This window comes from Ruegeria sp. CG11, from assembly GCF_056537245.1.
The window spans coordinates 1,071,264-1,126,565 of record NZ_JBQFRE010000001.1; the positions used below are offsets into that span (position 1 = coordinate 1,071,264).

At 59.7% G+C, this 55,302-nt stretch carries 59 protein-coding genes (2 of these 59 running past the window's edge); 28 read left to right on the top strand and 31 right to left on the bottom strand.

Annotation, left to right across the window (positions count from 1 at the left end):
• Positions 1-215 carry the 5' portion of an accessory factor UbiK family protein gene (locus tag ACR0KW_RS05345; protein ID WP_050604795.1) on the bottom strand. It extends 34 nt beyond the left edge of the window, so 215 of the gene's 249 nt are visible here — the first part of the coding sequence; its start codon is at positions 213-215; its stop codon lies off the left edge, out of view.
• 97 nt (positions 216-312) lie between these two features.
• Between ACR0KW_RS05345 and lgt the strand changes: the two genes are divergently transcribed.
• From lgt to ACR0KW_RS05370, 5 genes are all read left to right on the top strand, one after another.
• Positions 313-1,200, top strand: coding sequence for a prolipoprotein diacylglyceryl transferase (lgt, locus tag ACR0KW_RS05350; RefSeq protein ID WP_480804057.1), 888 nt, complete (start codon positions 313-315; stop codon positions 1,198-1,200).
• On the top strand, positions 1,197-2,264 hold the full coding sequence (locus ACR0KW_RS05355) for a class I SAM-dependent methyltransferase (RefSeq protein WP_480804058.1): 1,068 nt from the start codon (positions 1,197-1,199) through the stop codon (positions 2,262-2,264). The genes lgt and ACR0KW_RS05355 overlap by 4 nt, the downstream gene beginning before the upstream one ends.
• Complete coding sequence (gene pgeF, locus ACR0KW_RS05360; protein ID WP_480804059.1) at positions 2,261-3,019, top strand: peptidoglycan editing factor PgeF; 759 nt, start codon at positions 2,261-2,263, stop codon at positions 3,017-3,019. The genes ACR0KW_RS05355 and pgeF overlap by 4 nt, the downstream gene beginning before the upstream one ends.
• Positions 3,020-3,288: 269 nt before the next feature.
• On the top strand, positions 3,289-3,417 hold the full coding sequence (locus tag ACR0KW_RS05365; RefSeq protein WP_480804060.1) for a hypothetical protein: 129 nt from the start codon (positions 3,289-3,291) through the stop codon (positions 3,415-3,417).
• 337 nt (positions 3,418-3,754) lie between these two features.
• Entirely contained in the window at positions 3,755-4,537 is a 783-nt protein-coding gene (locus ACR0KW_RS05370) for a Hint domain-containing protein (RefSeq protein ID WP_480804061.1), read from the top strand.
• A gap of 116 nt (positions 4,538-4,653) precedes the next feature.
• Here ACR0KW_RS05370 and ACR0KW_RS05375 read toward each other — a convergent pair whose 3' ends face one another.
• Positions 4,654-5,154, bottom strand: coding sequence for an Lrp/AsnC family transcriptional regulator (locus ACR0KW_RS05375; protein ID WP_480804062.1), 501 nt, complete (start codon positions 5,152-5,154; stop codon positions 4,654-4,656).
• A 227-nt stretch (positions 5,155-5,381) separates the two neighbouring features.
• Between ACR0KW_RS05375 and trxB the strand changes: the two genes are divergently transcribed.
• The 5 genes from trxB to ACR0KW_RS05400 all read left to right on the top strand — a co-directional run bounded on the left by trxB (position 5,382) and on the right by ACR0KW_RS05400 (position 11,425).
• On the top strand, positions 5,382-6,323 hold the full coding sequence (gene trxB, locus ACR0KW_RS05380) for a thioredoxin-disulfide reductase (RefSeq protein ID WP_480804063.1): 942 nt from the start codon (positions 5,382-5,384) through the stop codon (positions 6,321-6,323).
• Between the two features lie 4 nt (positions 6,324-6,327).
• Complete coding sequence (locus ACR0KW_RS05385) at positions 6,328-6,786, top strand: RES family NAD+ phosphorylase (RefSeq protein ID WP_480804064.1); 459 nt, start codon at positions 6,328-6,330, stop codon at positions 6,784-6,786.
• Between the two features lie 58 nt (positions 6,787-6,844).
• Positions 6,845-8,530, top strand: coding sequence for an adenylate/guanylate cyclase domain-containing protein (locus ACR0KW_RS05390; protein WP_480804065.1), 1,686 nt, complete (start codon positions 6,845-6,847; stop codon positions 8,528-8,530).
• Between the two features lie 202 nt (positions 8,531-8,732).
• The gene (locus ACR0KW_RS05395) at positions 8,733-10,451 is read left to right on the top strand and encodes a bifunctional sulfate adenylyltransferase/adenylylsulfate kinase (protein WP_480804066.1); all 1,719 of its coding nucleotides are present in this window, start codon (positions 8,733-8,735) and stop codon (positions 10,449-10,451) included.
• Between the two features lie 116 nt (positions 10,452-10,567).
• Positions 10,568-11,425: a hypothetical protein gene (locus ACR0KW_RS05400; protein ID WP_480804067.1), complete on the top strand. Its 858-nt coding sequence runs from the start codon at positions 10,568-10,570 to the stop codon at positions 11,423-11,425.
• Here the strand turns inward: ACR0KW_RS05400 and ACR0KW_RS05405 are convergent.
• The 4 genes from ACR0KW_RS05405 to ACR0KW_RS05420 form a co-directional block, all read right to left on the bottom strand.
• Positions 11,422-12,297, bottom strand: coding sequence for a hypothetical protein (locus ACR0KW_RS05405; protein WP_480804068.1), 876 nt, complete (start codon positions 12,295-12,297; stop codon positions 11,422-11,424). The genes ACR0KW_RS05400 and ACR0KW_RS05405 overlap by 4 nt on opposite strands.
• Positions 12,294-13,181, bottom strand: a complete 888-nt coding sequence (locus ACR0KW_RS05410) for a PhzF family phenazine biosynthesis protein (protein WP_480804069.1) — start codon at positions 13,179-13,181, stop codon at positions 12,294-12,296. Before ACR0KW_RS05410 ends, ACR0KW_RS05405 begins: the two co-directional genes overlap by 4 nt.
• Before the next feature lie 86 nt (positions 13,182-13,267).
• Positions 13,268-13,492: a DUF1150 family protein gene (locus ACR0KW_RS05415; protein ID WP_170325930.1), complete on the bottom strand. Its 225-nt coding sequence runs from the start codon at positions 13,490-13,492 to the stop codon at positions 13,268-13,270.
• A gap of 5 nt (positions 13,493-13,497) precedes the next feature.
• Positions 13,498-13,911: an Hsp20 family protein gene (locus ACR0KW_RS05420; RefSeq protein WP_058275530.1), complete on the bottom strand. Its 414-nt coding sequence runs from the start codon at positions 13,909-13,911 to the stop codon at positions 13,498-13,500.
• 164 nt (positions 13,912-14,075) lie between these two features.
• Between ACR0KW_RS05420 and ACR0KW_RS05425 the strand changes: the two genes are divergently transcribed.
• The gene (locus ACR0KW_RS05425) at positions 14,076-14,300 is read left to right on the top strand and encodes a YdcH family protein (protein WP_480804070.1); all 225 of its coding nucleotides are present in this window, start codon (positions 14,076-14,078) and stop codon (positions 14,298-14,300) included.
• Between the two features lie 92 nt (positions 14,301-14,392).
• Here the strand turns inward: ACR0KW_RS05425 and ACR0KW_RS05430 are convergent, their stop codons facing one another.
• Positions 14,393-15,763 carry an FAD-binding oxidoreductase gene (locus ACR0KW_RS05430; RefSeq protein WP_480804071.1) on the bottom strand — a complete coding sequence of 457 codons (1,371 nt, stop codon included), beginning with the start codon at positions 15,761-15,763 and terminating at the stop codon, positions 14,393-14,395.
• 173 nt (positions 15,764-15,936) lie between these two features.
• Here ACR0KW_RS05430 and purE point away from each other — a divergent pair, with 173 nt between their 5' ends.
• The 3 genes from purE to ACR0KW_RS05445 are packed head-to-tail and all read left to right on the top strand — an operon-like array spanning position 15,937 to position 18,244.
• Positions 15,937-16,422 (top strand): 5-(carboxyamino)imidazole ribonucleotide mutase, encoded by a 486-nt coding sequence (gene purE / locus ACR0KW_RS05435; protein ID WP_480804072.1) that lies wholly within the window; start codon positions 15,937-15,939, stop codon positions 16,420-16,422.
• Positions 16,419-17,180, top strand: coding sequence for an NAD(P)-binding domain-containing protein (locus tag ACR0KW_RS05440; protein ID WP_480804073.1), 762 nt, complete (start codon positions 16,419-16,421; stop codon positions 17,178-17,180). Before purE ends, ACR0KW_RS05440 begins: the two co-directional genes overlap by 4 nt.
• Positions 17,177-18,244 (top strand): 5-(carboxyamino)imidazole ribonucleotide synthase, encoded by a 1,068-nt coding sequence (locus ACR0KW_RS05445; RefSeq protein ID WP_480804074.1) that lies wholly within the window; start codon positions 17,177-17,179, stop codon positions 18,242-18,244. The genes ACR0KW_RS05440 and ACR0KW_RS05445 overlap by 4 nt, the downstream gene beginning before the upstream one ends.
• A 60-nt stretch (positions 18,245-18,304) precedes the next feature.
• On the opposite strand, the gene ACR0KW_RS05450 is transcribed toward ACR0KW_RS05445, so the two are convergent.
• From ACR0KW_RS05450 to ACR0KW_RS05475, 6 genes are all read right to left on the bottom strand, one after another.
• Complete coding sequence (locus ACR0KW_RS05450; protein ID WP_480804075.1) at positions 18,305-19,456, bottom strand: alpha-D-ribose 1-methylphosphonate 5-triphosphate diphosphatase; 1,152 nt, start codon at positions 19,454-19,456, stop codon at positions 18,305-18,307.
• The gene (locus ACR0KW_RS05455; RefSeq protein WP_480804076.1) at positions 19,453-20,226 is read right to left on the bottom strand and encodes an alpha/beta fold hydrolase; all 774 of its coding nucleotides are present in this window, start codon (positions 20,224-20,226) and stop codon (positions 19,453-19,455) included. The genes ACR0KW_RS05450 and ACR0KW_RS05455 overlap by 4 nt, the downstream gene beginning before the upstream one ends.
• A gap of 38 nt (positions 20,227-20,264) precedes the next feature.
• On the bottom strand, positions 20,265-21,107 hold the full coding sequence (locus ACR0KW_RS05460; RefSeq protein ID WP_480804077.1) for a DMT family transporter: 843 nt from the start codon (positions 21,105-21,107) through the stop codon (positions 20,265-20,267).
• A gap of 121 nt (positions 21,108-21,228) precedes the next feature.
• A complete protein-coding gene (gene groL, locus ACR0KW_RS05465; RefSeq protein WP_480804078.1) occupies positions 21,229-22,869 on the bottom strand; it encodes a chaperonin GroEL in 1,641 nt (546 codons plus the stop codon).
• Positions 22,870-22,923: 54 nt separating this feature from the next.
• Complete coding sequence (groES, locus tag ACR0KW_RS05470) at positions 22,924-23,211, bottom strand: co-chaperone GroES (protein ID WP_039523824.1); 288 nt, start codon at positions 23,209-23,211, stop codon at positions 22,924-22,926.
• A gap of 152 nt (positions 23,212-23,363) precedes the next feature.
• Positions 23,364-24,038 carry a DUF2161 domain-containing phosphodiesterase gene (locus ACR0KW_RS05475; RefSeq protein ID WP_480804079.1) on the bottom strand — a complete coding sequence of 225 codons (675 nt, stop codon included), beginning with the start codon at positions 24,036-24,038 and terminating at the stop codon, positions 23,364-23,366.
• A 123-nt stretch (positions 24,039-24,161) separates the two neighbouring features.
• Here ACR0KW_RS05475 and ACR0KW_RS05480 point away from each other — a divergent pair, with 123 nt between their 5' ends.
• The 8 genes from ACR0KW_RS05480 to ACR0KW_RS05515 all read left to right on the top strand — a co-directional run bounded on the left by ACR0KW_RS05480 (position 24,162) and on the right by ACR0KW_RS05515 (position 31,826).
• Positions 24,162-25,142 carry a TraB/GumN family protein gene (locus tag ACR0KW_RS05480; protein WP_480804080.1) on the top strand — a complete coding sequence of 327 codons (981 nt, stop codon included), beginning with the start codon at positions 24,162-24,164 and terminating at the stop codon, positions 25,140-25,142.
• 111 nt (positions 25,143-25,253) lie between these two features.
• Positions 25,254-26,174: a manganese-dependent inorganic pyrophosphatase gene (locus tag ACR0KW_RS05485; RefSeq protein ID WP_480804081.1), complete on the top strand. Its 921-nt coding sequence runs from the start codon at positions 25,254-25,256 to the stop codon at positions 26,172-26,174.
• Positions 26,175-26,296: 122 nt separating this feature from the next.
• A complete protein-coding gene (locus ACR0KW_RS05490) occupies positions 26,297-27,373 on the top strand; it encodes a DUF389 domain-containing protein (RefSeq protein WP_480804082.1) in 1,077 nt (358 codons plus the stop codon).
• Positions 27,374-27,475: 102 nt separating this feature from the next.
• Positions 27,476-28,351, top strand: coding sequence for an HAD family hydrolase (locus ACR0KW_RS05495; protein WP_480804083.1), 876 nt, complete (start codon positions 27,476-27,478; stop codon positions 28,349-28,351).
• 100 nt (positions 28,352-28,451) lie between these two features.
• Positions 28,452-28,895: a MaoC family dehydratase gene (locus ACR0KW_RS05500; protein WP_170325944.1), complete on the top strand. Its 444-nt coding sequence runs from the start codon at positions 28,452-28,454 to the stop codon at positions 28,893-28,895.
• A gap of 494 nt (positions 28,896-29,389) precedes the next feature.
• Entirely contained in the window at positions 29,390-30,322 is a 933-nt protein-coding gene (locus tag ACR0KW_RS05505; protein WP_480804084.1) for a bifunctional riboflavin kinase/FAD synthetase, read from the top strand.
• Positions 30,319-30,792: a YcgN family cysteine cluster protein gene (locus ACR0KW_RS05510; RefSeq protein WP_480804085.1), complete on the top strand. Its 474-nt coding sequence runs from the start codon at positions 30,319-30,321 to the stop codon at positions 30,790-30,792. Before ACR0KW_RS05505 ends, ACR0KW_RS05510 begins: the two co-directional genes overlap by 4 nt.
• Positions 30,792-31,826 (top strand): threonine aldolase family protein, encoded by a 1,035-nt coding sequence (locus ACR0KW_RS05515; RefSeq protein WP_480804086.1) that lies wholly within the window; start codon positions 30,792-30,794, stop codon positions 31,824-31,826. Before ACR0KW_RS05510 ends, ACR0KW_RS05515 begins: the two co-directional genes overlap by 1 nt.
• Here the strand turns inward: ACR0KW_RS05515 and ACR0KW_RS05520 are convergent.
• Positions 31,823-32,632: an alpha/beta fold hydrolase gene (locus ACR0KW_RS05520; RefSeq protein ID WP_480804087.1), complete on the bottom strand. Its 810-nt coding sequence runs from the start codon at positions 32,630-32,632 to the stop codon at positions 31,823-31,825. The genes ACR0KW_RS05515 and ACR0KW_RS05520 overlap by 4 nt on opposite strands.
• Positions 32,629-33,231 (bottom strand): DsbA family protein, encoded by a 603-nt coding sequence (locus ACR0KW_RS05525; RefSeq protein ID WP_480804088.1) that lies wholly within the window; start codon positions 33,229-33,231, stop codon positions 32,629-32,631. The genes ACR0KW_RS05520 and ACR0KW_RS05525 overlap by 4 nt, the downstream gene beginning before the upstream one ends.
• A gap of 108 nt (positions 33,232-33,339) precedes the next feature.
• Here ACR0KW_RS05525 and ACR0KW_RS05530 point away from each other — a divergent pair, with 108 nt between their 5' ends.
• Positions 33,340-34,359 carry a ribose-phosphate pyrophosphokinase gene (locus ACR0KW_RS05530; protein WP_480804089.1) on the top strand — a complete coding sequence of 340 codons (1,020 nt, stop codon included), beginning with the start codon at positions 33,340-33,342 and terminating at the stop codon, positions 34,357-34,359.
• A gap of 59 nt (positions 34,360-34,418) precedes the next feature.
• Entirely contained in the window at positions 34,419-34,868 is a 450-nt protein-coding gene (gene rpiB, locus ACR0KW_RS05535; RefSeq protein WP_480804090.1) for a ribose 5-phosphate isomerase B, read from the top strand.
• An 85-nt stretch (positions 34,869-34,953) separates the two neighbouring features.
• Here rpiB and ACR0KW_RS05540 read toward each other — a convergent pair whose 3' ends face one another.
• The 8 genes from ACR0KW_RS05540 to ACR0KW_RS05575 all read right to left on the bottom strand — a co-directional run bounded on the left by ACR0KW_RS05540 (position 34,954) and on the right by ACR0KW_RS05575 (position 41,865).
• Positions 34,954-35,355 (bottom strand): hypothetical protein, encoded by a 402-nt coding sequence (locus tag ACR0KW_RS05540; RefSeq protein WP_480804091.1) that lies wholly within the window; start codon positions 35,353-35,355, stop codon positions 34,954-34,956.
• Between the two features lie 145 nt (positions 35,356-35,500).
• Entirely contained in the window at positions 35,501-35,851 is a 351-nt protein-coding gene (locus ACR0KW_RS05545) for an H-type lectin domain-containing protein (protein ID WP_480804092.1), read from the bottom strand.
• 116 nt (positions 35,852-35,967) lie between these two features.
• Entirely contained in the window at positions 35,968-36,378 is a 411-nt protein-coding gene (locus tag ACR0KW_RS05550) for a F0F1 ATP synthase subunit epsilon (RefSeq protein ID WP_170325954.1), read from the bottom strand.
• Between the two features lie 12 nt (positions 36,379-36,390).
• Entirely contained in the window at positions 36,391-37,815 is a 1,425-nt protein-coding gene (atpD, locus tag ACR0KW_RS05555) for a F0F1 ATP synthase subunit beta (RefSeq protein WP_170325955.1), read from the bottom strand.
• An 18-nt stretch (positions 37,816-37,833) separates the two neighbouring features.
• The gene (locus ACR0KW_RS05560) at positions 37,834-38,712 is read right to left on the bottom strand and encodes a F0F1 ATP synthase subunit gamma (protein WP_480804093.1); all 879 of its coding nucleotides are present in this window, start codon (positions 38,710-38,712) and stop codon (positions 37,834-37,836) included.
• A 15-nt stretch (positions 38,713-38,727) separates the two neighbouring features.
• Positions 38,728-40,266, bottom strand: a complete 1,539-nt coding sequence (atpA, locus tag ACR0KW_RS05565) for a F0F1 ATP synthase subunit alpha (RefSeq protein ID WP_152459013.1) — start codon at positions 40,264-40,266, stop codon at positions 38,728-38,730.
• A complete protein-coding gene (locus tag ACR0KW_RS05570; RefSeq protein ID WP_480804094.1) occupies positions 40,267-40,827 on the bottom strand; it encodes a F0F1 ATP synthase subunit delta in 561 nt (186 codons plus the stop codon).
• A 303-nt stretch (positions 40,828-41,130) separates the two neighbouring features.
• Positions 41,131-41,865: a methyltransferase domain-containing protein gene (locus ACR0KW_RS05575; protein WP_480804095.1), complete on the bottom strand. Its 735-nt coding sequence runs from the start codon at positions 41,863-41,865 to the stop codon at positions 41,131-41,133.
• A 61-nt stretch (positions 41,866-41,926) separates the two neighbouring features.
• Between ACR0KW_RS05575 and gloB the strand changes: the two genes are divergently transcribed.
• On the top strand, positions 41,927-42,694 hold the full coding sequence (gene gloB, locus ACR0KW_RS05580; protein ID WP_480804096.1) for a hydroxyacylglutathione hydrolase: 768 nt from the start codon (positions 41,927-41,929) through the stop codon (positions 42,692-42,694).
• Positions 42,695-42,860: 166 nt separating this feature from the next.
• Positions 42,861-45,185: an ATP-dependent Clp protease ATP-binding subunit ClpA gene (clpA, locus tag ACR0KW_RS05585; protein WP_170325961.1), complete on the top strand. Its 2,325-nt coding sequence runs from the start codon at positions 42,861-42,863 to the stop codon at positions 45,183-45,185.
• A 123-nt stretch (positions 45,186-45,308) separates the two neighbouring features.
• Here clpA and ACR0KW_RS05590 read toward each other — a convergent pair whose 3' ends face one another.
• From ACR0KW_RS05590 to ACR0KW_RS05605, 4 genes are all read right to left on the bottom strand, one after another.
• Positions 45,309-45,959 (bottom strand): phosphotransferase, encoded by a 651-nt coding sequence (locus ACR0KW_RS05590; RefSeq protein ID WP_480804097.1) that lies wholly within the window; start codon positions 45,957-45,959, stop codon positions 45,309-45,311.
• 122 nt (positions 45,960-46,081) lie between these two features.
• The gene (locus ACR0KW_RS05595) at positions 46,082-47,719 is read right to left on the bottom strand and encodes a peptidoglycan -binding protein (protein ID WP_480804098.1); all 1,638 of its coding nucleotides are present in this window, start codon (positions 47,717-47,719) and stop codon (positions 46,082-46,084) included.
• A 3-nt stretch (positions 47,720-47,722) separates the two neighbouring features.
• Positions 47,723-48,901, bottom strand: a complete 1,179-nt coding sequence (locus tag ACR0KW_RS05600; RefSeq protein ID WP_480804099.1) for a biopolymer transporter ExbB — start codon at positions 48,899-48,901, stop codon at positions 47,723-47,725.
• 70 nt (positions 48,902-48,971) lie between these two features.
• Entirely contained in the window at positions 48,972-49,502 is a 531-nt protein-coding gene (locus tag ACR0KW_RS05605) for a gamma-glutamylcyclotransferase (RefSeq protein ID WP_480804100.1), read from the bottom strand.
• A gap of 67 nt (positions 49,503-49,569) precedes the next feature.
• Between ACR0KW_RS05605 and ACR0KW_RS05610 the strand changes: the two genes are divergently transcribed.
• On the top strand, positions 49,570-50,571 hold the full coding sequence (locus ACR0KW_RS05610; protein WP_480804101.1) for a DUF2125 domain-containing protein: 1,002 nt from the start codon (positions 49,570-49,572) through the stop codon (positions 50,569-50,571).
• Here the strand turns inward: ACR0KW_RS05610 and ACR0KW_RS05615 are convergent.
• From ACR0KW_RS05615 to ACR0KW_RS05630, 4 genes are all read right to left on the bottom strand, one after another.
• The gene (locus tag ACR0KW_RS05615; RefSeq protein WP_480804102.1) at positions 50,568-51,368 is read right to left on the bottom strand and encodes an extensin-like domain-containing protein; all 801 of its coding nucleotides are present in this window, start codon (positions 51,366-51,368) and stop codon (positions 50,568-50,570) included. The two genes, ACR0KW_RS05610 and ACR0KW_RS05615, sit on opposite strands and share 4 nt — an antisense overlap.
• Positions 51,369-51,388: 20 nt before the next feature.
• Positions 51,389-52,309: a prephenate/arogenate dehydrogenase family protein gene (locus ACR0KW_RS05620; RefSeq protein WP_480804103.1), complete on the bottom strand. Its 921-nt coding sequence runs from the start codon at positions 52,307-52,309 to the stop codon at positions 51,389-51,391.
• Complete coding sequence (gene hisC, locus ACR0KW_RS05625) at positions 52,306-53,391, bottom strand: histidinol-phosphate transaminase (protein WP_480804104.1); 1,086 nt, start codon at positions 53,389-53,391, stop codon at positions 52,306-52,308. Before hisC ends, ACR0KW_RS05620 begins: the two co-directional genes overlap by 4 nt.
• Positions 53,392-53,456: 65 nt before the next feature.
• A complete protein-coding gene (locus ACR0KW_RS05630) occupies positions 53,457-54,872 on the bottom strand; it encodes an aminotransferase class V-fold PLP-dependent enzyme (RefSeq protein WP_480804105.1) in 1,416 nt (471 codons plus the stop codon).
• 102 nt (positions 54,873-54,974) lie between these two features.
• Between ACR0KW_RS05630 and ACR0KW_RS05635 the strand changes: the two genes are divergently transcribed.
• Positions 54,975-55,302 carry the 5' portion of an Lrp/AsnC family transcriptional regulator gene (locus tag ACR0KW_RS05635; protein WP_480804106.1) on the top strand. It continues 134 nt past the right edge of the window, so only the first 328 of its 462 coding nucleotides appear in the window; its start codon is at positions 54,975-54,977; its stop codon lies off the right edge, out of view.

Consider the following 55,302-nt stretch of genomic DNA (forward strand, 5'->3'; position numbering starts at 1 on the left):
CGAGCTTCAAGCGCTGCGTTCTCTTCGCGCGCTTTCTGGGCCATCGCGCGGACGGCGTCGAATTCTTCGCGCGTGACAAAATCGCGGTCGGCCAGCCAGCGGTCGATCATCGACTTCATCGCGTTCTCGGCCTCTTCCCGCGCACCCTGCGCCACACCCATGGCGTTGGTCATCAGCTGGGATACGTCGTCGAGAATCTTGTTGCGGGTTTGCATGGCTTTACTCCGAAATCGCGGTTGGTCTCTATATGGGGAATGATTACGCCGGGCTCAAGGTTGACTTGCCCCGCAAACCCCGGGCAATGAGACGCACATGCAGGCTGTTCTGAATTTCCCCGATCTGTCGCCCGAACTGTTCTCGATCTCGCTATTCGGGATGGAGTTCGCGCTGAGGTGGTACGCGCTGGCCTATATCGCCGGTATCCTGATTGCGTGGCGGATGGGGGTGATGGCGCTGAAGCGCCCGGCCCTGTGGCCCGAAAACACACCTCCAATGAAGCCCGAACAGCTTGAGGATCTGATCACCTGGATCATTCTCGGCGTGATTCTGGGGGGGCGTCTTGGGTTCGTGCTGTTCTATCAGCCCTCATATTACCTTTCGAACCCGCTGGAGATCGTGAAAGTCTGGCAGGGCGGCATGGCCTTCCATGGCGGGCTGCTGGGGGTGGTGATTGCATCTTACCTCTATGCGCGGCGTCACCAGATTCCGGTTCTGTCCATGGCGGACCTGATCGCCCATACAGTCCCGCCGGGGCTGTTGCTGGGGCGATTGGCGAATTTCGTCAATGCCGAACTCTGGGGCCGGCCCAGCGAGTTGCCCTGGGCCGTGATCTTTCCGGGTGCGGCTGCACAGGACTGTCCCGGTGTGGTCACGGGCATGTGCGCGCGACATCCCTCGCAATTGTATGAAGCCGCGCTGGAGGGGCTGCTGCTGGGGGCCGTGCTGTTGTGGCTGGCCTATCGGCGCGGAGCCTTCCGCAAGCCCGGCCTGATCATGGGCCTGTTCATGGTGGGCTATGGCGCGTCACGGTTCATTGTCGAATTCTTCCGGCAACCCGACGCACAGTTCATCTCGGCCGGTAACCCTCTGGGACTGGCCCTGCAGGTCGGCGGGTACGGTCTGACGATGGGCCAATTGCTGTCGCTGCCAATGATCGCGCTTGGCTTATGGTTCGCCTTGCGTGCAAGATCGGAATCATGAGCCTGAAAGATCATCTGCTGGCGCGGATCGCGCAAGACGGCCCGATGAGCGTGGCCGACTACATGACCGAATGTCTGCTGCACCCGACGCACGGCTACTACACCACCCGTGACCCGCTGGGCGCGCAGGGGGATTTCATTACCGCCCCGGAGATCAGCCAGATGTTTGGGGAACTGATCGGCCTGTCTCTGGCGCAGAGCTGGCTGGATCAGGGGCATCCGGACCATTTCGTGCTGGCCGAGCTTGGCCCGGGGCGCGGCACACTAATGGCGGACATGCTGCGCGCCACGGCCCGCGTGCCAGGGTTTCTTGATGCCGCCGAAATTGCGCTGGTCGAGGCCTCACCCGCCCTGCGGGACATGCAGGCGCAGACCTTGAAGGAGTTTAAGCCGCGCTGGATCGATTCGGTTGCGGACCTGCCCGAAGCACCGCTGTTTCTGGTCGCGAACGAGTTCTTTGACGTCCTGCCCATTCGCCAGTTCCTGCGTGACGGCGATAGCTGGCGCGAACGGTTGATCGGCCTGGATGGCGATGCGCTGACATGGGGGCTGGGACCGCAGGGCGAACAGGTCGCGCTGAAGGATCGGCTGGATGACACCAAGGACGGCGATCTTGTCGAGCTGTGCCCGGCGGCCATACCCATCATCACCGTGATCGCAGGGCGAATCGGCACCCACGGCGGGGCTGGTCTGATCGTGGACTACGGTGACTGGCATTCGCTGGGCGATACGTTTCAGGCACTGCAGGCGCATGAGCGCACCGACCCTCTGGCGCTGCCCGGTCAAGCTGACCTGACAGCACATGTGGATTTCGAACCGCTGGCCCTGGCGACCCGCGCTGCGGGATGCGCCCATTCCCGCCTGACACCGCAAGGCGTATTCCTTGAGCGGCTGGGAATCACCACCCGCGCGCAGGCGCTGGCGGCACCGCTCGGCGGGTCTGAGCTTGAAGCGCTGGTTGCTGCACATCGCCGGTTGACGCACCCCGAGGAAATGGGAAACCTGTTCAAGGTGCTGGGCCTCTACCCCACCCCTTCCTCGCCGCCACCCGGACTGGAGCCATGACCCTGGAAATTCTGACCTCAGATTTGTTGTCACCCATGCGCCACGGGTTCTTCAGCCGCCGCGGTGGTGCCTCATCGGGTGTCTTCGCCGGCCTCAACTGCGGCTATGGGTCGTCCGACCAGACCGAGGCCGTCACAGTGAATCGCAAGCGGGTGGCGCAGGCAATGGATGTCTCGCCCGAGGCGCTGATCGGTGTTCATCAGGTTCATTCGCCAACCGTGCTGACCGTCGACGCGCCGCTAAATGGCGAAAAACCCAAGGGTGATGCGGTGGTCACGGCAACGCCCGGCCTGGCTCTGACGATTCTCACCGCTGATTGCCAGCCGGTCCTGTTCGCCGATTCTGACGCGAATGTGATCGGGGCGGCCCATGCCGGTTGGCGCGGCGCGCTGGATGGGGTGCTTGAGGCAACGCTGGACGCGATGGAAGCCTTGGGCGCGAAACGGGAAAACACCGTGGCCGTGATCGGGCCGTCAATCTCGCAACGCGCTTATGAAGTAGGCCCCGAGTTTCTGGACGAATTCATTGCGGATTCTCCGGAAAACCTGCAGTTCTTCGCGAATGGCACTGGCGACAGGCTGCAATTCGACCTGCCTGCCTTTGGCCTGCATCGGCTACGACAGGCTGGGATCGGTCAGGCCGAATGGACGCGCCATTGCACCTATTCCGACCCGGACAGATTCTATTCCTATCGCCGGTCGACCCACGCGAAAGAGGCCGACTATGGCCGCCTGATTTCAGCCATAAAACTTTAAGAGCCCGCTCGGATTACGTCAGCCCCGCCGCTTTTTTGCCACAATTGTCTTGTCTACCTAAGCCTAGACAATTCGATTTTTATTGTCCGCTCTCAGATGGTTACCAGTCCAAAGGTCAGCCGAGCGTGACATATCTGGCAAAGAGGAAACGCAAACCGTCCATTGTCCTGAATTCATCCCGGATCAGCCTTATCGCCGCCGCAATGGCGCTGCAAATTGAGGACCCAGAGGAAAACGGGGCGAAAGTTCCCAAACGGGCAGGACAAAACATGAAGACGAAATCACGCTTTCTCAGCGCCGTGGTTGCGGCCACCAGAGAGCAACAGTTGGAGATGCCGTGGAAACGGGTTTCCAGCCACTCGGTCAGGGTCGCACGCCGTCTGGCGGTACGTCGCTGATCAATAACAGGCCCCGCGAACCAAGCTGCCGGTTTTTGGGGAATAGAAGACACACAGCGGGAGAATGCTCCGATCCGGTGTGTGACCTGACGTCAACATTGTGTGCGGTTCAGGTTCGGGGCGTGTGTGCGCAGGCAATTTCGCCCGCGTTTGTATGAGTTTGTCTGGGGGGACGAGTGGTGACTGATAGCGTAGGAATATTTGTTGCAACAAGCGTCAACCGCGCCTGTTGTCCTGCAGTCGCCAGTTTCTTTCCGGGCACAAGTAGATCCGATTGGGCGGACCTGTTCGGGGGTTCAGTCTGCCTGAGCGGAGGTTAGAGGGGACGAAATTGAAAATGGGTATTCCACATTCGTTATCGCGCGCGGCCAGAAATGCTGTAGAAACTTCGGCGCTGCTGCGTGACTCGCCAAGGCCGACAACACAGAAAAAGGCGCAGCTGCGGCGCTATGAAGTCAGTACACTGATGAAAAACGGGGATGTCGTGCAGACCCGTCACATCGCGCCCGCCCTGCCGATGTTCGAAGATGCGTTCTGCGCCTTTACCCGGGGGTCTCTGGTCGAAACCGAATTCGGACCAATGGCAATCGAAGACCTGCTGCCCGGCGATACCGTTCTGACCCAAAGCGGCGCCTCGGAAACAGTGCTGTGGAAAGGATCAGTCACACTGGTTCCCGGGCGCGAGGACTCTCGTGGCCGGACACGACCCCTGACACGGATCATGGCTGATACGTTCGGGATGCAAAAGCCGATGTCGGGTGTCATCGCCGGCCCCGCCGCGCGGTTACTGGGAACACCCGCGCACCTGCGTCATCTTCATGGCGACGATCAGGTTCTGACACCTGTCCACGAGTTTCAGGACGGCACAAGTATCATCGAGACGATGCCGCCAACGCCGATCGAGCTGTTTCACATCTGCCTTAAACGCCATGCGGTGATCAGGGTCGACGGGTTGCAGTTCGAATCCTATCACCCCGGCACCAATGCCATTCGCAGGGTCAGCCGGTCGCTGAAGTCCATCTATCTGAATCTGTTCGCGCATATCGACACGCTGAACGATTTCGGTCCGCTGATCCTGCCACGCTCCGGAGACGGAGAGGTGAATGCTATAACCGCCTAAATCCGGGCTCATTCTGCAATGTGGGGGCATTATGCAGTTATTGTTAAGCTGGGTGTTTTACATGACGGTGGCAGCCTTACTGCCACCGATGAAGCCGCACCCAAAGGGGGCAGCGCTTACGCCGTCCGGTTCATTCGTTCTTCCAGAACATCAAAAGGTACGCCGGGCTCGTCTTTTGCGCCGCGGATAACCAGCGAGGTCTTGACGCTGGCCACGTTCGGCGTGGTCAGCAATTCGCCCGTCAGGAACTGTTGAAAGCTGCTGAGATCCGGCGCCACGCATTTCAGGATAAAATCCACCTCGCCATTCAGCATGTGGCATTCCCGGACCAGCGGCCATTCACGACAGCGTTCTTCGAACGCGCTCAGCTCGGACTCGGCCTGGCTCTCCAAACCGACCATGGCAAAGACCTGAACCTCGAATCCTAACTCGCGCGAGTTCACTTCGGCATGGTAGCCGCGGATCAGGCCAGATTCTTCCAACGTCCGCACGCGCCGCAGACATGGAGGCGCTGAAATACCCACGCGCTTTGCCAGCTCGACATTGGTCATGCGACCGTCTGCCTGCAATTCCGCCAGAATCTTGCGGTCAATCTCATCCAGCCGTATCGCGACCATCAAATGCTCCTGATTTTTGCGGTTGTTATATCAGCCCCCAAGGGATGCGCAATAATCTTTCGTGGTCGCGCAATATTGTTTGTTTTCAATGTTCTTTTTTTGTACGCCATTCATTAGGCGCATAGCGGGTGTGAAACAGGAAGGGGCTTTAAGCGCGGCACTGGGGTCGCTATATCCATCCGCCAAGGGCTGCGCGCCCAAATCAGGCAGATCGAGTTGGGGGTACCATGGCCGAAACACGTCACACAAAGGTTCTGATCATCGGGTCGGGACCGGCCGGTTATACTGCAGGCGTCTATGCAAGCCGCGCGATGCTTGAGCCGATCCTGGTTCAGGGCATCGAACCCGGCGGTCAGCTGACGACCACCACGGATGTCGAGAACTATCCCGGCTTTACCGAAGTTCAGGGCCCTGATCTGATGGTCAAGATGCAGGAACACGCTCAGGCTATGGGCTGTGAGGTGATCGGTGACATCATCAGCGATCTGGATGTTTCGAAACGCCCCTTCACCGCCAAGGGCGACAGCGGCACCACCTACACCGCGGATGCTGTCATTCTGGCCACCGGTGCGCGTGCCAAATGGCTGGGTCTGCCGTCGGAAGAGAAATTCAAGGGCTTTGGCGTTTCGGCTTGTGCAACCTGTGACGGCTTCTTCTATCGCGGGCAGGAGATCGTGGTGATCGGCGGCGGCAACACCGCCGTGGAAGAGGCACTGTTCCTGACCAACTTCGCCAGCAAGGTGACCCTGGTCCACCGCCGCGACGAGCTGCGCGCCGAGAAGATCCTGCAGGATCGGCTGCTGAAGCACGAAAAAATCGAACCGCTGTGGTACCACGAGCTGGAAGAGGTGGTCGGCACCGATGCCCCGCTGGGCGTCGAGGGCGTGCGCGTCAAGAATGTCAAAACCGGCGAGATCACTGAGATCCCCTGTAAGGGCGTCTTTGTTGCCATCGGCCACGCTCCGGCCAACGAACTAGTCAAGGATACGTTGGAAACCCACATGGGCGGCTATGTCGTGACCAAGCCGGGCTCGACCGAGACCTCGGTCCCCGGTGTCTTCGCCGCCGGCGACCTGACCGACCACATTTATCGTCAGGCTGTCACCAGCGCTGGCATGGGCTGTATGGCCGCGCTGGACGCAGAACGCTTCTTGGCGGAGCAGGACTAACCCGATGCTGGAGTTCTCCGGCCCCGTCTGGAGAATTCTATTTCTGTCACAGATCGACGCCCCTCTGGCCCCCGCACAGGCGCCCGAGGGGCGTTTTCATTACGCGGGTCAGAGGGCGCTGTATGCCTCTCTCACTGCAGAGGGCGCCGGGGTCGCGATCCGGCGGTATGTGTCGGACGGTGACCCTCCACGGGTCTTGCAGCGCGCGCGCATCATGGGCTCTCGACTGGTGGACCTGCGCGGACGACCCGACGTTTCGATTGTCTGGCAGGGCATCCGCGACGTTCAGGGACGCTCACCCACATGGCGATTTTCAGACGAAGCCCGTGCCGAGGGGGCCGACGGGGTGCTGTACAGCTCACGCTCGCGTCCCGAGCTCAGCCATGTCGTGCTGTTTGACCCCTCCCCTGCCCTGATCCGCACGAACGCCGCGGCAACAGAATGGGTCCCGTCTTATTCTTGACCCACTCGCCCGCCCGTATCAGACTCGGGTGCACGCAAAACGAATACAGGTGACTTGATTGAACAGCGTTCTATGGCGAGGCGGGTGGACAACCCGGCTGAGGATCGGCAGCGGCCTGATCCTGTTTACCTTTGCCTTCTTTCATTTCATCAATATCGGGCTGGGGCTGTTTCACACCGATTATCTGCACGGAATGCAGGATGGTCGCAAAGCGGTCACCCGCCACGATGTCATGAGCGTGATTTTGTATGCTGCGCTGTTGCTACATGCGGGGCTGGCGCTGTTTTCGATCAGCCAGCGCAGAACGTTGCGGATGCCGCTGTCGACGGGGTTGCAGGTTGTGCTTGGCTTGTTGATCCCGCTGCAGCTGATCTCTCATATCGTGCACACGCGCTATGCGCATGAAATTTATGACGTAAATGACGAGATGGGCTATATCATCGTCTTGATGTGGCCCGGCACCGTGATCTGGATGCAAAGCCTGCTATTGTTGGTGGTGTGGGTTCATGGCTGCATCGGGCTGCATATGTGGCTGCGTCTGACCCGCTGGTGGTCGAAAACTGTGCCCTACCTGATCGGTGTGGCGGTGTTTATCCCCTCGTTCGCGCTCGCCGGGCTGCTGACCGAAGGACGACGCATCTGGGCGGATTTCGCCGACCCGTTCCTGCGCGAACAGTATATCGAACATTACAACTGGCCCTCGCCCGAGGCATTCGAGGCCATGTTCAGCGTCAAGGATAATGCACTTATCGCCTTCTGGATTGCGTTGGCGGCGGCGCTGGCCGTGTTTGCGATCCGCAAGCTCTGGCGTCGCAGGCATTCCGTGCGGGTGAAATATGTCGAAGGCCCCGAGGTCGTGGCCGAAAAGGGTATGACCCTGCTTGAGATTTCACAGGCCAATGGCATTCCGCACACGGCCCTGTGTGGCGGCAAGGGGCGCTGCACCACCTGCCGGGTGATCGTCGAAGACGGCGCTGACTCACTCCCCGCCCCCGAAGAGGTTGAGGCCCGCAGTCTCAACGCCGTTGGCGCCCCGAAGGGCGCGCGACTTGCCTGTCAGATCCGCCCAACTGAACCTCTTACAGCGTATCGCATGTTCCGCCCGGAAGGAGGGCGGCACCGTGCCCATGCAAGCCAGGGGCAAGAGCGCAAACTGGCCGTTCTGTTTCTGGACATGCGCGGGTTCACGTCGCGCACCACGGGCCAGTTGCCCTATGACATCGTGTTCCTGCTAAACCGGTTCTTTGATGCCATTGTTCCGGCGATCACCGCAGATGGCGGCGTGGTCGATAAATATATGGGCGATGGCCTGCTGGCCGTGTTCGAAACACCCGACGCCGAAAGCTCGGCCCGGGCGGGGTTGAAGGCTGCGACCGATGTCAGCCGCGCCCTCGCCCAGTTCAACCAGCGGCTTGAGGCCGAAGACAGCCCCCGCATACGCATCGGGATGGGTCTGCATTTGGGTGATCTGGTGCTGGGAGAAATCGGCGCCGCCGGAAATGCGGCCCGTACGATCATCGGCGATGCAGTAAACGTGGCCAGCCGGCTTGAAAGCGAAACCAAGGCGCTTGGGGTCGAGCTTTTGGTGTCTGCCGAATTGCTGCAGGCGGCCAGCTACAAAGGCGACCAAGCCGGCATGAGATCTTTTGAGTTGCGCGGCGTGTCCAACCCGATTCTCGCTCTGCCCGTGGCAAGCGCTTCGGAGCTGATGTTGGCAAGCACGGGACCGGAACAGGTGTGCTAAATCCGCAGGACAACCACTCATCAGTGGGAACCCGGTCACAAAAAACGCGCGGCATTCGAAAAATTCTTCCAATCCGGACAAAATCCGCGCATACCGTCCTTAATTCTATGAATGTATATGGACTTCAACCAGCAGTCGGGGCACATGCCCCACAATCACCCCTGAACCACCGGTAAAACCGCACTCCGACGAGAGTATCCCAATGACGATGTTAAGCAATCTGGCTCCGATCCCCGAGCTTTATGTATCTTATGAATCGGCCCAAAAGCTGAAAATGGAAGCCGCCGACCTGACCAGCTGGGACCTGAGCCCGCGTCAGATCTGCGATCTGGAACTTCTGATGAATGGCGGGTTCAACCCGCTCAAAGGTTTCCTGTCCGAAGCCGACTACGACAACGTCGTCGAAAACATGCGCCTTTCCGATGGCACGCTGTGGCCGATGCCAATCACGCTGGACGTCAGCGAGGATTTTGCCGAAACCATCGAATTGGGCCAGGACATCGCCCTGCGTGATCAGGAAGGTGTCATCCTCGGCACCATGACCGTGACCGACCGCTGGACCCCGAACAAGGCACGCGAGGCCGAAAAGGTCTTTGGCGCCGATGACGACGCCCACCCCGCCGTAAACTACCTGCACAACGTGGCAGGCAAGGTCTATCTGGGTGGCCCCGTCACCGGTATCCAGCAGCCCGTCCACTATGACTTCCGCGGCCGCCGCGACACGCCAAATGAACTGCGCGCTTATTTCCGCAAGCTGGGCTGGCGCCGCATCGTTGCGTTCCAAACCCGCAACCCGCTGCACCGCGCGCACCAGGAACTGACCTTCCGCGCCGCGAAAGAAGCGCAGGCCAACCTGCTGATCCACCCGGTCGTGGGCATGACCAAGCCGGGCGACGTCGATCACTTCACCCGCGTGCGCTGCTATGAGGCGGTTCTGGACAAATATCCGGCCTCGACCACCTCGATGTCGCTGCTGAACCTGGCGATGCGTATGGCTGGCCCGCGCGAAGCAGTCTGGCACGGGCTGATCCGCGCCAATCATGGTTGCACCCACTTCATCGTTGGCCGTGACCACGCCGGCCCCGGCAAAAACAGCCAGGGCGAAGACTTCTACGGCCCCTATGACGCGCAGGACCTGTTCCGCCAGTTCCAGGACGAGATCGGCGTCGAGATGGTCGACTTCAAGCACATGGTCTATGTGCAGGAACGCGCCCAATACGAGCCGAATGACGAGATCGAAGACAAGGAAAACGTCACGATTCTGAACATCTCGGGCACCGAACTGCGCCGCCGTCTGCGTGAAGGTCTGGAAATCCCCGAATGGTTCTCCTTCCCTGAGGTGGTTGCAGAGCTGCGCCGCACCTCGCCGCCCCGTTCAGAGCAGGGCTTTACCGTGTTCTTCACCGGCTTTTCGGGCTCGGGCAAATCCACCATCGCCAACGCGCTTATGGTTAAGCTAATGGAGATGGGCGGTCGTCCGGTAACGCTGTTGGATGGTGACATTGTTCGTAAGAACCTGTCCTCGGAACTGGGCTTCTCGAAAGAGCACCGCGACCTGAACATCCGCCGCATCGGCTACGTGGCCAGCGAGATCACCAAGAATGGTGGTATCGCCATCTGTGCTCCGATTGCACCGTACGCCACCACCCGCCGCGCCGTTCGGGAAGACGTCGAACAGTTTGGCGCCTTCTGCGAAGTGCACGTTGCGACCTCGATCGAGGAATGCGAACGCCGCGACCGCAAGGGCCTGTACAAGCTGGCGCGTGAAGGCAAGATCAAGGAATTCACCGGCATCTCGGATCCCTATGACGTGCCTCAAAACCCTGAACTGAGCGTCGAGACCGAAAATGTGGACGTCGACAACTGTGCCCACCAGGTTCTGCTGAAACTGGAAAGCATGGGTCTGATCGCCGCGTCCTAAGCGCCCCTGAGAATTGCAAAACGGCCTCCGGTTTCCGGGGGCCTTTTTTTTGTTACCCGCGATTGACAAGACTTGGCGCAATTGGTGCAGTGACCCGACGCAAGCGCACGGACCTCATGCCCCCTACCCTGCCTACCATCGCCAGTTTCTGGTTCGGTTCAGACCTCAGCTGGCTCGAGGCGTTGTGCATCCAATCCTATCTGGATCGGGGCCACAGGTTCGTCCTGTATACCGCGCATAAGGTCGACGGGATCCCCGAAAGGGCCGAGCAACGCCCGGCCGAAGACATCCTCTGGCCCGCACCGTTCGAAATGCCCTCGGATGACCGGCTGAGGGTCGCGGTGTTTTCTGACCTCTTCCGCCTGCACCTGTCACAGAAAACCGACTTTATCTGGGTTGATCTGGATGCTTATTGTATCCGGGCGTTCGATTTCACCACACCGTTCGTTTTCGCAACCGAGCACACCGGAACCTTTCCCACAGGCGTCTTGAGGTTGCCGTCGGACTCGGAAACCCTCGCACTGATGCTAGAGTTTCTGACGTCGGCCAATCCAACGCAGCCCTGGCGCGGTCGCCCTTTGCACCGGCGCAACCGACAGCGTGTCAAAAACGGTGTAACTTGGGGGATTGAGGCCCTGCCCTGGGGCAGTTCCGGTCCCAAAGCCTTTGGGCATTTTCTGCTCAAGACCGACGAAGATCACCACGCCATGCCGGCCGATACATTCTATCCGCTGTCCAAGCATGACCTGTGGAAACTGCATGATCCGCGCGTTGCAACCTCAGAAATCGAGCGTGACTCTGTTCATTCGGTCCATATTTACGGGCATCAAAAACGGTTTATGGCTCAGAATACCGGCGGCTTGCCCGTACCCGGTTCCTATTTAAGCATGCTGTGTGAGCGTCATGGCATTGACCCGGCCGACCGTCCGATCCGACCCGTAGGTTGGCTAGCCCCGGCGCGGCCGTCCAGTTAGCGCGGCCCGCTGGTCAATTGCGCACGCAAGGTCCGTACGGCACGGGCATGAAAATCACCATAATCATCCGCCGTGTGTTGGATGGCCTTCAACGACGGCAAGCGCCTGTCGTAATCCTCGCCCGACGCGACTTGAATGGCGCGATGAATATCATCCTCGGACTCGCATAGGATCATGCCCGATGTGTCGAAGAAGTCGCCGATATTCGGACAGCCCCAATAGATCGGCACCGTCGAGCACAGGATCGCATCCGTCAGTTTTTCCGAGAAATAGTTTCGTTCCCGCACATTCTCGATCACCACGGAATAACGGTACGGGGCCAACCCGTCGGACTTGCGCTCAAAGGGCGTATAACCGCGCCCCATGATATCCACGTCAGCGCCGCTTTCCCGTACCCAGTCGATCACTGAATGGCGCAATTGGTGCCCTTCAAGGTCACGCTTGGCCGAGGCGATCAGCGAGCAGGATTTGGTTTTCGCTACATCTATGTCCCGCCAGTCGGGCACCATGGTGACGCCATATGGCAGGAACACCGCGTTTGGGATGCCGTGCAGAAGTACCTCATGGAACGTCAGCACCCGGAAGAACCGCCGCCACGTATAGCGCAGCATCCGGTCGTGCTTGCCGTGAATGGCCGAAGGTTCGCCCATCATCAGCGATATCCGCGCGCGGGTACCCCTACGCAGGCGCAAATGCACGGTCGAGTTCGGATACATGATCAGGTGATCGGTGGGCTCCAGATCACCAACCGTTTTGCCGATCAGCCGATCTGGGCAACCCTCGGGCCAGATCAGGTTGGACAACGGGAGCGAGGCCAGCTTCGGCCCCAACCGATGCCCATAAGGCAGGATCGCAATTGCGGGTCGGGTCATTGCACGATCTCGGGCAGATCGACCTGACCGCGCATCAGAACATGGCCGCGTCCGGCAACCTTGATGCCGGTCATTGCTTCCGCAGGCCCAACGCGGCTGACGGTCGCCTGACCTGGACGCCCCATATCGTGCCCCTGCTCGGCGATGAACGTGTCTTTTGGCATCAGCCCATATTTCCACAGATAGGCCGCCATCGCGCCAGTGGCCGATCCGGTGAACGGGTCTTCGGGCGGGCTGGGCGGCGCCATCAACAGGCGTGAGAACGTGTCGCCCGCCTGGGTTGCGCCCTTGAGTGTGACGAGGAAAGGTTCGGCCATGTCTGAACCGGAAAACCCCGCCATTTCCGTGATTTTGCCCAGCGCACCCGCGTCCAGCTTTGCGGTGCGCAAGGCCTCATGATCACGCAGAACAGTGATGCAGAACGGCAGCCCGGTGGACACGAATTGCGGTGGGGAAATGATGGAGTCCTGCGGCAGGCTGATGGCTTCGGCGACAAGCTCGGCCGGGACCGAATTGCCGAATTGCGGCGCGACCTGCGTCATCTCGATCTCATCGCCGTTCAGACGGATCGAGACAATCCCGGCGCCCGTTTCAAGCGTCAGAGTATCGCCCTGAAACAGGCCACGCGACCGCATAGCGGCCACGGTGGCGATGGTGGGGTGCCCGGCAAAGGGGATCTCGCGGCTGGCCAGAAAATAGCGCACACGGATATCGGCCACGTCGGATGGTCCGGTAAAAGTGCATTCGACCAGAGAGGTCTCGCGCACATAAGCCATGCAGACCTCTTGCGTCAGCACAGCGCCGCCATGAACCACGGCACAGCCATTGCCGCCAAACGCACGGTCGCTGAAGGCGTCTACCCAGTCAAAGTCAAACCAGCTCATGTATTGCGCCCTTTCGATATGCGAACCGTTACAGGTCCGCATATCTCGCCCGCGGGGCGGCAGATGTCACGGGGAAATCGTGCGGCTCAGTGGACAGCCACCGGCGAGAAGTCATGCTCTCGCGCCAGAACAAAGGCCAGCTTGCGGTCGGCGACCAGCGCCAATTGCTGACCGTCGGAATCGTGAACGGCGTAAAGCTGATCCAGATCGCCCGCCTGCTCGCGTACTTCCCGAGGCAGATCAGCGACGTCGACAGCTTTCACATAGACGATCCGGTCGCCCTCGGCGTTCAGCTCAATCGGTGTATTCATTGCTCTTACCCCTTTCTTATGTTGATCGTTTGCACCACGGTTTCGGGCACGGCTCGGGTCAGATCCACATGCAGCAGACCGTTTTCCATGATCGCCTCGCCCACTTCGACACCGTCGGCCAGCACGAACATGCGCTGGAACTGACGCGCCGCGATACCACGGTGTAGGAAAATACGCCCCTCGCTGTCGTCGCGTTGACGGCCCCTGATCACCAGTTGGCGATCCTCGATGGTGATCGACAGATCCTCTTCCGCGAAACCGGCAACGGCCAGTGTAATGCGATACGAAAAGTCCGAGGTCTGCTCGATGTTGTAGGGCGGGTATCCTTCGTTGCCAGCCTTTGCAGACCGTTCCAGAAGGCGTTCCAGCTGCTCGAACCCCAAAAGATGCGGGTATGAGCCAAGAGTAAGTTTCGACACGTATTTTCGTCCTTTATTGTCAAAGCGACGTGTGGTGCGGCCCCGTTCCGGCAACCGCGTAGAATAGAATATGGGAATATGCGGGGATGTCCACAAGGTCTGGCCGGATAAAGCCTGACACACTATCTTGTGTGTTAAGCACCACAAAAGGCACTGAGTCGCACATGAACGCGCCCACCGATCTTTCGATGAAAACAGACGAGGTTTTGCGGGTTGAACTGGAGGTTTTCCGCCGCCAGCACCGTGATCTGGACGAGGCGATCGAGGCGCTGCAAGCCACCAGCACCGCCGATCAGCTGACGATCAAACGGCTGAAAAAGCAAAAACTGCGGCTGAAGGATATCATTCGTCTGATCGAGGACCGTTTGACCCCTGACATCATTGCTTAACAGTGCTGCGATCGATGCCAGAAGCCAAACACTCTGCTTGCCGTTTCAGTTAGAGGCCAGGTGAAAAGTTATTCCCGAAGGTGCAACCGCAGTCACGGCGAGATGTTTGCGTTCGTGCAAAAGAAGTTTGTCGGATCGTATTTCCGTTTGACCTCTTTCAGCTGGCTCAGGTTCTCTCCGAAAGCCGTTTCAATCGCGCTGTCTTCGTCGGCGCCGAGATAGTTCAGATAGGTTCCACCCGTCGAATGCGGCGCCAGCGCATCGTGCATCTTGCGCGCCCAAGCAATCTGGTCCGCATCGTCGGCCGGATCCGTCCAAAGCGGCAAAATCGCGATAAGATAGTCATGACCGCGTTGCGCAAAAGCGTTGTCACCATTCGCGCTGGTTTTCGCCGCCCCGGCGCAATGCTCGATCAGAATACCTGAACCGGGAATGGTCATACCTTCAGAATGCGCGACAATCGTGTCGATTGCCTCATCTGGTAGCGCATCGAGATATGTTGACTTCCAATAATTTCGACTTCCTGGTCCGTAGGCTGCATCCAACATGGATTGCTTGGCCGGGAAAGGCATTTCCTGGACGTCGACAACCAATGGTTCACCGATTTCCGTCAGTGGCTTAATGACCTGGTGCCCAGCTTCTTTGTCATCACCGATCCAACACGGCACAAGAGCAATCAGCGGTGTCCCGTCCGGCCCCCAAAGCAGCGCGGCGTATACCGTAAGCTCATCTGGTGCCCGGGACATAATATCCCGGTAGCCGCGAAGAATTTCGGCGGCCGCCTCGCGCGGATACGCAATCATGCCTCCCAAAACGGTAGCAAGAGGGTATGCCTTGAAAAGAAAGGACGTCACCACTCCGAAGTTGCCACTGCCGCCACGGATCCCCCAATAGAGATCGGGATTGCTGTTTGCGCTGGCGGTTCTGATCGACCCTTCCGCAGTCACGACTTCGGCTTCTATGACATTATCGCAGGCCGGCCCGTACTTGCGCGCCAGCCAACCGAATCCCCCTCCGGTCGTCAGCCCACCTATTCCGGTTTGCGATACAACGCCCAACGGCACGGCGAGGCCATGTTGATGCGTTTCACGATCCACGTCACCCAACAAAGCTCCACCCTGAGCGCGCACGGTCTGGGCGTTCGCGTCAACATGCACCGCACGCATGTTCGACAGGTCTATGACAAGCCCATCGTCGCAGATCGCACGTCCACCAACATTATGGCCACCCCCTCGGATTGAAACCAAAATATTGTTTTCAAACGCAAACCTTGCAGCCGCCGCGACATCCGCAGTCCCTTGGCACCGCAATATTGCGCCGGGATACTTGTCGATCAGTGCATTCCATATACTACGCGCACTGTCATATTCCGCATCACCGGGCAAAATCAGAGTCCCGCGAATTTGCGTTCTGAATTCTTCAATACTGTCTTGCGGCACGGTCTTACCGTCCCGATCTTTCAAAACTGTAACTGTCATGGGTACCTCCTCAGGGCCAATGCCCTGCAACAACCATACACGAATTCGAATATATTTTCATCAAGCCGCCAAATGACCGTCAGCGCCGCATACCACATTGCCTCTGGGACCGATTTGGCTATAGTGCGCGCTCTTTCAGAAGGCAGGGGCGCAAGCAGATGAGCGAAGTGAAAGTGGGGATCATCATGGGCAGCCAGTCGGACTGGCCCACGATGAAAGAAGCCGCAGACATTCTGGATGAGCTGGGCATTGCGTATGAAAAGCGCATCGTCTCGGCGCACCGCACCCCCGACCGGTTGTGGAATTACGGCAAGACCGCCGTCTCACGCGGCCTGCAAGTGATCATCGCCGGGGCCGGAGGTGCCGCGCATCTGCCGGGCATGATGGCCTCCAAAACCCGTGTGCCGGTGATTGGCGTACCGGTGCAAACGCGGGCGCTTTCGGGTGTCGATTCACTGTATTCCATCGTCCAGATGCCCAAGGGTTTCCCGGTGGCAACCATGGCGATCGGATCGGCCGGCGGTGCAAATGCGGGCCTGATGGCCGCCGGTATTCTGGCCTTGCAGGATGATGCGCTGGCACAGCGGCTGGACGCGTGGCGTGAGGCGTTGTCGGCCTCGATCCCTGAGGAGCCACAGGGATGAGTCGGATCGGATTTATCGGAACCGGACACATTGCGGCTCCGATGGTTCGGTTTCTGGCTTCGAAAGGGCATTCCATAGCCGTCACCGAACGCAACACCAACGTTTCGGCGGCCCTTAAGGCCGAACTGGGTGTGGCGGTCACCGATGCCCAATCTGTTATCGACACCTCGGACATCGTGTTCCTGTGCCTGCGTCCGCAGATTGCGCCTGGCATCCTGGAAACCCTGACGTTTCGCACTGACCAGAAAATCGTTTCGGTCATGGCTGCGGTATCGGCGCAGCAACTGGCGCAGCTTTGCGCCCCGGCCTCGGATTTCGTGCAGACGATCCCTCTGGGTTTCCTGCAACAGGGCGGATGCCCCTTGGCAGCCTTTGGAAATGAAACTCTGCTGGCCGATTTGTTCCAGCCGGAAAACCCGGTCGTAGCAGTTTCGGACGAGGCAGCGCTGAATGCGCATTTCGCAATTTGCGCGATGGTCCCCGGTATGCTTGATCTGATGGCGACCGGTGCGGCGTGGCTGACCGAGCAAACCGGCGACGCGGATGCCGCCGAATTCTATACAACTCAGCTATTGTCAGGGTTCCTGTCCACGATGGAAACGGGTACGTCGGGGCGGCTGGCCACAGAGCGCGACGCCTTGGCAACTGAGGGAACGCTCAGCCTGCAAATGACAGATGGATTGCAGTCCGGTCGCGCCCATGATGTGTTGCGCGCGACTCTGGCGGCGATTGGATCACGGTTGGAGACGAAAGAATGACCGACACACTTAAACCCGGTGCGAAGATCGGTATCCTGGGCGGCGGTCAGCTGGGCCGGATGTTGTCCGTGGCGGCAGCCCGCCTGGGGTTTGTGAGCCACATCTTCGAACCCGGTGCAAACCCGCCCGCGGGGCAGGTCGCCGACCGGGTGACCACCGCAGCCTACAATGATGCGGACGCCTTGCGCGCCTTTGCCGAGTCGGTCGATGTCATCACCTATGAGTTCGAGAACATCCCGACCGAGGCGCTGGACCTGTTGGAATCCCATCGCCCGATCCGCCCGGGACGCGAGGCGCTGCGGGTCAGCCAGGACCGTCTGACAGAGAAGAATTTTCTACAGGGGTTGGGTCTGCAAACCGCACCGTTTGCCGATATCACCGATCTGGACAGCCTGAACGCAGCGATCGAACAGATCGGCACGCCCGCCATCCTGAAAACCCGCCGGTTTGGCTATGACGGTAAGGGGCAAGCACGGTTGCGTGCGCCCGAAGACGCCGAGACCGCTCTGGCCGATATGGCAGGTGCGCCGTCAATCCTTGAAGGATTCGTGGAGTTCACGCACGAAGTTTCGATCATCGCCGCGCGCGGGCTGGATGGACAGGTTGCCTGTTTCGACCCCGGCGAGAACGTGCACCGTGATGGCATCCTGCACACCACGACGGTCCCGGCCCGCCTGCGTCCGGCGCAGCGCACGGATGCCGTGCTGCTGGCCGCCAATATCCTCAACGCGCTGGACTATGTCGGTGTCATGGGCGTTGAGCTGTTCGTGACCCCCGCCGGTCTGATCGTGAACGAGATTGCGCCGCGGGTGCATAACTCGGGCCACTGGACGCAGAACGGCTGCGCCGTAGATCAGTTCGAACAGCATATCCGCGCCGTAGCCGGGTGGCCGCTGGGCGACGGGCAACGGCATTCGGATGTGGTCATGGAGAACCTGATCGGCGACGACATGGACCGTGTACCGGAACTGGCACAGGAACGCGATGTGGCCCTGCACCTTTATGGCAAGGCCGAGGTCAAGGCCGGCCGCAAGATGGGGCATTTCAACCGCATCTCGCGCTAGGGTAACGCGCTGACGCGCGATGCCTCCGGCGGGGATATTTTTGGCCAGATGAAGCGCGGATCAGCCGATGAAACGGGCCGCGATGTCTCCGGCCATATAGCTGACGCAGCCATTGGCCAGAGTTGCGGCTACGCGGTGGGTCTGCTTATCCAGTATTGTCAGGTCAGCGCGTTTTCCGACGGCCAAAGTCCCCCGATCATCCAATCCAAGCACTCGTGCGGGGCCTGACGACACCAACGCCCAGGCCCCAGCCATATCCACCAATCCGGACTTGGCCAGCATCAGCGCCGCACGTCTGGGACTGGGATAGTGATAGTCCGAGGCCAGCGCATCACAATACCCCATCGAGATCAGGTCCAGCGCGCTGACATTGCCCTTATGTGATCCCCCGCGCACCACATTTGGCGAGCCCAGAATGATGTAGTCGCCCGAAGCACGCGCGGCCTCGGCCGCTTCGAGCGTTTCGGGGAACTCGGCGATCTGTGCCCCCCGCGCACGCCAGCCAGCGCGAGTTTGCGCAGTGGCATCGTCATGGCTGCCCATGCGCACGCCCTGTTTGGCGAGATCCGCACACAGCGCGTCCAGTGCCGCAGGCACCTCGGTCCGTCGGTCGTGCATGGACAGCAACAGTTCGAAGTGTTTCTCAGGATTGCGGCCGGCCTTGAGCGCCTGCCCGGTCAGGCGCGGCGGTTTGCGTCGCTCAGCCAGTCGGTCATGCGGCAGATGGTCATTGAACACCACATAGGGCACCTGCCATTCGGCAATACGTTCAGGCAGGCCTGCGTAGTCGTCGAGCATATGCGTTTCAAACCGCAGTTGCGGCATCAGGTCGGTGACCACACGATCTTTGACCGCAGCAATGGCGTCAAATACCTGCCCTGCGAATTCCGGGCCGCGCACGCCGCCCTCCCAGCTGTGGAACTGGGCCAGAACAGCGGTGGTGATACCATTGGCCGCCAGCTCGGCCTCGACCGAGAGGATCCCCTCGTCCATTTGTTTCATCGCCCCTCGACGCGGCGCGATATGCCGTTCGAACCCATCCCCGTGCAGATCGATGATCCCTGGCAACACCAGATAGCCCGACAGGTCGATTTCCCGCCCGGCACGGTCCGGCTGAATGACCCCATCCCCTATGGCCAACTCGGAAGGCACAAGGCCCTGCTCCGGCAACAGCACCTCTGCGCCGGTCAGGGTCAGGTTCAAAGCAGTCATTGCGAGGGCTCCGAAGCAGGTTCCGAGCAATCCCGCCCGATGCAGATTTCGTCGATGATATCCAACACCCCGTCCAGCCAGGTGATCTGAGGATCAAACTGACCGTACTCGATGAAATGCAGCGCCTGCGCCATGACACGCGGATTGTTCATCATGAAGGTGTGGGTCACCGGCAGGACAATGTGATCCTTCATCCCTTCGACCTTGGTCGTCTCGACTGAGACCTTGCCGTCGTCCCGACCGTCGATCATGGACGAAAACACCGGGTTCAGCGAGTTTTCACCCGCGATCACGCCCAGTTCGAATTCCACCGGCGGCAGCTGGCGCGGGATGCCTTCGGGGCCGGTGCCCAGCGCAAGGCCGGCGGGGCCGTGCAACATGCCGAACACCTCCCAGGCGCCCAGTTCATCCACCAGCTGGCTGCCCTGATTGGGCGGGCCGAGCATGACCACACGGCCTAGGTTTTCAGGATTGTGGTCCTGCAGCCAATAGCGCAGCAGAATCCCACCCATCGAGTGCGCCACGACATTTGCCGTGTCGTCTCCACAGGCCTCCAAGGCATCCGGCAAGGTCTGGTTGGCCAACTCCGGAATCGGCAGGTCCGTCGAGGGATAGCCGGGACGCACCACGTTATATCCGTGCGCCTGAAAAAGCTGCTCCATGACGGTGAACGACGCCTCGGTCCGCGCAAGCCCGTGCAGCAGCACCACGCATTTTGCCTGGGCCACGGCCGGAACAAGGAACAGAAACAGGGCAAGCAGGTATCTCATAGCCGCCAGATAAGCCCTAAGCGTTGGTGATGAAACCCCTAGCGCGGCGTTAGGCGCAGGACGGCCAACGCAATGCCGCCCAGAACCAGCAATGCCCCAAGGATCAGGCGCAGGCTGGCGATCTCACCCAGCAGGAGAATGCCACCGAGAATGGCGATTATTGGAACGCTCAGCTGCACCACCGCTGCCGTGGTCGGGGCCAGTTGCGGCAGAACGCGATACCAAAGCGCGTACCCCATCCCCGATGTGACGCCGCCCGAGATCACGGCCAGCAAGTAGCCCGAACCGGTCATCTGCCATTCTGCTCCGTTAGCCAAAAGGGCCAACCCGGTCACCGGCAGGGCAACGATGAAATTGGCCGCTGTCCCTGCCAAGGCATCCGGTTCAGATCGCCCGACCAGAGAATAGATCGCCCAGCCGACCCCCGCAGCCGCCATCAGCACTGCACCCTTTGGGTCAACCTGCACGACACCGGACGGCCAGAGCACATAGGCCAAGCCTGCCAGCGCAATCGTGGCACCGGCAATCTGGCGGGAAGTCGGGGTGTTTCCTGTCACAGATGTCACGGCAAACATAGTGATCTGCACCACACCGAACAGGATCAATGCCCCTAGCCCAGCATCCAGCGTCAGATAAGCCAGCGAGAACCCGATCATATAAAGCGACAATGCCCCTGCCCCCGCGATCCTGCGCCGGTTGCGCAGCGGCAGATGTCCCGCTCGGAGCAAAACCAGAGCGGCCAGCACCACAGCCCCGGCCAGAACCCGAACAACGGCGAACCCCGCAGGATCGCTGGCACCACTATCAATGGCCAGACGGTTCAGGATCGAGTTCGCCGCAAAGGCGCACATGGTCAGGGCAGTGAGAAGGAAAAGTCTCATAACAAACGCTTAGCGGTTTCGTGGTGACTTGGACACTCACATACCTGCACGAGCGATGAAACAAAAAAAAACGGGGCCGCCCGAAGGCGACCCCGTTCCTAAGTGCTAAGGCTAAAGCAGCTTACATCATGCCGCCCATGCCACCCATGTCGGGCATGCCGCCTGCAGCAGGTGCGTCTTTCTGCGGCTTGTCGGCAACCATTGCTTCGGTGGTAACCAGCAGGCCAGCAACCGATGCCGCGTCTTCCAGAGCGGTACGGACAACTTTGGCCGGGTCGATCACGCCGAACGAGAACATGTCGCCATATTCTTCCGACTGAGCGTTGAAGCCGAATGCTGCGTCCGAAGATTCGCGCACTTTGCCCGCAACAACAGCACCGTCAACACCTGCGTTCTCAGCGATCTGGCGCAGCGGCGCTTCGATTGCCTTGCGAACGATGTTGATGCCTGCGTTCTGGTCAGCGTTTGCGCCTTCCAGAGTTTCCAGTGCTTTGCCGGCCTGAACCAGAGCAACACCACCGCCAACAACAACGCCTTCCTGAACGGCAGCGCGCGTTGCGTTCAGAGCATCGTCCACACGGTCTTTACGCTCTTTCACTTCAACTTCGGTCATGCCGCCGACGCGGATAACAGCAACACCGCCTGCCAGTTTGGCAACGCGCTCTTGCAGCTTCTCACGGTCGTAATCCGACGAGGTTTCTTCGATCTGAGTGCGGATCTGAGCAACACGTGCTTCGATCTCGGCTTTCTCGCCAGCACCGTCGACGATGGTGGTTTCGTCTTTGGTGATCTCGATCTTCTTGGCGGTGCCCAGCATGTCCATGGTGACGGACTCGAGCTTCATGCCCAGATCTTCGCTGATGACCTGACCGCCGGTCAGGATTGCGATGTCCTGCAGCATGGCTTTGCGGCGGTCGCCGAAGCCCGGTGCTTTGACAGCAGCAATTTTCAGGCCGCCGCGCAGTTTGTTGACAACCAGAGTTGCCAGCGCTTCGCCTTCAACATCCTCAGCAATGATCAGCAGCGGCTTTTGCGACTGGATCACCTGCTCGAGCAGCGGAACCATCGGCTGCAGCGAGGACAGTTTCTTTTCGTGCAACAGGATCATGCAGTCGTCGAGCTCTGCGATCATCTTGTCTGCGTTGGTGACGAAGTAAGGCGACAGGTAGCCACGGTCGAACTGCATACCTTCGACAACATCGGTCTCGGTTTCCAGACCTTTGTTTTCTTCGACGGTGATAACGCCTTCGTTGCCGACCTTCTGCATCGCGTCTGCGATCTGCTGGCCGATTTCGGCTTCGCCGTTGGCCGAGATGGTGCCGACCTGAGCGACTTCCGACGAGTCTTTGACTTCGCGCGAAGCCGACTTGATGCCTTCAACAACCTTGGCAGTTGCCAGGTCGATGCCGCGCTTCAGGTCCATCGGGTTCAGACCAGCTGCAACCTGCTTCAGACCTTCGCGAACGATGGCCTGGGCCAGAACGGTTGCGGTGGTGGTGCCGTCACCGGCTTCGTCGTTGGTGCGGCTGGCGACTTCTTTCACCATCTGCGCGCCCATGTTTTCGAACTTGTCTTCCAGTTCGATTTCCTTGGCAACCGAAACACCATCTTTGGTGATGCGCGGTGCGCCGAAGGATTTGTCCAGAACCACGTTGCGGCCTTTGGGGCCCAGGGTCACTTTAACAGCATCGGCCAGGATGTTCACACCTGCCAGCATACGGTTACGGGCATCGGTGTCGAACTTGACGTCCTTTGCAGCCATGTCGTTTCTCCTTGAGAAATAAGTTGGGAATGAAGATCAGAGAAGCGCGCGGGCTTACTCGATGATCCCCATGATGTCGCTTTCTTTCATCATCAGCAGCTCTTCGCCGTTGACCTGAACCTCGGTGCCCGACCATTTGCCGAACAGGATCTTGTCGCCAGCTTTCACAGCCATTGCGATCAGTTCGCCGCTGTCCTTGCGTGCGCCTTCACCGGTCGCGACGACTTCGCCTTCGCTGGGCTTTTCTTTTGCGCTGTCAGGAATGATCAGGCCGCCTGCGGTTTTCTCTTCGCTTTCGGTACGGCGAACCAGCACGCGGTCATGAAGCGGTTTCAATGCCATCTTTGCAGCTCCTTGGGCTCAAAGTTTATCTATCCTCCCCTCACCGGACGGCGAGGCGTTAGCACTCGAAGGTAGAGAGTGATAACGACGCATAGCTAGGGAGTTCAAAACCCCGAGTCAACAAGCTGTGATGGATTTTTTTGCGGCTTGGATCAGTCGGCCTGTTCCCAGCTATAGGCCCAATGCTTCAACCCTTCCGCCCCCTGAGAGGTAAGCACATAAACGCCCTTTTCAACCTTCTCAAACCAACCATAATGGTTTTCCCGCATCAGGCGCGTGGCCGTGGGTACTCCGGTCGCTTTCGCCACCTCGGCCCCCTTGGTGGCGCCACATTCGGCAAGATGAGCCGCGCATTTCAAGGCGTCTTGGCGGTAGGCTGTCACGATGCCGTGCCGGGTGGCACCACCGGCATTGGGGTCACCTTCCAATCGGCCGAATTCTCGCAGCAACCGCGCCGCTTTGGTCTTGTTCTTGCGCGGCGCATAGGGGCCGGGATCGCATTGCACCTCGACCGCGCCATCGGCCCGAACGGTGATCAGCCCCAGGCCCAGACGACGGCACAGCGAAAGGTTATCCTTCAGCGCCCGCCGGGCTGTGCGTCCTTTGGGTTTGCACACGCCGATATAGACCTGATCGGTCACTTTCAGCCGCGTGATCGCCTGATGAAACAGCGCCAGAGAAAACCGCAGTTTGAGCTCTACGATCACTGGCTCACCCCCATCCCGCAACGCGACGACATCGGCCGCGCCGACCTCGCCTTTGACGGTATAGCCCTGACGCTCCAATAGCGCCTTGATAGGGGGGTAGAGATCCTGCTCGCGGTCCATGACCGCATGCTAGGCGATTTGCTACAGAATGCCAGAGGCCACATGCAAGCCTCTGATCTGCCTTGCATACCACCTAGCACCGGGGCAAGGTTCGGCAACGATGACACCACCGGGATGATACACATGCGCCTGTTCCTGTTCCTGATCTGCCTGCTGTTGCCCGCCACCGTTCAGGCCGCGTGCGAAGGGCGTGATCTGAAGGCCGATCTGACACCCGCAGCGTGGGCGGAACTGGAACAGGCCCTCGAAGGTGTCCCCTACCCGGATGGCAACCACTGGATCGCGACCAAGGGCGACACGGTGCTGCATCTGATCGGCACGCTACACCTGAACGATCCGCGCATGGACGCAATTGTCGAACGCCTGACGCCGACACTCAGCCAGGCCGATGCGTTTTATTTCGAAGTGACTCGGAACGAAATGGACGCTTGGGAACAGGAACTGGCCCTAGACCCGAGCCCGATCATGATCACGTCCGGCCCCACCCTGATTGACCTGCTGCCCAAAGACGCGTGGGCGACTCTGTCTTCTGCATTGGACGAGCGCGGCATACCCAGTTGGATGGGGGCAAAAATGCGCCCCTGGTTTCTAGGCATGACGCTGGCCATGCCTGCGTGTCTTATTGGCGACCCGGAGGCCAGTCGCGGGCTGGACGCACGCCTGACCGAATTGGCCGAAGAAAACGGCATCCCGCAATTCTCGTTGGAGAGCATCGAGGAACTGATGGCGATGTTCGAAATCCACACCATCGAAGAACAGGCGGAATCGCTGGCGCGGATGGCCAATGCGTATCAAAACAGCGACGACCAAATGGCCACCATGAAAAATGCCTACTTTGACGAAAATCACGCGCATTCCATTGAACTGGGTCGCGTCATGGCGCGCAAGTATTCCGGCATGGCACCCGAAGTTTTTGACGAGGAATGGGGTGCGTTCGAACAATACCTGCTGATCGAGCGGAACAACAACTGGATGCCGCATATTCTGAACATTCAGGATCAGACCGCCGTGATCGCCGTGGGCGCGGGGCATCTTAGCGACACACACGGCCTGCTGAACCAGTTGCAACAGGCCGGATACACCCTGATCCGCGCGCCCTTTTGACCTGAAGCCAGCGAAATCCAGACCAACCGTCGCAGCGTAAACTCTGCCGGGTGACAACCCCGGCGGACCGCCCTATAAGGCGCGCAAATTTATCATCCTCAGGACGCTGACATGACAACTCTTGTATTTGGCCATAAATCCCCCGACACCGATTCCACCGGCTCTCCGATCCTGTGGTCATGGTACCTGAACGAAGTCAAAGGCGAACAGGCCGAGCCCGTTCTGCTGGGCGAACCCAACACCGAAGCCGCGTTCATGCTGCAGCGCTGGGACCTGCCCAAGCCGCGCATCATCGACGACGTCGAAGCCGACGCGCCGGTTGTCATCGTCGACACCAACAACCCGGCCGAGCTGCCCGCCAGCGTCAACAGCGCCGACATCCGCGCCATCATCGACCACCACAAGCTGGTCGGTGGACTGGAAACCAAAGGCCCGATCGACATCACCGTGCGCCCGCTGGCCTGCACCGCGACCATCATGGTCGACCTGATGGGCGACGACGCCGCCAAGATGCCCGAAGCCATCAAAGGCGCGGCTCTGACCTGCATCCTGTCGGACACGCTGGAATTCCGCTCGCCCACCACCACCGCGCATGACCGCGACGTGGCCGAGAAACTGGCCGCCGATCTGGGTCTGGACGTTTCGGCCTATGCTGCCGACATGTTCGCGGCGAAATCGGACGTGTCGTCCTTCTCGGACGCCGAACTGATCCGCATGGACAGCAAGGAATACGAAGTTGACGGCACCAAGTTCCGCGTCTCGGTTCTGGAAACCACCGCACCCGGCGTCGTGCTGGACCGCAAGGCCAGCCTGGCTGACTCGATGGTAGACGTTGCCAAGGAAGATGGCGTTGATCAGGTTCTGCTGTTCGTGGTCGACATCCTGAACGAAGAAGCCACCCTGCTGGTGCCGAACGATCTGGTCAAAGGCGTAGCCGAAAAAAGCTTTGGCGCATCGGTCGATGGCGATGCCGTGGTCCTGCCCGGCATCATGAGCCGCAAAAAGCAGATCATTCCGAACCTCAAAGTCTGATCTTCGGAACACATCAAAGAAAAGGCGCCCCAAGTGGGCGCCTTTTTTCATTGCAGTACGGGATTTGCGCAAACCGCTTCCGTTGTTACTCTGATTGGTACAAGGGGTATCAGATCCAAAGTATGAGTACGCGCAAGTTCAGCACAACACGCAGCATCCTGCGGTTTGAAGGCAATGACAAAGCGGCCTATTGGAGACGCTTTGCCATGCTGCTGACGCTGTCGGTGGTGATCGCCACAATGGGAATGCTGCGCAATTCCGGAGCTGTGGTCATCGCCGCGATGCTGGTGGCCCCATTGATGACCCCTATTCTGGGCGTGGCCTCAGCCATGGTCATGGGCTGGCTGGGTCGCGCGTTCAACCTCGCCCTGATTGTTTGCGGTTCGGCAGTTCTGTGCGTTCTGCTCGCTTGGTGTCTTGTTTATGTCGCTGACGTTCCGCGCGGCATTCTGATCCCCGATCAGGTTCTGGCCCGAACCGATCCCGGCACCGAAGATCTGATCGTTGCACTGGCCGCGGGCGTGGCAGGTGCATATGTGCAGATCAACCGGTCCGAAGCCAGCCTTCTGCCCGGAGCGGCCATCGGCGTGTCGCTGGTGCCTCCCCTATCAGCCTCAGGTGTGCTGCTCTATTTCGGCGAACCGGCCGAGGCCTATGAGGCAGGATTGCTGTTCGCCACGAATCTGGGTGCAATCATATTGTCCGCGTGTGCCGTCTATATCGTCTATGCAGCCCGCTCGGTGGTGTTCAGCAAGGGGCGCCGCAAACTGAATTTCACCGCCAGTGTCGCGGTGACATTGGCCTTTCTGGCTTTCGTCGTCCTACAACTGGGTAAATCCACCTACAACCGTTATCTCGAAACCCGGACCGAGGCGCAGCTTGCCCAAACCATCCGCGACTGGGCCGACCCGGTCTCAGTCGAGATCATACGCGTCGATGTGAACGCAAAAAGCAAACACGCCGATATCTGGCTGATCGTCGACCTTCCGATCGAAGCGGCCTACAAAGTCTCTTCAATCGTGGGGCTTCTGCCGGAAAGCCTGCGCGAGACACCTCTGGTTGACGTCCTGCGAGAGGAGCTTGGACCGGGTTATCTGGTTGTCGTTCGGTTCCAGAACCGGATAGGCGCGCAGATCATTCTGGGCACCGATACCGTCCAGCAAGCACCTGACGTGGATAAAATCACCGAAGAAAACTGACTGGCGCCGTATTTAGGCGGCAATCAGCATTGCGGGATGGTCAAAACACTCCAGCTTTGCGATAGCTGAGGCAACTTCACTATTAACTCCCCGAGGCCTTCAATGACCCAGATCATCCACGCCCTCTCCGAAGTCTCCGGCCGCTACAAGGCGCTGTTTGTCGACCTTTGGGGCTGTGTCCACAACGGTATCACCGCCTTCCCCGAGGCCGTCGCTGCCCTGCAGGATTACCGCGCAAAGGGCGGGGTTGTGGTGCTGGTCACGAATTCTCCAAAACCGCGCGCGGGCGTGGCTGAACAGCTGGTACAGTTCAATGTCCCCGCCGAAGCTTATGACACTATCGCCACCAGCGGCGATTCCGCACGTTCGGCGATGTTCCGGGGTGCGGTGGGCGAAAAGGTCTACTTCATGGGGGAATGGCAACGGGACGCCGGGTTCTTTGAACCGCTGAAACTGCTGCACCACCCCATCCACATCGAACGCGTCCCTCTGGACGAGGCCGAAGGCATCGTCTGCTGCGGCCCGTTCGATCCGATGGCGGGCCCGTCGGTCAACCGTCCCGATTTCCTCTATGCCAAGCAAAAGGGCATGAAGCTGCTCTGCGCTAATCCCGATATCGTGGTTGACCGGGGCGAGGTCCGGGAATGGTGCGCAGGCGCGCTGGCCAAGCTCTATACCGAGATGGGTGGAGAGAGCCTGTACTTCGGCAAGCCGCATCCGCCGATCTACGATCTGGCCCGCCGCCGGTTACAGGAAATGGGTCATGACATCCCCGATGGCGACATTCTGGTGATCGGTGACGGCCCCCATACCGACATTCTGGGCGGCATGGGAGAGGGGATTGATTCTCTGTTCATCTCGGGCGGATTGGCTGCGGCCGAAACAAAAACTGAGCACCATCCGCACCACGAATCTCTAACTGATTATATTGCAAGGGAAAATATCAACCCCACCTATACAATCGGCCGTTTAAGATAGTCAGAAAAGACTTGATTTTCTGCGACTGCGAAGTAATAAAGTTGCCGAACAGGGGTGACTTCGGTTGTTTTGTTGCCCTACGGATTTAAGTGAGGGCGACATGTTGGACAATCTTCCGCGCGGCACGATCTGTATCGAAGACATCGAAATGGGCATGACCCGTCACCTGCGCAAAGTGGTGACGGATGAAGACATCGAGATGTTCGCGCAGGTTTCGACTGACCGGAATCCGGTGCATCTGGATGACGATTATGCCCGCGACACGATCTTCGAGGGCCGCATCGCGCATGGGATGCTGACTGCGGGCCTGATCTCGGCCGTAATTGGGGAACAACTGCCTGGTCACGGTACGGTTTACATGGGTCAGTCGCTGAAGTTCCTGGCCCCTGTCCGCCCTGGCGACATGGTCTATGCCGAGGTCAAGGTGATCGACATCGACTTTTCAAAGCGTCGGGTCAAACTGGACTGCCACTGCTCGGTCGACGGTAAGAAAGTGCTGATCGGTGAGGCCATGGTGCTGGCCCCGTCGCGCAAGTTCGACTGACTTGAGTTGAGGTGGAAAGGGCGTCGCATTGATGCCCTTTACTTTAGTGACAATGCAAAGGCTTTTTGCCTGCATGGCAACATTTCCCGGGCGGAGAGTCTCTATGGCAGCCACCTCCGTGTGCAATCTCATCGCCTGACACGAACCCAAAATGCGAAACAGCAGACACAGGTCCCTCTGTTAGCAAGCACGCACATATTCCAATAAACAAGAACTTCTTCATCTCTCTTCCAGTGGTAACTTGTTCATTAAGTTTAATATCATTTTGATACCGCCTGACGTATTGCTCTACAAACTTGAGGTCGGCCTATCAGGCTACTCAAACTGATCGAAAACGCATCAATACAAATCAGCTAGGATGCACCGAATGAGTTGTGCCCCCAATGGCCAAACCTACGGATGCGGCGAAGCAGAGATTTTTGGTCTGGCTGGTCCGACCCTGACGACGCAATCAGACGCTTGAACCCGCCCCGCAGTCCCGATAGGCAGGCGCTATGCGCATTATCCGGGATTTCCAGTTTATCGAGCCTCAGGACCGCGGCGCCAGTGTGGCGATCGGGAATTTTGACGGCGTTCATATCGGCCATCAGTCGGTGATCGAACTGGCGCGCAATGCCGCCCCGGATGCCCCTTTGGGTGTAATGACGTTTGAACCCCACCCGCGCGAGTACTTTGCACCCGACGCGCCCCCTTTTCGCCTGATGCGCGGCAACGCCCGCGCGCACCGTTTGGAAAAGCTGGGTGTGCGAAAGCTGTACGAATTGCCCTTCAACGCCGCCCTGGCCGGACTGACACCCGAGGAATTCGCTCGCAACGTGATCTGCGACGGGCTGGGCCTGTCGCATGTGGTGGTGGGGGCCGATTTCTGCTTCGGCAAAGGCCGCAGCGGGACGGCGGATGACATGGTCCGCTTTGGGCAGGAGATGGGGTTCGGCGTCACCATTGCCCCGCTGATGGAACGGTCCGAGAACGTGGTGTCCTCGACAGCAATCCGCACTGCCCTGTCGGAAGGCCGCCCGCGCGATGCCGCCGCCATGCTGGGCCATTGGCACCGGATCGAGGGCGAAGTGATCGGTGGCGAACAGCGTGGCCGCGAGCTGGGCTTCCCCACTGCAAACATGTCCATCGAAGGCTTGCACCCGCCGAAATTCGGCGTCTATGCGGTGCTGGTCGATGTGTTGGACGGCCCCCATCAGGGCAGCTATCACGGCGCGGCCTCGGTCGGGACGCGACCGATGTTCCATGGCGAAGTGCCCAATATCGAAACCTTCCTGTTCGACTTCTCGGGGGATCTTTATGGCGCGACCCTGTCGGTCGGCCTGATCGACTATCTGCGCCCCGAGATGACCTTTGACGGGCTGGACGGTCTCATCACCCAGATGGATGCCGATTGCGACAAGGCCCGCAGCATTCTGGCTGCGCTATGACCGCCGATCCGATTGATCGCAACGGCCTGAGCCCCCGCTTCTGGGAACGCAAACCGCTGACCAAGATGAACCAGCGCGAGTGGGAGGCGCTGTGCGACGGATGCGGCAAATGCTGCCTGAACAAGCTGGAAGACGAGGATACAGGCGAGGTCGCCCTGACCTGCGTCGCCTGCCGCCTGCTGGACGATGAGACCTGTCGCTGCACCCAATACGACATCCGCCACCAGTTCGTGCCGGAATGTATCGTGATGAAGCCCGACAACATTGACGACCACGCCTATTGGCTGCCGCAGACCTGCGCCTATCGGCTGCTGTGGGAAGGTAAACCTCTTTACGACTGGCACCCGTTGATATCTGGTACGCCGAACAGCGTGCACGCCGCCGGAATGTCGGTTCAGGGGCGCACGGTGTCCGAGTTCGAAACACCGCTTGAAGAGTGGGAAGACTATATCATCGAGGAGCCCAGCTGATGTATTTCGCCTCTGACAATTCCGGGCCGGTTCACCCGCAGGTCATGGCCGCATTGAACGCGGCCAATGAAGGTTATCAGATGGCCTATGGCGCCGATACGCTGATGAACGAGGTGCGGGATCGCATTCGCGGTATCTTCGAGGCTCCGGGCGCGGCGGTTTATCTGGTGGCCACCGGAACGGCAGCGAATTCGCTGGCACTGGCGACGCTCGCAAACCCTTGGGATACGGTATTCTGCTCGCCGGTCGCGCATATCCACGAGGATGAGTGCAACGCGCCCGAGTTCTACAGTGGTGCAAAACTGACACTGGTGCCGGGCGGCGATAAAATGGACCCCGAGGCCCTGCGCCGCTCTATCCTGGCCGAAGAAACGCGCGGCGTGCATGGCCCCCAACGCGGGCCGGTGTCGATCACGCAGGTCACGGAACGTGGGTCGGTCTATTCGCTGGCCGAATTGCAGGCGCTGAGCGGTGTGGCCAAGGAATACGGCCTGCCAGTGCATCTGGACGGCGCGCGGTTCACCAATGCGCTGGTTGCGCTGAACTGCTCTCCGGCCGAGATGACGTGGAAGGCGGGCGTGGACGCGGTCAGTTTTGGCGGCACCAAGAACGGGCTGATGGGGGTCGAGGCAGTTGTCTTCTTTGACGAATCCAAAGCCTGGGAGTTCGAACTGCGCCGCAAGCGCGGGGCGCATCTGTTTTCCAAGCATCGCTATCTGTCGGCGCAAATGGCGGCCTATCTGCAGGATGATCTGTGGCTGAAACTGGCACGTCAGGCCAATGACAATTGTGCCCGTCTGGCCGAGGGGTTGCGCGCCAAGGGGGCCTCATTCCTGCTCGAACCGCAGGCGAACATGATCTTCGCGCAATTCTCGCGCGCGCGGCACAAACAGCTGCACGACGCGGGTGCCGTCTATCACCTGTGGGGGACGGAACTGGACGGGGCCGATGATGCGGAAATCCTCGCCTGCCGTCTGGTCTGCGACTGGTCGATCAGCGCTGAGGATATCGACCGGTTCCTCGCCCTGCTTTAACGGTCGCGGGCATCCCGCCAAAACTGCCGCACAAAACGCCCTGTGTCTTGCGGATGCGAAATCGGCACCATATGACCTGCGCCCTCGGCCACGGCGCAGGACGCGTTCGGTAGCCGTCGTTGCAACCCTTGACCGATCGCAGGCATCACTGGGTGCGTCTTTGATCCGCTGAGGATCAGAACCGGCGTGGTTGCGCGGTCCAAAATACCGGTGTTCAGCAACCCCTTTTGATCCTGAAACAGAACGTCCTCTACCGCGGGAACAACGTGCACGCCTCGCACCATCGCGGCACGCGTACGCTCGGGCAGGTCTGGCCAGCGGGGGCTGTCATCGGTGCTCCACATTCTGTTGAACAGGCGCGCGGCCAGCGCCATGTCTCCGGCGGCCAGAGCATCGGTGTAGGACTGCGCCTCGTGGTCATGCTTCGCCACCAACTCGGGCGCATCTTGTTTCGCGACAGCAAAGAACACGGGCTCGATCAACACAGCGCTGCGGATCAGGTCTGGATGTTCGACCGCAAGGCGCAACGCGATCATGCCGCCAAAGGAATGGCCGATCACGTCCATCGGCTCGGTCAGCTGTGCGACCGCCGCTTCCGTCGCGAGGTCGAAAAAATCGCCCTGCCCGTCCCAATCCGGACTGCGCCCATGCGACAGCATGTCGGGAGCGATCAGGGTCGCCTCACCCTCCAGTGCCCCTTCCAAACTAGACCACGCACCGGAATGCGCAATCGTGCAGTGCAGGGCCAGCACATTTCGCGCGCCCTGCCCCAAGGTTCTGACATGAACCGGTGACAGGTCCTTCACCCTTTCATCTCGGCCAGGTGCCGATCTAGATCGTCCAGCCGATCCTGTCCCCAGAACCTCTGATCATCCTCAGTGATATAGAAGGGCGCACCAAAGACGCCGCGATCCACAGCCTCTTCCAGATTGGCGGCATAGGTTTCGGCACCCACAAGCAGGCCACTATCCGCAAGGTTCGGATCAAATCCGGCTTGAGACAGGCAATCGCGGATCACGTCATCCTGTGCAATGTCCTTCTCCTCGGCCCAACAGGCGCGCAGGAGAGACTGGACCAGCTTGCCCACATCGCCAGACCCATCCTTGGCCGCCGCAATCACGGCATAAGAGGACGGCGCCATATTGGTCGGCCAATGTGCGGGCTGCATATTGAACTCCAGGCCCAAATTCCTGGACTGCCGCAGCAATTCCTGCGCCCGGTATTCGACGCGCGAGATATGTCGATCCTTCGGCTGCGTGCCCCCGGTGCGTGCGAACAGGGCCATGATATCCAGCGGTTTGTAGTTGATCGTCGCGTCATGCTTGGCCGCGATTTCTTCAAGCCGTGCGCCCGCCAGATAGGTGAATGGCGAAATTGTCGCAAAATAGTAGTCAATGGTGGCCATGTTCACTTTCTCCCCTGCGTTATCTTTGCTGGACGGTAAGGCCATGCTAAGCGGTGTCAACATCACGAATCTGTCACATTTGCCATTGCTGCCCGGGGACCTCAGCCGATGCCGACACTCAACGAACCCAAGCTTATCGCTGGGAACGCCAATCTTCCGCTTGCCGATTCTATTGCACGCCGCATGAGCCTGTATCGCGGCGTCGATCAAGGTCTGGTCGATGCGCGGGTCGAACGGTTCAACGACGGCGAGATCTTCGTCGAAGTGTTCGAAAACGTCCGGGGCGAGGATATGTTCATCGTCCAGCCGACCTCGAACCCGGCCAATGACAATCTGATGGAATTGCTGATCATCGCCGACGCGCTGCGCCGCTCGTCCGCGCAGCGGATCACTGCGGTCATCCCCTATTTCGGCTATGCGCGTCAGGACCGCCGCACCAAAGCCCGCACACCGATTTCCGCAAAGCTGGTGGCCAACATGCTGACCGGTGCAGGGATCGAGCGGGTTCTGACCATGGACCTGCACGCCGCGCAGATCCAGGGGTTCTTTGATATCCCGGTGGACAACCTCTATGCCTCGCCGATCTTTGCGCTGGATGTGAAACACCAGTTCAAGGACTGCATGGATGAGATCATGGTGGTCTCGCCCGACGTTGGCGGCGTGGCCCGCGCCCGTGAGCTGGCCAAGCGGATCAACGCCCCCCTGTCGATCGTGGACAAGCGCCGCGAAAAAGCCGGTGAAGTGGCCGAGATGACCGTGATCGGCGACGTCAAAGACAAGATCTGCCTGATCGTCGACGACATGTGCGACACAGCAGGTACGCTGTGCAAAGCGGCGCAGGTGCTGCTGGATAATGGCGCGAAAGAAGTGCACTCGTACATCACTCACGGCGTCATGAGCGGCCCGGCGGTCGAGCGCGTGACGAACTCGGTGATGAAGTCTCTGGTTCTGACCGACACGATTCAGCCCACCAAAGAGATCGCGAAGGCTAAGAACATCCGCATCGTTCCGACCGCGCCAATCTTTACCCAGGCAATCCTGAACATCTGGAACGGCACCAGCGTGTCGTCGCTGTTCGAGGACAAGACCCTGACGCCGATCTACGAATCCATGTACCATATGGACTGACGGAGACGGGCGGCCCAACAGCCGCCCTTTTCGTTGAAAACCCAAAGCAGGACGTTTCCGTGACAGCCTCAAAACGCATTGTTCTTTCCAGCGACCACGCAGCTATCGAGTTACGCCAAGCCGTCGCCGACCACATCGCCGTAAAAGGCTGGGACGTGGTCGATATCGGACCGACTACACCCGAAAGCACGCATTACCCCAAACATGGCAAAGCCGCAGCGCATGCCGTGGCCTCGGGTGACTGCCAGCTGGGAATTATCCTGTGCGGCACCGGACAGGGTATCATGATGGCGGCAAATAAAGTGCCCGGCATCCGTTGTGGCGTCTGCTCGGACGCGTTCTCGGCCCGGATGATCCGTCAGCACAACAACGCCAACATGCTGTCCATCGGCGCGCGCGTGGTGGGTGAAGGCCAGGCGCTGGACATTGTCGACGCCTTCCTAACCGCCGAGTTTGAAGGCGGCCGTCACGCAACCCGCGTGGACATGATCGAAGGCAACGACAGCTGAGAATTCTCGTCTTCGGACTTGGGACAGTTTTAGCCAGACCTGAAACAGGTCTGGCTTTTCAGTTTTGGCCGTCCGTTTTAAAGGTTCAATTATCCCTGAACCGCCTTGGCAGACGTCTAAAGATCAACAGGCTGAGCAACCCAAAGAACCCCAACGGCTTTGTATCCGCTGTCGTGCCAGCAAAATCGTCCTCGGACAGCTCACACCGCACGATCTCACGAATACCAGCGTAGCGCGTGCCGGAGACGGCCTGTCTTACAGCGACTTCGGCCTGATCAAAATCGTTTACGATAAAACCGAAACTGACTTCATCCGCCCCGATTTCAGCGCCTTCCCATTCCCCCAGATTTGCATCGATTAAAGCGCTCTCGATATGCTCCATCGCGGCGTTTCTGAAATCCAACGCCTGGGCGCTAAATGCGCTGCGATCAGTAATATCCGGAATGTCAGTTATGCTGTAGATAATCTCAATACTCTTGTCGGACATGCGTTAACCCTATTTTTCAATATGTTCCGGCGATAGTCCGTGATGAATGAGGCGTTTTCATGAAGGTCTGAGGCGGGCACCATCAATTGTGCACAATTGCAAGCTGCTAAAGCAAGACCCGTTTTCAAGCAAAGGCCATCCGCCCTCACGATATTTCCCAGTCGTCCTCATGCGCGACCTCTCCGATGGCGGTCCACGTCGCCCGTATCCGGGCAATCCGGGTGTCGGACCACGTTCGGAACACAGCGTCGAACCCCCCGGGTGAAATATCCTCGGCCGTCACTTCGGCGCGCAGGGCCGATGACGTGTCCACATCCCACAGCGACACGCCGATCTGAACCACCGGCACCGACCGGAAGGGTTGACTGAAGGTGATGGATTTCCGCCGCTCGCGTGGGCCCTCGCCCGTCCACATGTCGCCACCATCGGCAAATTCCGAAAACAGCACGGCCTCGCCTTGGTCGATACCAATCGGGTGGGTTCGAAATGTCTTCATTCCATCATCTTTATCTTTGAATTCCGCCACCTTATCCCGGCGCTTTGGCAAAATCACCACAAAAAAACGGCCCCGCGCAAGCGAGGCCGTTTTCGACATTCTGAATGCAGTGAGCCTTACAGACTCATATGCGTTCCAAGGGCTTCCATGTCGGCCAGCAGCTTGGCGGCGTCGTCGACGATGGTCTGATCGTCGCCGTTCTTGGCCACTTCGTGCGAAGCACGAGCCTCGGCGATCAGGTCGTCCAGTTGCGACCGGGTCACCTCGGTCACCGGAATGGCCTTTTCAGCCAAAACCGACAGACCGTCGCCATTGATCTGAGCAAACCCGCCGGTGACCAGATATTCGCTGGACCCTTCCGGTGAGTCGACCTTCAGGATGCCCGGGCGCAGCGTGGTGATGGTTGGGGCATGATCGGGCATTGCCGTCATGTCCCCGTCCGCGCCGGGAATCTGGACCGCCGTCGCCGCAAGCGAAGCAAGGCTCCGCTCGGGGCTGACGAGGTCGAATTGCATCGTGTTTGCCATCAGGGATACTCCTTAGGCGGCTTCTGCGGCCATCTTTTCCGCTTTGGCGATCACTTCTTCGATGCCGCCAACCATCAGGAAGGCTGCTTCGGGCAGGTGATCGTATTCGCCGGCCACAACAGCCTTGAACGACGAGATGGTGACATCCAGAGGAACCTGAACACCCGGCGAACCGGTGAAGACCTGAGCCACGTCGAACGGCTGCGACATGAAACGCTCGATCTTACGGGCACGGGCCACGGTCAGTTTGTCTTCTTCCGACAGTTCGTCCATGCCAAGGATGGCGATGATGTCCTGCAGCGACTTGTAGCGCTGGAGAATCTGCTGAACGTCAGTCGCAACCTTGTAGTGCTCTTCACCAACGATGGCCGGGTCGAGCAGACGCGAGGTCGAGTCGAGCGGGTCAACCGCAGGGTAGATACCCTTTTCCGAGATCGCACGGTTAAGAACGGTGGTCGCGTCCAAGTGAGCAAACGAGGTTGCCGGCGCAGGGTCGGTAAGGTCGTCCGCAGGCACGTAGATCGCCTGCACGGACGTGATCGAGCCCGACTTGGTCGAGGTGATGCGTTCTTGCAGGGCGCCCATGTCAGTGGCCAGTGTCGGCTGGTAACCCACAGCGGAAGGAATACGACCCAGCAGAGCCGAAACCTCGGAACCCGCCTGCGTGAAGCGGAAGATGTTGTCGACGAAGAACAGAACGTCGGTACCGGACTGGTCGCGGAATTGCTCGGCCAGGGTCAGACCGGTCAGAGCAACACGTGCACGTGCTCCCGGAGGTTCGTTCATCTGACCGTAAACCAGGGCCACCTGCGATTCCGACAGGTTGTCCGGCTTAATAACGTTCGATTCGATCATCTCGTGGTACAGGTCGTTCCCTTCGCGGGTCCGTTCACCAACACCCGCGAACACCGAGAAGCCTGAGTGCACTTTTGCGATGTTGTTGATCAGTTCCATGATCAGAACGGTTTTACCAACGCCGGCACCGCCGAACAGGCCGATCTTACCGCCTTTGGCGTAGGGGGCCAGCAGGTCAACAACCTTGATGCCGGTTACCAGGATTTCCGACTCGGTCGACTGTTCGTCGAACTCGGGTGCGGGCTGGTGGATGGCGCGGGTTTCAGTTGCTTCAACGGCGCCCTTTTCGTCGATCGGCTCGCCGACAACGTTCAGGATGCGGCCCAGGGTTGCGTTACCAACCGGAACCGAGATCGGCGCGCCGGTGTCGGTAACCGCTTCGCCACGGACCAGACCTTCGGTCGCGTCCATCGCGATGGTGCGGACAGTGTTTTCACCCAGGTGCTGAGCAACTTCCAACACCAGGCGCTTGCCGTTGTTGGTGGTTTCCAGCGCGTTCAGAATTTCAGGCAGCTGATCTTCGAAGTGCACGTCGACGACGGCCCCGATGATCTGTGTGACTTTGCCTTTTGCATTCGCCATGTTTCGTCTCCGGTTTTCTTACAGCGCTTCGGCGCCGGAAATAATTTCAATCAGCTCGTTGGTGATCACGGCCTGACGCGAGCGGTTGAACTGGATCGTCAGCTTGTCGATCATCTCACCCGCGTTGCGTGTCGCGTTGTCCATCGCGGACATCCGTGCACCCTGTTCAGACGCTCCGTTTTCGAGCAGAGCCGAGAAGATCGCGGTCGCAACCCCCTTGGGCAGCAGGTCGGCCAGGATGGCCTCTTCGCTGGGCTCGTAGTCGAACACCGCACCGCTGTCGTCACCCGTCGCTTCATCTTCGAACGAGGCGGGGATGACTTGCTGTGCCGTTGGAATCTGGGTCACAACGTTGACGAACTTCGAGTAGAAGATCGTGGCAACGTCGAACTCACCCCCGTCAAAGCGGGACAGGATGTCCTTCGCAATGTCCTGCGCGTTGGAGTAACCAATGCGTTTGACTTCGCTCAGGTCGACATGTCCAACGAACATGTCGCCAAAATCACGCTTCAGCGCGTCGCGACCTTTCTTGCCGACGGTCAAAACCTTGACCGTCTTGCCTTTCAGGCGCAGCTCTTCCGCTTTGACACGGGCCAGCTTGGCGATGTTCGAGTTGAAGCCGCCACACAGGCCGCGTTCAGCTGTCATGACAACCAGCAGATGGACATCATCACTGCCCGTACCCCGGAGCAGCTTGGGGGCGCTGTCGCTGCCCCCGACCGACGCCGCCAGCCCCGCCATCACAGCATTGAACTGCTTGGCATAGGGACGCGAGGCTTCGGCAGATTCCTGGGCGCGGCGCAGTTTTGCAGCCGCGACCATCTGCATGGCCTTGGTGATCTTGCGGGTCGATTTGACCGACTCGATCCTGTTTTTAAGGTCCTTAAGATTTGGCATATGCCCGCCTCTCCCTTAAGCGAAGGTTGCGGCGTATTCGTCCAGCGCAGCCTTGATCTTGTCGGAAGCGTCACCCTTGATCTTGGGATCTTCGTCCGTGATCCATTGAAGCAGATCCGCGTGCTTGCCACGCAGGTGCGCCAGCAGGCCGGCTTCGTAACGGCCAACATCGGACACGTCGATCTTGTCGAGGTAACCGTTGGTACCGGCGAAGATGACGCAGACGATTTCAGCGTTTGTCAGCGGCGAGTACTGCGGCTGTTTCATCAGCTCGGTCAGACGTGCACCACGGTTCAGCAGCTGCTGGGTCGCGGCGTCGAGGTCGGAACCGAACTGCGCAAACGCAGCCATTTCGCGGTACTGAGCCAGTTCCAGCTTAACCGGACCGGCAACCGACTTCATCGAGTTGGTTTGTGCCGACGAGCCCACACGCGAAACCGACAGACCAGTGTTCACGGCGGGGCGGATGCCCTGGTAGAACAGCTCGGTTTCCAGGAAGATCTGGCCGTCGGTGATCGAGATCACGTTGGTCGGAATAAACGCCGAAACGTCACCACCCTGAGTTTCGATAACCGGCAGAGCGGTCAGCGAGCCCGCACCGAAGTCTTCGTTCAGCTTCGCCGAACGTTCCAGCAGGCGGGAGTGGAGGTAGAAAACGTCGCCAGGATAAGCTTCACGTCCGGGCGGACGGCGCAGCAGCAGCGACATCTGACGATAGGAAACAGCTTGTTTCGACAGGTCATCATAGATGATCAGCGCGTGGCGGCCATTGTCGCGGAAGTACTCGGCCATCGCGGTTGCGGCGTAGGGTGCCAGGAACTGCATCGGTGCCGGGTCGGACGCGGTTGCGGCCACAACGATCGAGTATTCAATCGCACCGGACTCTTCCAGTTTCTTCACCAGCTGCGCAACGGTCGAACGCTTTTGACCGATCGCAACGTAAACGCAGTACAGTTTCTTCGACTCGTCATCGCCCGCTGCGTCGTTGTAGGTTTTCTGGTTCAGGATCGCGTCGAGAGCAACGGCGGTTTTACCGGTCTGCCGGTCACCAATGATCAGCTCACGCTGGCCACGGCCGATCGGGATCATCGCGTCAACCGATTTCAGGCCGGTTGCCATCGGCTCGTGCACCGATTTACGCGGGATGATGCCGGGGGCTTTGACGTCTGCAACGCCACGCTTGGTTGCGTTGATCGGGCCTTTGCCGTCCAGCGGGTTGCCCAGACCGTCAACAACACGGCCCAGCAGCTCGTCACCGATCGGAACGTCCACGATCGAGTTGGTGCGCTTAACGGTGTCACCTTCTTTGATGTCACGGTCGGAACCGAAGATAACAACACCGACGTTGTCGCTTTCCAGGTTCAGCGCCATACCCATGATGCCGCCGGGGAATTCGACCATCTCACCCGCTTGCACGTTGTCCAGGCCGTATACACGGGCAATCCCGTCACCGACGCTCAGCACGCGGCCGATCTCGGCCACTTCGGCTTCCTGACCAAAATTCTTGATCTGGTCCTTCAGGATTGCAGAAATCTCTGCAGCTTGGATTCCCATTTATCCGACCTCTTTCATTGCATTCTGTAGGGAGTTGAGCTTGGAGCGGATCGAGCTATCGATCATTTTCGAGCCCACTTTAACGACTAGACCGCCGATGAGGCTTTCATCCACGGTCGCATTGATAGTCACGGTCTTGCCCACACGCTCGGACAGCGTCTTGGACAGTTTTTCCAGTTGTGTCTTGGTCAACGCCTTGGCCGAGGCGACATCGGCGGTCACTTCGCCACGCTCGTCAGCCAGCATGTCGCGCAGGACCTGCACCAGCTGCGGCACAACAAACAGGCGGCGTTTCTGCGCCATCAGACCCAGCGTGTTGCGCAGGATCGCGTTCAGACCCATCTTGTCGGCAACTGCGGTAATTGCGCCTTCCTGTTCGGCGCGCGAAACCAGCGGGGATGCAATCAAGTCGCGCAGCTCGGCGCTTTCGCCCAAAGCTGCAGACAGATCGTTGATGCCGGTTTCCAGACCTGCAAGATCATTGTTCTCTTTGGCAATCTCAAAGATTGCGGTGGCATAGCGCTCGGCTATGCCTGTGGAAATCGAAGCTGGTTCGGACACGTCCACCCTTCCGATATTTGAGGCCCCGATTTTGAGTAGCGGCCGCTACTTTGGGGCGTGAGGAAACCCCGTCCTTTTAGGGCGGGGATCAAAATCACCGGGGATGTAGCAGAGCCGAACCAACCAAGCAATATACTATAGCGGTAACGGAATTATCCACAAAACTTTGCTTTTCAATTACTTACAGCAAGTGCGACGGTTTGAACCCCTAAGGTCAGTTGAAAAATGTTACGGATATGCAGGTTTTTGCGATTCCTGTGACTTTTTTCCCGCATGTTTTCCGCCCTTTTGGCGGGTGAATGGTCATGCGGGCTTCAACAACCCATCCAGCGCTTTGATGGGGCGCCGCTCGGTATCCTTCGAGACGGTGCCGCTGGGGGGACGGATATGTTTGGTCACCTCGACCATAAGAACGCCCCCTGCCATAACCGTCGGCACGCGCTGTCCGGTTTTCTCGATCAGACTTCCCGATTTCAGCCAGAACCGGCGAAACGAGGGCGGCATGTAGAGGGCGGAACAGTGGCGCTCGGGGATGAAATGATGCGCCTTCAACTGGCTCTCCAGCTGCGACGCCGAATAGGGCCGTCCGAACCCGAACGGCGTCCGGTCCGTCCGCGACCACAAACCGGCCCGGTTCGGCACCACGAACAAGGCGCGCCCACCCGGGCCAAGGACCCTCCAGCATTCGTCCAGCAGTTCACTGGGACGGCTCGAGGTTTCAAGCCCGTGCATCACCACGAGCTTGTCCACGTGGCCGGTCTCGATGGGCCACAAGGTCTCCTCGGTCAGGACCGACACGTTGGACATTCCCGCAGGCCACGGCATCACTCCTTGCGGCCCCGGCATAAGGCCGATCACACGCCGCGCATCGGCCAGATAGGGGCGCAGCAGAGGCACCGCAAACCCGAAACCCACCACCGTCTGCCCCTTGGCTTCGGGCCATATCTCGGTCAGTCGGCCACGGATCGCCGCCTGCGCAGCACGGCCCAACGTGCTGCGGTAGTAGAAGTTCCTCAGATCCTGCACATCAAGATGCATTGCGGACACCCGGTCAATCGGCTTAGCTGAGCGCAGTCTAGCAACGAAAGGGCAAAAGGCCATGCCTCTTGAGATCGTCACCATCCCATGTCTCAGTGATAACTACGCTTTTCTGGCGCATGACGCCGCCAGTGGCCAGACCGCCCTTGTTGATGCGCCCGAATCCGGCCCGATTCTGGCCGAGCTGGAAGCGCGTGGCTGGAGCCTCAGCCATGTATTGCTGACCCATCACCATTGGGACCACGTCGACGGTCTGCCGGGCATTCTTGAAAAGCATCCCGCCAAGGTCATTGGTGCCGCTGCCGACGCCCATCGCCTGCCCCCGCTGGACCAGCAGGTCACGGATGGCGATACATTCGAGATCGGAGGCGAACCGGTTCAGGTGCTGGACGTCTCCGGCCACACAATCGGGCATGTTGCATATTATGTGCCCCAAAGCTCGGTAGTCTTCACCGCCGACAGCCTGATGGCGCTTGGCTGTGGCCGCTTGTTCGAAGGGACCGCGCCGCAAATGTGGGCGTCGCTCAGCAAGCTGGCCGCCCTTCCGGACGAAACAATCGTCTGTTCCGGGCACGAATACACACAATCCAACGCCAAATTTGCCGTAACGGTCGATCCCGACAACGCCGCGCTGCAGCAACGCATGGTCGATATCGACCGCGCCCGCGCCGAAGGGCGGCCCACGGTGCCGTCGACTCTGGCGTTGGAAAAGGCCACGAACCCGTTTCTGCGCGCCACCGACCCGGCGATTCAGGCGCATTTGGGGATGGAGAATGCCGACCCGGCGGATGTTTTTGCTGAAATCCGGGCTAGAAAAGACCGGTTCTGATGCCTATTTCGCTCTCTTCACGGCCACGGTCACATGAAATGTGACTGTCAAGTGAAAGAAAACCCTTGAAGCCGGGCCACGATCAACCAAACTCTAATAGTATGAGGACATGGTTGGATTGGGGCCATTGCCGCCCCCCTTCGACCCAAGACAGAGGAGCACCCGCGTGCCTTCATTCTCGAGCACATTAGAACAAGCCATTCACGCGGCCTTGGCGGCTGCGAATGAACGGCGACATGAATTCGCAACGCTGGAGCATCTGCTGCTGGCGCTGCTGGAGGAACCTGATGCCATCCGCGTCATGAAGGCCTGCAGCGTCGATCTTGACGAGTTGCGCAGCACTCTGGTCGAATTCATTGACGAAGACCTGTCCAATCTGGTCACCGATATCGACGGCTCGGAAGCCGTCCCGACCGCCGCGTTCCAGCGCGTGATCCAGCGTGCCGCGATCCATGTCCAAAGCTCGGGACGGACCGAGGTGACCGGCGCGAACGTCCTTGTCGCCATTTTCGCCGAACGTGAAAGCAACGCGGCCTATTTCCTGCAGGAACAGGACATGACCCGCTATGACGCGGTGAACTTTATCGCGCATGGTGTGGCCAAGGACCCGGCCTATGGCGAAAACCGCTCGGTTTCAGGCGCGGATCAGGTCGAGGAAGAGGTTCAGTCCACGGCGAGTGAAGGCGACCAGAAAGAAAGCGCGCTTGGGAAATACTGCATTGATCTGAACGCGAAATCCCGTGCGGGCGACGTTGACCCGCTGATCGGCCGCGCCGATGAGGTTGAACGGTGTATTCAGGTTCTCTGCCGCCGTCGCAAGAACAACCCTCTGTTGGTGGGCGATCCGGGCGTGGGTAAAACCGCCATCGCCGAAGGCCTGGCACATAAGATCGTATCGGGCGAAGCACCCGACGTGCTGGCCAATACCACCATCTTTTCGCTGGACATGGGCGCGCTGCTGGCAGGCACCCGCTATCGTGGTGATTTCGAAGAACGGCTCAAGGCCGTCGTGACCGAGTTAGAAGATCACCCTGACGCGGTGCTGTTCATTGACGAAATTCACACCGTAATCGGTGCCGGCGCGACTTCGGGTGGCGCAATGGATGCGTCCAACCTGCTGAAACCTGCCCTGCAGGGCGGCAAGCTGCGGACCATGGGCTCGACCACGTATAAAGAGTTCCGTCAGCATTTCGAAAAGGACCGCGCGCTCAGCCGCCGGTTCCAGAAGATCGACGTGAACGAACCCTCGGTCGAGGACAGCGTGAAAATCCTGCGCGGTCTGAAGCCCTATTTCGAAGAGCATCACGAGATCAAGTACACCGCGGACGCGATCAAGACCGCCGTGGAACTCTCGGCGCGCTATATCAACGACCGCAAACTGCCGGACAAGGCCATCGACGTGATCGACGAGGCCGGAGCCGCGCAGCATCTGGTCGCCGAAAGCAAACGCCGCAAGACCATCGGTGTGAAAGAGATCGAGGCGGTCGTCGCCAAGATCGCCCGCATCCCGCCGAAGAACGTCACCAAGGACGATGCTGAGGTTCTGAAAGATCTCGAAGCCTCGCTGAAGCGGGTGGTGTTCGGTCAGGATGACGCCATCGTTGCGCTATCCAGCGCGATCAAACTGGCGCGCGCCGGCCTGCGCGAACCAGAAAAGCCCATCGGCAACTACCTGTTCGCCGGTCCGACCGGTGTGGGTAAAACCGAGGTCGCCAAACAACTGGCGGATACGCTGGGCGTAGAACTGCTGCGCTTCGACATGTCGGAATACATGGAGAAACACGCGGTCAGCCGTCTGATTGGTGCGCCTCCGGGCTATGTCGGGTTCGATCAGGGCGGTCTGCTGACCGACGGTGTCGACCAGCATCCGCACTGCGTGCTGCTGCTGGACGAAATCGAGAAAGCGCACCCGGACGTATTCAATATCCTGTTGCAGGTGATGGACCATGGTGAGTTGACTGATCACAACGGCCGCACGGTGAATTTCCGCAACGTGGTTCTGATCATGACCTCGAACGCGGGCGCTCAGGAGCAAGCCAAGGCCGCCATCGGCTTTGGTCGCGACCGCCGCGAGGGTGAAGACACCGCCGCGATCGAGCGCATGTTCACGCCGGAGTTCCGCAACCGTCTGGATGCGGTGATCTCGTTCGCGCCGCTGCCGAAAGAGGTCATCCTACAGGTGGTCGAAAAGTTCGTGCTGCAGTTGGAAGCACAGTTGCTGGACCGCAACGTGACCATCGACCTGACGCCCAAGGCCGCCGAATGGCTGGCCGACAAGGGCTATGACGACAAGATGGGCGCCCGCCCACTGGGCCGTGTGATCCAGGAGCACATCAAGAAACCCCTGGCCGAGGAACTGCTGTTCGGCAAGCTGGCCAAGGGCGGTGTGGTCCGCGTTTCGGTCAAAAAGGGCGAGCTGAACCTCGAAATCTTCGGCCCCGATCAGCCGCGTATTCCGGGCGACAAACCGCCATTGCTGACGGCGGATTGATCGCCAGCACTTCAAACAGAAAACCCGCCATTCACGGCGGGTTTTTTCATTTGGGCCTGCATTGCTGAGATTTGGCGGGCAAGCCCAACCTTGCGGGAACTCCGAATTTTCAAAACAACGGCATTACCAGATATGAGGCTGGCGGTTTCGCACCGGGCATGGCTCCGGCAGGACTTGTGGCTGCCTCTCTTTTGCCGAGCGATAGGCCGATAGAATGCAATGCGCATAGCGCGGCCCACTCGCGCCCTGCGATAAGGCCGACAGGATCGCAATGCCGACATCGCGGGCCTTGCGAAGCCGCCCGGCTTTGGCGGGCACAAAATACTCGAAGTCGATGAACCGAATCTGACGCCCGTCCCAGCACATATCCCGAAAGGCTGGACGTCCATGGGCCAGGTCCACCGCATGCAATCGCGCCAAAGCCCGCCCTGCTGCGCGGCATGCCCTGAGCTTTTCTGCCGTCGTGACAGATGTGCTCTGACAGAGTTTGGTCAGGCTGGCCCCGGCGTCCTCGATGGCTATAAACCCCAAACCTTCGGCCACGATCCGGGGGACGGGCATCCCGTAATTCCAGAGAAAGCGATGGGAGCGTCGATCACGGTCAAACGCCTGATCTGGTTTTCCCTTCACCAGCCAAAGATGCGGTGCGAAACGCTCAACTCGTTTCAGCCAAAACCTGCCCCCTCGCCGAGTCTGGCACAGAGTTACACGGCGGTACGGCGACCGTAGTCGCTTTTCCACCGCAATGTGTATCTCTGTTTCATTGTCTTTCACGCACAGCCCCGCTCAACCTATGGTGAAGATATAGGAGTACTGGGCCCTTTCTTCACCCTATGCGTGCCGACAATCCGCTCGTTTCAAATAATATTTTCACACTAAGGGTGCGGCCTGAGTGGCTACCGCTCGGTCAGTTTCAGTTCGATCCGACGGTTCTGTGCCCGCGCTTCTGGGGTATCGGCAGGATTGACGGGCTGGAATTCACCAAAGCCGTTGGCCGCCAGACGGTTCGGCGGGATACCCAGCGCGTCGACCATATAGCGCACCACTGACAAAGCCCTGCCCTGACTCAACTCCCAGTTGTCGCGATATCGTCCGGACCCCGCCAATGGTACATTGTCCGTGTGGCCATCTACCCGGATCACCCAGTTCAGGCCTTCGGGAATTTCCGCAGCCACACTGCGCAGGATGGCGGCCACTTTGGCGACCTCTTGCCGACCGACCGGAGACAGGACAGCAGAGCCGGTATCGAACAACACTTCGGACGAGAATACAAAACGGTCCCCTTCGATCCGAACGCCTTCTTCATCGCCCAGCACATCACGCAGCCGACCGAAGAATTCCGATCGATAGCGTTGCAGATCCTCGGCTTGTGCGGCAAGGTCCTGCGCCTCGGCCTCAAGGCGGATGCGTTCGGCCTCTTCTAGCAGGCGGCGGCGGCGCTCTTCCGAGGCCGCGCGCGCCAGCGCCGCGTTCAGGTCCTGCCCCAGGGTCTGGATACGGATATCAGCAGCAGCATTGCGCTCTGCGTAGTCGTCCAGCAAGCCCTGCAACCCGCCCAACTGCTCGCGCAGCGCGGCCAACTGCTGGTTCAGCAGCGCGGTTTCGCGTTGCGCCTTTTCCGATATCGCCTGTTCGGCCGAAAGTGTGTCACGCGCCATGGAAAGCAGGGCCGCGCGCTCCTCGGCCAATGTCCGTTGTTCTTGCGCCTCGGTCTCGGCTTCGGTCTGCGCAGCAAGGGCAGCTTCAAGCTGCGCCCGCAACTCATCGGTGTTCAGGTCCCCAAACTGCCGTTCCAATTCCGCTTTTGCGGCCTGCGCCGCGGCCAGCAGAGTCAGCGTTTCCTCGGCTTCCTTGCGCTGCGCCTCCAACGCAAGGGTCATGGCTGTCAATTCAGTATCCGCATTCTGCAGACGGGCCCGCAGGTTTTCGGTGGCTGCGGCCTCGGCCAATCTGGCGGCCTCTTCTGCGGTCAGTTGTTCTTCAAGCTCGGAAATCCGGGTGGTCTGTGCCGCGTCGCTTTGTTCCAGATCAGCCACCAGCGCCTCAAGCGCCTCGCGTTGGGCGGCGGCCAGACGGGCGGCCTCGGTCTGCTCATCAATTTCGGCCCGGCTTTGCGCAAGGGCCAGGTTCAAAGCGTCCTGCTCGCTCTGCAAATCGGCGATTTCAACCTGCGATCGGGCCTGATCCAGCAGCAAGGCCGCAACCTGAGCTTCAAAGTCGGTCAGCTGGATCCGTGCCTGTACCAGCTCGGTTTCGACCTGTGTCAGAGTCGAGCTCAATACCCCCAACCGTGCCTGCAACCGGCTGTTTTCCCGCTCTTCCAGACCCAACGCCCCAGCCAGTGCCGCAACCTCGTCCGACAGGGCCGTCAGTTCATCCTCTTGACCGGAAATGGTTTCGCGCAGCACGTATTGAACCACCATGAAGATGGTCAGAACAAAGGTCAGCACCATCAGCAGCCCAGTGATCGCATCCACGAATCCGGGCCAGACCGAGCCCTGGAATCGCTGACCTGTGCGACGGGAAAGAGCCATAAGTTACTCTCCTTCCGGAGCGGTACGCACGGCGCCTCGGGGCAAAGTCAGGGCCTTGACCAGAAGTTCGATATCCTTGCGCAGCTCGCTCATGCTCTCCTGCCGGCCAGCCGAGATTTCTTCGAGAATACGCAGCAACTGTACATCCATCGAGCGCAGGCGCATACGGCTTTCGGCATCGATCCCGTCACCGGCGCCCTGTTCGCGCATGTGATCCAGAAGTGCATCCTGCCCAAGAGCCACCCTTTCCAGAGCCGCCGTCACGTTGTCGTTAGTGGACTGCCGCGCGTTCATTTCGCCAATCGAGTCCGCCAACTGGCCCAACTTGGTCGACACCGCTGCGCTGTCCGCCCCTTGCGCGGAAAACAGATCCTGCAGCGCGTTCATCTGTTCGGACATGGCGTCCAGCACAGGGGTCAGCACAGCCAATTCGGCGCTGCCTTCGTCCCCGGCGGCAAAGCCGACACGGGTGATCGAGGACAACCATTCCTCAAGTTCTCGGTAGAACCGGTTCTGCCCGTGGCCCGCAAACAGTTCCAACAGGCCAACGATCAGCGATCCGGCCAGACCCAGCAGCGAGGACCCAAAGGCCACACCCATACCCTGCAACTGCGATTCCAACCCGACCATCAGGCGGTTGAAGACGGCTAACCCCTCTTCACCCTCTTGCGGATTGAGGCTACGAATCGTGTCAACAATGGCTGGAACGGTGGTTGCCAGCCCGAAAAATGTACCCAAAAGGCCAAGGTAAATCAGAACGTTGGTGATATAGCGGGTTATCTCGCGCTCTTCCTCGACCCGCTCCGCCACCGAATCCAGAATGGACCGGGTTGAGGTCGAACTGATCTGCGACCGCGCACCCCGTTCACGCAACAGCGACGCCAACGGAGCCAGCAACTGTGGCGTACGGGCGTCTTCGCGGACAACCCCGCCGACAAACGCCTCGATCCAGCGGACCGACCCGATCAGCTGTGTCACCTGATAGAAACAGGCCAACACACCGATTACGAAGACCAGTATGATGAAGCCATTTAGGTACGGGTTGGCTAGAACCACCGGCATGACGTAGGGCAGCGCCATGAAGACACCAAGCCCCGCCAAAGCGATCGCGACCAGCATCGTAACGATCTGACGAATGGGTTGCGAGAAATGCGGTCTCGCGCCCTGATGTGCCTGCGCCATGCGCGTGGTTCCTGGTATTTTGCCTGCTCTACGCTGAAACTAGCGAAAACACACCCGTGACGCCAAGGGTTTATGCGGTGATGTTCCGCACTCGTTGCGCCAACCACTCAAGATCGGGATCGCGCAGGTCGATCTCGGCCAGATGTTCGGCGGTGTTGTAGAGGTATTCGGTGTTCGGCCCGCGCCCGCCCACGGCATGGGCGATGATCTGCGCCTGTTCTTCCAGCGTCATTCCCCCGCAATATTGCACATGATCGGCGTCGATCACGTAGGTCACCGCAGTCACCACCTCGCCGTTGTCGAGCTGCACGTCCAGCATTTTCTCGACATATGCCGATGAGATCAGCTCGCGCTCGCGCAATTCGTGCAGCGTGCGATCCTCATGACCGGTTTCAACCGCCAAAGCCAACCCCTTGCAATGGGCATCGGCCTGTTCGTCCAGCGCCAGCACGAGGCCAGGATGGTCCTCGGTCCCGCGGTGGTGGATCGAGCTCATGCAGAAGGACCGGGCATACCCGTGCAGCGTTGCGCGTTCGCCGCGGGCCACCGGAAAGCCCGGGTTCCACAGCAGCGATCCATATCCGAAAACCCACATCGTCATAGCACTGGTCCTTGCCCGTTTGCGCCTATAAACATCAATTCCGAGGCGGGAAAAAGGGCCATCTGTCATGCGCGGTCTGGTGCGGTTTATCATTTTCATCTTTGTCGCGTGGAGCGCCTATTGGTTCATTGCCGGTTTCGGGCTGCGCAATGCCATCACGACATGGTTCGACAAACAGCAGGAACGGGGCTGGCAGGCCGAATTTGCAGACGTTGAGACTGCCGGATACCCCTTCCACCACATGACCCGTCTGAACAGCCCCGCATTGGCCGATCCGGTCAACGGCACCGCATGGAGCGCCGACTGGATCGAATTCCAGAGCCCCGCTATCTGGCCCGGCCGGCAGGTGTTGCGGTTTGCCGATACACCGCAGCGGCTTTCGTACTACGACCAGACGGCCACCATCGAAGCCAGCAACCTTCAGGCCGAATTGCAACTGCAGCCCGGCGTCGCGCTGGTGCTGGAAAAAATGGCGCTGACTGCCGGGCCTTGGTCCATCACCGACGACACCGGGACGTTGGCCGGCGGTGATACACTAGCCCTCGTGATGGAGCAGACACCGACCCCCGAAGCCTATGTGATCGGGGCCCGGATTGACGGCTTCACCCCCGGCGATGATCTGCGCGAATTGATGCGTTCGGCCACGACCCTACCGCAAGCGTTCGAGACGCTGGAACTGGATTTGACCGCCACCTTCGACAAGGCCTGGGATCGTTCGGCGCTGGAAGACAGCAGGCCGCAGCCGGTGAAGATTGATCTGCGTCTGGCAGAGATGAAGTGGGGCGCGCTACGTCTGTTCGCGACCGGAGAGCTGGATGTGGATCAGCAAGGCATTCCGATTGGCGAGATTGCCGTCAAGGCCGAGAACTGGCGCGACATGATCGCCATGGCCAACGCTGCGGGCGCCCTGCCCGATCAGGCGGTCGATCCCGTGACACGCGCGCTGAACTTCATGGCCGGGCTGGGTGGCAATCCCAACGCCTTGGACCTACAACTAAGTTTTCACGATGGCTATGTAAAACTGGGTCTCCTGCCCCTTGGGCCGGCCCCACTCCTGATCCTGCGCTAACGACAGTACGGGCCCCGACGGTGGCGCGCTGTGTCCAAGTGGAAGTGGTCCTTATGATAGCGATCTGCGTTTGGCCCCAATACGGTGCCAAACGGCCCACACGCTCCGCGCCAGACTTTGGTCAACTGCCGCTTTGACGGGTTCTTGCGCCAGCCGCTCAGGACAGTCACCACTTTGCCATCGGCCATCTTGAAACCCGAGATATCAATCGCCCTGCCCTTGCCGTGCTCGGATATCTTCGCACCTTTGCGATTGTTACGGGTCCGGCAGGCAAAATGCGCGGCAACCTGAATCTCGACCACCGGTCCGCGCCGCTTGAAGGTGGGCTTGACCGTCTTGTCGACCCATTTGTTCAGCGCAATGGCGGTACCGCAGTCCATCGTCGACGGACGGCTAAGTGCCACGCCCGAGACGGAGGTGACCTGAACGGCATCCGTGATGCCACACGCCTTGATCTTACCCGGAACGCTACCGACCGGTTTGCCCTGAATATCTATGTCCCCGCAGACCGAGGTTTTGCGCAGCTTGCGTTTCTTGAACAGCACATCCAACTCCAGTGCTTTCGGGCGCAAAAGCGGTCGGATAGGCGAAGTTTTCTCCAACACAGACACATCTGCTGGGGCGGCGGCGGCTAGAACGATCTGCGCCTCAGGCCGCAATTTGGGGCGAATTTCAACGGGGACCGGGCTGGCGAAGGCCAGTACTTGCGCCTCAGAGGGGCGCGTGACAGGAACCAGTGACTGTTCCAGAGGTGCCGCGTTGGACCATGTGGCGTTGACCGCCACGCATCCAATCATCAGAAACCTCCAGCCGCGTCTCATGAGCTTGCTTTGCCTCGTCCAAAGTCTGGCGCATCCGTATCCTGCCCGGCGTCGATGATCCCGCGCCGGATCGCCCGGGTGCGGGTGAAATAGTCAAACAGATGCTCGCCATCGCCGGTGCGGATGGCGCGTTGCAGGGCGAACAGCTCCTCGGTAAAGCGGCCGAGTATTTCCAGCGTTGCATCCTTGTTGGTCAGGAACACGTCGCGCCACATTGTTGGATCCGAGGCCGCGATCCGCGTGAAATCCCGGAAACCGGCGGCGGAATACTTGATGACCTCGGTATCGGTCACCCGACGCAGGTCGTCTGCGACACCCACCATCGTATAGGCAATCAGGTGTGGCGCGTGGGACGTGACCGCCAGAACCAGATCATGGTGATCTGCGTCCATCTCATCGACATTCGCACCCATGCCTTCCCACAGCGCACGCAGGCGGGCGATGGCGTCCGGGTCCGATCCTTCGACCGGCACAAGCAAACACCAGCGATTGTCGTAAAGTTCGGCGAAACCAGCCTCGGGGCCGGAATGCTCGGTCCCGGCCAGCGGGTGCGCAGGGACGAAATGTACGCCTTCAGGGATATGTGGAGATACGGCCTGAATCACGTGCCGTTTGACCGAACCCACATCCGTCACCGTCGCTCCCGGCTTAAGGACCGGGGCGATATCTGTGGCCACAGCCTCCATCGCGCCGACTGGGACACACAAAACCACAAGATCCGCGCCCTCGACTGCTTCACGAGCGGTATCGCACACACGGTCACATAGACCGATCCGGCGGGCTGTGTCGCGGGTCGCCTCGGACCGGGCATAACCGGTGACTTCACCTGCTAGGCCCGAGCGCTTGATGGCCCAGAACATGGACGATGCGATCAGACCCAGCCCGATCAGCGCAATACGGTCGTAAACCTGGCTCATGCGGCACCCCCTTTGAACGCGGTGATGGCCGCAACGACGCGGCGGCAGGCGTCTTCGTCACCGACGGTGATCCGCAAGGCATTGGGCAGGTTGTAGCCCGCCACGCGGCGCACGATCAGGCCTTGGGTTTTCAGATAGTCGTCACAGGCCTCAGCCTCGGCCTGATCGGTTAACCGGGCGAGGATGAAGTTGGTGCAGGACGCGTCGGAAGGCACTCCGATCTTGTCCAATTCCGCCGATAGCCACACCCGCAGGCGTGCGTTTTCTGCCTGACAGAAAGACAGAAACTCCACATCCTTCACCGCAGCCTCTGCAGCTGCCAAAGCGGTCAGCGACAGGTTGAACGGCTGGCGAACCCGATTCAGCACGTCGATGATCGACTGCGCGGCATAGCCCCAGCCAACCCGCATTCCGCCCAGACCGTACACCTTCGAAAAGGTCCGGGTCATGATCACGTTCTCGAACCGATCCACCAGCGATGCACCGCCGTCAAACCCATCGACAAACTCGGCATAGGCCCCGTCGATTACCATCAGGCATGTTTGCGGCAGCGCCTCGGCCAACCGAACCAGCTCGGCCTCGGGGATCATGGTCGAGGTCGGGTTGCCCGGATTGGTCACGAACACGATCCGTGTCTTTTCAGTGACCGCTGCAAGGATGTTGTCCACATCCACGTGGCGGTCCCGCTCAGGCACCATCACGGGAGTCGCACCAGCCATGCGGGCAATGATCGGGTACATCGAAAACCCGTGCTCGGTATAGATGACCTCGTCCCCCGGACCGGCATAGGCCTGAGCGATGAATTGCAGCACCTCGTCACTGCCCACGCCACAAACAAGACGCGCCGGGTCCAGCCCGTGGCGCGCGCCGATGGCTTCCCGCAGGGGCGCGTGATCGGTGCTGGGATAACGATGCAGGGTCGCGGCGCTGTCGCGCGCTGCCTCAATTGCCTTGGGGCTGGGGCCAAACGGGTTTTCGTTCGAACTCAGCTTGATCACATGCTCGACCCCGGCCACATGCGACTGGCCGCCCTGATAGAGCGCGATGTCCATAATGCCGGGTTGAGGGGTGATCTTGTTCATAAGAGGCTCCGTTTATTGGAGCCCCTCATACCCGTCTCAACGGGTTGAGAAAAGCGGCAATTCCGTCACGCCGCTTTGAAGCGGGCCGTTGCCGGGTCAGCACAGTAATAGGGCGCGAATTCTTCGGTCCGGCGGGACAGGTCATTGACGCTGTCGATGATGAACTGAACCGTCTCTTCGCTCATCAGATATGAGAAATTCAGGCGCACCCAACCGGGTTTTTTCATCTCTTCCCCGGCGGACAGAGCCGCGTGCAACTCGTCCGACGTTTCGCGGTCGATCCCCAGCAAACGGTGCGCATACGGCCCGGCACAGGCACAACCGCCCCGCGCCTGAATGCCGTAGATGTCGCTGAGCATCCGGGTGAACAATTGCTGATGCACAGGGCGCCCAGCGTTGTCGCACACCAGGAAGGAATAGATCGGCAGACGATGCGGGTTGTCCGTGCCCAGCAAGGCCAGGTTCGGGTTATCACCCCACCCTTCTAGCGCCAAGCGGTTGTATTTCTCCTCACGGCGGGCAATCTCATGGGTGCCAACCACATCTTTGACGATGAAGGCCAGCGCCGCACGGATATCTCCGATCACGTTGGGCGTTCCGGCCTCTTCGCGGGTGGCAAGGTCCTCACTGTAGTCATGCCGCCACGGCGAGACGAAACTGACCGTGCCGCCACCGGGCCAACTGGGGCATGTGCGTTTCACAGCGTTCTGGTTGACGATCAGTACGCCCGACGCCCCCGGTCCGCCCGGAAACTTGTGCGGGGAAACGACGATGGCATCCTTGCGTGCTTCCTCCGGCCCCATATCCATTGGCAAATACGGACCGCCGCCTGCGTAATCCCAAACCGACGCGGCCCCATGCGCCTTGAGCAACCGGGTGATCGGGTCCGGATCGGTGATGATGCCTGTGACATTCGATGCCGCCGAAAACGATCCGATGATCAGATCGGAACCGGCATTGTCGACCAGGGCCTGCTCCAACGCAGCCAGATCAACGCCACCCTCAGCAGCCTCGGGCATTTCAATCACCTGCGCTTTGCTTTCGCGCCAGGGCAATATGTTCGAGTGATGCTCATACGGCCCGATTAAAACAACCGGCCGGTCAGCCGCATCCACACCCAACAAACTGACCAACCGGTTGAGACCCGCAGTAGCGCCAGACCCAGTGAAGATCACCGCGTCTTCTCCCCTCGCACCTACGATGCGGGCAATCTCTGCGCGTGCCTCGCGGCGCAAACGCGTCATGTAAGAGCCGCAATAGGAGGCCTCGGTATGGCTGTTGGCATAGAAGGGCAGCACCTCATGTGCGACAAAATCCTCAACCTGCCGCAGCGCACGGCCCGAGGCGACGTAGTCCGCGTATACCAGCGGCACGTCCCCATGCAGACCCGGGATCAGAACATTCTCTCCGATCAGTCCGTCGCGCAGAGTGGACTCGTGAGTGGCGGTTTGGATTTCTGCGCGAAATTTGGACAGGGTCATGGCAAGAGCTCCGTATTGCCTTTCCAATATGATTGGATCCTGCCGAGTAAACTTCACCTTTCTTTTGATAGATTTGCCGTTTTTTGTGTCATATGATTAGATATGGTGGATAAAATAGATCAGATTGACAAACGCATCCTGCGTGAATTGCAAACCGACGCCACGCTGTCGCAACGTGAGCTGGCAGATCGGATCGGTTTGTCACAAAACGCCTGCTGGCGGCGGCTGAAGGCACTGAACGAGAATGGCGTAATCACCGGTTCGACCGCCCGTATCGCGCGCGAGAAACTGGGGCTGAGCCTTGTGGTCTTCGTCATGCTGCGCACACGGCACCATTCGTCCGAATGGCTGCAGGCCTTTCGCAGCCATGTTCTGACCATTCCCGAGGTGGTGGATTTTCACCGTATCGGCGGCGACTATGACTATCAGT

Bases quoted from the DNA above. Each gene is read 5' to 3' on its own strand.
- ACR0KW_RS05620 (WP_480804103.1), bottom strand. From the start codon at position 52,309: ATGAGCCAGGTTTACGACCGTATTGCGCTGATCGGGCTGGGTCTGATC.
- ACR0KW_RS05500 (WP_170325944.1), top strand. From the start codon at position 28,452: ATGTTGGACAATCTTCCGCGCGGCACGATCTGTATCGAAGACATCGAA.
- ACR0KW_RS05550 (WP_170325954.1), bottom strand. From the start codon at position 36,378: ATGGCAAACACGATGCAATTCGACCTCGTCAGCCCCGAGCGGAGCCTT.
- ACR0KW_RS05600 (WP_480804099.1), bottom strand. From the start codon at position 48,901: ATGGCGCAGGCACATCAGGGCGCGAGACCGCATTTCTCGCAACCCATT.
- ACR0KW_RS05560 (WP_480804093.1), bottom strand. From the start codon at position 38,712: ATGCCAAATCTTAAGGACCTTAAAAACAGGATCGAGTCGGTCAAATCG.
- ACR0KW_RS05405 (WP_480804068.1), bottom strand. From the start codon at position 12,297: ATGACCCGACCCGCAATTGCGATCCTGCCTTATGGGCATCGGTTGGGG.
- ACR0KW_RS05440 (WP_480804073.1), top strand. From the start codon at position 16,419: ATGAGTCGGATCGGATTTATCGGAACCGGACACATTGCGGCTCCGATG.
- ACR0KW_RS05460 (WP_480804077.1), bottom strand. From the start codon at position 21,107: ATGAGACTTTTCCTTCTCACTGCCCTGACCATGTGCGCCTTTGCGGCG.
- ACR0KW_RS05505 (WP_480804084.1), top strand. From the start codon at position 29,390: ATGCGCATTATCCGGGATTTCCAGTTTATCGAGCCTCAGGACCGCGGC.
- ACR0KW_RS05540 (WP_480804091.1), bottom strand. From the start codon at position 35,355: ATGTCCGACAAGAGTATTGAGATTATCTACAGCATAACTGACATTCCG.
- ACR0KW_RS05415 (WP_170325930.1), bottom strand. From the start codon at position 13,492: ATGAATACACCGATTGAGCTGAACGCCGAGGGCGACCGGATCGTCTAT.
- pgeF (WP_480804059.1), top strand. From the start codon at position 2,261: ATGACCCTGGAAATTCTGACCTCAGATTTGTTGTCACCCATGCGCCAC.
- lgt (WP_480804057.1), top strand. From the start codon at position 313: ATGCAGGCTGTTCTGAATTTCCCCGATCTGTCGCCCGAACTGTTCTCG.
- ACR0KW_RS05545 (WP_480804092.1), bottom strand. From the start codon at position 35,851: ATGAAGACATTTCGAACCCACCCGATTGGTATCGACCAAGGCGAGGCC.
- ACR0KW_RS05480 (WP_480804080.1), top strand. From the start codon at position 24,162: ATGCGCCTGTTCCTGTTCCTGATCTGCCTGCTGTTGCCCGCCACCGTT.
- ACR0KW_RS05510 (WP_480804085.1), top strand. From the start codon at position 30,319: ATGACCGCCGATCCGATTGATCGCAACGGCCTGAGCCCCCGCTTCTGG.
- hisC (WP_480804104.1), bottom strand. From the start codon at position 53,391: ATGAACAAGATCACCCCTCAACCCGGCATTATGGACATCGCGCTCTAT.
- ACR0KW_RS05455 (WP_480804076.1), bottom strand. From the start codon at position 20,226: ATGAGATACCTGCTTGCCCTGTTTCTGTTCCTTGTTCCGGCCGTGGCC.
- ACR0KW_RS05355 (WP_480804058.1), top strand. From the start codon at position 1,197: ATGAGCCTGAAAGATCATCTGCTGGCGCGGATCGCGCAAGACGGCCCG.
- ACR0KW_RS05575 (WP_480804095.1), bottom strand. From the start codon at position 41,865: ATGCATCTTGATGTGCAGGATCTGAGGAACTTCTACTACCGCAGCACG.
- ACR0KW_RS05375 (WP_480804062.1), bottom strand. From the start codon at position 5,154: ATGGTCGCGATACGGCTGGATGAGATTGACCGCAAGATTCTGGCGGAA.
- ACR0KW_RS05530 (WP_480804089.1), top strand. From the start codon at position 33,340: ATGCCGACACTCAACGAACCCAAGCTTATCGCTGGGAACGCCAATCTT.
- ACR0KW_RS05400 (WP_480804067.1), top strand. From the start codon at position 10,568: ATGCCCCCTACCCTGCCTACCATCGCCAGTTTCTGGTTCGGTTCAGAC.
- ACR0KW_RS05595 (WP_480804098.1), bottom strand. From the start codon at position 47,719: ATGGCTCTTTCCCGTCGCACAGGTCAGCGATTCCAGGGCTCGGTCTGG.
- ACR0KW_RS05445 (WP_480804074.1), top strand. From the start codon at position 17,177: ATGACCGACACACTTAAACCCGGTGCGAAGATCGGTATCCTGGGCGGC.
- purE (WP_480804072.1), top strand. From the start codon at position 15,937: ATGAGCGAAGTGAAAGTGGGGATCATCATGGGCAGCCAGTCGGACTGG.
- ACR0KW_RS05365 (WP_480804060.1), top strand. From the start codon at position 3,289: ATGAAGACGAAATCACGCTTTCTCAGCGCCGTGGTTGCGGCCACCAGA.
- ACR0KW_RS05385 (WP_480804064.1), top strand. From the start codon at position 6,328: ATGCTGGAGTTCTCCGGCCCCGTCTGGAGAATTCTATTTCTGTCACAG.
- groES (WP_039523824.1), bottom strand. From the start codon at position 23,211: ATGGCATTGAAACCGCTTCATGACCGCGTGCTGGTTCGCCGTACCGAA.
- ACR0KW_RS05610 (WP_480804101.1), top strand. From the start codon at position 49,570: ATGCGCGGTCTGGTGCGGTTTATCATTTTCATCTTTGTCGCGTGGAGC.
- ACR0KW_RS05615 (WP_480804102.1), bottom strand. From the start codon at position 51,368: ATGATTGGATGCGTGGCGGTCAACGCCACATGGTCCAACGCGGCACCT.
- ACR0KW_RS05395 (WP_480804066.1), top strand. From the start codon at position 8,733: ATGACGATGTTAAGCAATCTGGCTCCGATCCCCGAGCTTTATGTATCT.
- ACR0KW_RS05370 (WP_480804061.1), top strand. From the start codon at position 3,755: ATGGGTATTCCACATTCGTTATCGCGCGCGGCCAGAAATGCTGTAGAA.
- ACR0KW_RS05605 (WP_480804100.1), bottom strand. From the start codon at position 49,502: ATGACGATGTGGGTTTTCGGATATGGATCGCTGCTGTGGAACCCGGGC.
- gloB (WP_480804096.1), top strand. From the start codon at position 41,927: ATGCCTCTTGAGATCGTCACCATCCCATGTCTCAGTGATAACTACGCT.
- atpD (WP_170325955.1), bottom strand. From the start codon at position 37,815: ATGGCGAATGCAAAAGGCAAAGTCACACAGATCATCGGGGCCGTCGTC.
- ACR0KW_RS05450 (WP_480804075.1), bottom strand. From the start codon at position 19,456: ATGACTGCTTTGAACCTGACCCTGACCGGCGCAGAGGTGCTGTTGCCG.
- ACR0KW_RS05425 (WP_480804070.1), top strand. From the start codon at position 14,076: ATGAACGCGCCCACCGATCTTTCGATGAAAACAGACGAGGTTTTGCGG.
- atpA (WP_152459013.1), bottom strand. From the start codon at position 40,266: ATGGGAATCCAAGCTGCAGAGATTTCTGCAATCCTGAAGGACCAGATC.
- groL (WP_480804078.1), bottom strand. From the start codon at position 22,869: ATGGCTGCAAAGGACGTCAAGTTCGACACCGATGCCCGTAACCGTATG.
- ACR0KW_RS05630 (WP_480804105.1), bottom strand. From the start codon at position 54,872: ATGACCCTGTCCAAATTTCGCGCAGAAATCCAAACCGCCACTCACGAG.
- ACR0KW_RS05525 (WP_480804088.1), bottom strand. From the start codon at position 33,231: ATGGCCACCATTGACTACTATTTTGCGACAATTTCGCCATTCACCTAT.
- ACR0KW_RS05410 (WP_480804069.1), bottom strand. From the start codon at position 13,181: ATGAGCTGGTTTGACTTTGACTGGGTAGACGCCTTCAGCGACCGTGCG.
- ACR0KW_RS05485 (WP_480804081.1), top strand. From the start codon at position 25,254: ATGACAACTCTTGTATTTGGCCATAAATCCCCCGACACCGATTCCACC.
- ACR0KW_RS05475 (WP_480804079.1), bottom strand. From the start codon at position 24,038: ATGGACCGCGAGCAGGATCTCTACCCCCCTATCAAGGCGCTATTGGAG.
- ACR0KW_RS05515 (WP_480804086.1), top strand. From the start codon at position 30,792: ATGTATTTCGCCTCTGACAATTCCGGGCCGGTTCACCCGCAGGTCATG.
- ACR0KW_RS05495 (WP_480804083.1), top strand. From the start codon at position 27,476: ATGACCCAGATCATCCACGCCCTCTCCGAAGTCTCCGGCCGCTACAAG.
- trxB (WP_480804063.1), top strand. From the start codon at position 5,382: ATGGCCGAAACACGTCACACAAAGGTTCTGATCATCGGGTCGGGACCG.
- ACR0KW_RS05490 (WP_480804082.1), top strand. From the start codon at position 26,297: ATGAGTACGCGCAAGTTCAGCACAACACGCAGCATCCTGCGGTTTGAA.